We start from the raw sequence: 56,930 nt of genomic DNA on the forward strand, positions 1-56,930 counted from the left end.
GCGCGTCAGGGAGGCGTCGCGGCCGCCGACGACGAGCCCGAGGACGTAGACGCAGGCGAGCACGGCGTAGGGGACGAACGCGACCTCGTAGAAGGAGTAGATCGTCCGGTCACCGAGGAAGAACCACGGCAGGTAGCCGGCGAAGAGGGCGCAGAGGATCGCGCCGGCGCGCCAGTCGCGGTGCAGCGCCCACATGAAGAGCAGGACGAAGATCCCGAGCGTCGCGCCCCACCAGATCGAGACGGTGCCGATCGAGGTGATCGCCTTGCTGCACTGGTCGACGATGCAGCCGTCGGCGCCCTTCTTCGGGCCCTCGTAGAAGAACGAGGTGGGCCGCCCCTGGATGAGCCAGGACCACGGGTTGGTCTGGTACGGGTGCGAGCTCGTGATCGCCTGCGTCGAGGCGTACATCTGCTGGTGGTAGGCCCAGAGGGAGCGCCACCAGTCGGGCAGCCAGCCGTAGTCGGTGTCGGGGTTGTTCTGCGCCCACGTGCGGAACGAGCCGCCCTTGGTGAGGATCCAGCCGGTCCAGCTCGCGACGTACGTGACGACGGTGGTGACGACGAGCTGCACGAACGCGTACGGCCCGTCCTTGACGATGCCGCCGGCCGACCAGCCGCGCACGCCGGCGGCCCGGCGGGCCCCGACGTCCCAGAGCACGGTGAGCACCCCGAAGAAGACGAGGAAGTAGAGGCCCGACCACTTCACGCCGGCCGAGAGCCCGAGCATGATGCCGGCGACCCACCGCCACGGACGCCAGCCGAGCCACGGCCCCATCCACGAGGTCGCGGCCCGGGCGCGGTCACCGACCGTGCGGGCCAGCACCTCCCGCGCCTTGTCGCGGTCGATGAGCAGCGCGCCGAAGGCGGCGAGCCCGAAGAACATGACGAAGATGTCGAGCAGGCCGGTGCGCGAGTGGACGAAGTGGTGGCCCTCGAAGGCGAGGAGCGCGGCCGCGACGGTGCCGAGGAGGTCGGAGCGGAAGAGCCGACGAGCGATGCGACCGAGCATGAAGATCGAGATCGTGCCGGCGAGCGCGACGGCGAAGCGCCAGCCGAAGGAGTTGAGGATGCCGAACGGCGCCTCGCCCCAGCCGATGAGCCACTTGCCGACGGGTGGGTGGACGACGAAGTCGCCCTCGGTGCCGTAGACCATCGGGTCGTTGGCGGTGAAGTGCTGGTCGACCTGTTTGGCCTCCTGCAGCACGTCGTCGTTCTTCATCTCGAACCAGTACAGGACCATCGACCAGCCCTGCTTGACGTAGTACGTCTCGTCGAAGATCAGCTGGTGCGGGGCGCCGATGTGCCAGAAGCGCATGAAGCCACCGACGAGCATGAAGAAGAGCGGCCCGGCCCAGCCGAGCCACGCGATGCGTCCGGCGGTGCGGCGGGTCAGCCGGTAGTCGTCGGCCGGGTCCCCGAGCAGGCGAGCGCGCACCTGTCTGGCCGAGTTCATGGGCGACATCGTATGCAGTGGGGCTGGGTGGGCCGCGCGGCGCTCCGACGGCGGCCGGCGGGGGCGGTCAGATCGAGACCCCGCGCGACCGCAGCACGGAGTAGCCGACGAAGGCCACGGTGTCGAGCACGGCATGGCACACGACGAGCGGCATGACGCGCCGGGTGCGCACGAAGACGAGGCCCAGGACGAGCCCCATGACGATGTTGCCGGCGAAGCCGCCGAAGCCCTGGTAGAGGTGGTAGCTGCCACGGATCAGCGCCGAGAGCCCTATGACGAGCGGCCACGACCATCCGGTCTGGCGCCACCGCGTGAAGAGGTAGCCGACCATGATGACCTCCTCGAGGAGGGCGTTCTTGACGGCCGCGAGGACGAGCACGGGAGCCGACCACCACACCGCCTCGAGGTTGGCGGCCGAGACCTGGGTGTTGATGCCGATCGCCTTGGCGAGGAAGTAGAAGCCGAGCCCCGGGATGCCGATGACGGCGGCGAGCCCGAGCCCGCGGAGGAGGTCACGGCCGGGCTCGCGGCGGTCGAGGCCGACGAAGTGGCCGGCGCGCACGTCGACGGCCGGCCTCCGGACGTGGTTGAGCAGGTAGAGCGCCAGGGCGACGGCGACGAGGGGCAGGACGATGCCGGCGAGCTGGTAGGCGAGGTCGAGCCACGGACGTCCCGGCGTGGCCGACTGGTTCATCGCCGTCGTCTGCTGTGACAGCGGGACCGGGCGGGTCAGCTTCTCGATGATGCTGAGGACGGCGTAGACGGCCGATGACCCGAGGCTGACCCCGAGCACGAGGACCGTCTCCCAGCGGAGACCGCGCCGCTCGGCCGGGTCGGTGACGGGGGCCGGGTCCCGTGGCGACGGCCGGGACAGGAACCGCGGGAGGGCGCTGCCGCCGTGGGCGGGGGCCTCGGTCGGTGCCGCACCGGCGTCGCTCGACATGGCGTCACTGTAGTCGCGCGGTGGACTCGGCCCACGGGAGCGCCGACCGCCGTAGGGTCCTTGCATGTCGTTGCTGGCGGGCTGGGCAGGCGGGGAGTTCACCGCGGACGGCTTCGCCTACCCCGTCTACGAACGTGGCGAGGGGCCCGGGATCGTCGTCGTGCACGAGAGCCCGGGCCTGACCCCGGAGGTCATCGAGCTGGGTGACGAGCTCGTCGAGGACGGCTTCACCGTGACGATGCCGCACCTGTTCGGCTCGTCGCACGCGCCACCGCACACGTGGGAGGCCCTGCGAGTCGTGCCGCGGCTCTGCGTCACCCGCGAGTTCACGATGTTCGCGACGGGTCGCACGGCACCGCTTGCCGGGTGGCTGCGTGCCCTCGCGCGGGACCTGCACCTCCGCGTGGGCGGCCCGGGAGTGGGGGCGATCGGCATGTGCGTGACCGGTGGTTTCGCGCTCGCGATGATGGTCGACCCCGTCGTGGTGGCACCCGTCGTCGCCCAGCCGGCGACACCGCTGCCGCTCGGACGGCGGCGGGCCGCAGACATCAACCTGGCGGCTGCGGACCTCGAGGTGGTGCGACGCCGCGTCGCGCAGGGGTGTCCGGTGCTCGGTGTCCGCTACCGCGGTGACTGGGCCACCGGGACTCGGTTCGAGACGCTGCGTCGTGAGCTCGGCGACGGCTTCATCGCGGTCGAGCTCGACGGCCACGACCACGCGACGCTCACGGACCACAAGCACCCGGAGGCCGTCGCGGCCGTCCGCGACTTCTTCCGAGAGCGCCTTCGTCCGCCGGGCTGAGCTCATTCGGGGCGAAACTCCTTGGCGCACAAGGTAGGCAGCGGCATACCGTCGCGGCATGTCATCGGCACTCCGCACCGTCCTGCGCTCCCGTCTGACGACGGCCATGCGCGAGCGCGACCGGACAGCCGCCAGCGTGCTGCGCACCGCCGTGGCCGCGATCGAGAACGCCGAGGCCGTGCCCGTCGACGACGGCCACACCGTCGCGACGTCGGCCGACGTGGCCGGTGCGGCTGTCGGGCTCGGGGTGACGGAGGCCGAGCGTCGTCGGCTCGACGACGCCACCGAGCGCTCGCTCGTGGCCGCCGAGGTGCGGTCGCTCGTCGAGGCGGAGGCCGCGTATGCGTCCGCCGGGGACCGCGAGCGGGCCCGGGACGCGGCGGCGGGGGTGGCCCTCCTGCGGGCCGTTCTCGACGAGTCGGGCGGGGCCGGCGGCTGAGCCCCCCGCCGTCCACAGGGGTGGTGCACAAGCTGTGCACCGACGCGTACAACCGGTGGAGAAGCGGGCCCTTCCTGTGGACGACACGCCGCCCGCCTGTGGACCGCTGAAATGTTTCGCGAAAGCCCTTGCGGACCCCGTCGGTGCGGGATAGAAATCTCTCACGCCCTCCCCTCGGGGAGAGCGGGACAACTCGGAGACGAGGGTCCACACGGTGGGGCAACCCACTGCGGCAGCCGGGTGACGAGGCGGCCGGGACCGGAGACGACGAGAAGTCGATCGGGAGCGTCATCATCGACCGATCAACCAGAAGGGCCCTTGAGACTCATACTCCCAAGGGCCCTTCGCCTTTGTGCTGCAAGCGTTGTGCTGCAACGGAACTCGCGTCAGGCGCTGCTCCGCTCGGCCGGCCTCCACGGTGTGAGCCACGGCGTCTCGGGCCAGCCCTCCCGGGCGGCCACGAGCTCGTACGTCGTCGCGCCGTCGATCGACTCGCGGACGATGTCTGCGTGCCCGGCGTGCCGGGCGAGCTCCTCGACGAGGTGCATCGCGACCCAACGCACCGACCACGCGTCGACGTCCTGGGGGAACCACGGGGCGTCGCGCGGCACCGGCACAGCGGCTCCGAGGTCGGCCCGGCGGAGCACCTCGCGGGTCGTGTCGCCCTGGGCGGCGAGCGCGGCCAGGAGCGACTCGAGTGAGTCACCGTCGGTGACGCGGAAGTCGTCGCCCCAGGCGGTGGCCTGCTCCTCGAGGGACCGGTCCGGCGGGCCCGGCGCCTCGGGCGCCGCAGCCATGCGCTCGGTCCAGCCGCGCTCGCACGTGGTGACGTGCTTGACGAGGCCGCCGATGCTGAGGGTGCCGGCGGTCGGTGCGAGTCGGATCTGCTCCTCGGTCAGGCCGAACGCGACGGTGGCGAAGGCGTCGCGCTGCTGGTCGAGGTAGGCGATGAGACTCTCGCGCTCGTCGGCGACGGGTGGGACGTGGGCTGCCATGTCTGGTCCTTCTCTCAGTCGTTGCGGTGGGCGTAGAGGTCACGGAGCAGGGCGATCTCTGCGCCGTGGTGGATGAGCTCACGGTTGATGTGGAGGACGAGCTCGACGCGCGGGTGCTCGGCCCAGGGACCCTCGCTCGGTCCGCAGGGCTCGGCGAGCGCGGCCTCGTCCCAGCCCCGGGCGCCGGCGGTCCAGGCGGCGAAGGCCGCGTCGACCTGGGCCAGGGCCTCGTCGGCGGTGCCGGCGTAGTCGAAGGTGAGGTAGTCGACCTCGGGGCCGCCGAAGTGGCTGTGCACCCGGGCGCCGAGGACGCCGACGACGATGTGCGCGAGCCGCCAGGCGATCGTCGTGACGGGTGCGGGGACGGGCTCGGGGTGGGCGAAGTCGATGGTCAGCGCACCACTGCCGCCCTGGATCTCGGTCGCGCCCTGTCCGCGCGGGTGGACGTTCCACGCGCCGGGAGTCGGCTCCCAGAGGTACTCCTCGTCGGTCAGTCCCTCGAGGCGGGGGCGCAGCTGGTTGGTCCAGTGCCGGGCGGCTTGGTCGACGAGGGCCGAGGTCCAGTCGATGGAGGTCTGTGTCGTGGTCATGGCTCGACCCTCCCAGCCATATAGGACAGTTCCTGTCCGCAGAGGCTGGCATGCTCGAGCCATGTCCACGACGTCCGACAGCGGCTCCGGCACGACGGCCCGCGTGCTGCGCCTGCTCGACCTGCTCCAGAGCCGACCCGTCTGGAGCGGCACCGAGCTCGCCGACCGCCTGGGCGTCACGACCCGGAGCGTGCGCCGCGACGTCGAGCGGCTGCGCGACCTCGGCTACCCCGTCAACGCCGCCCACGGAGCCGGTGGCGGCTACCAGCTCGGCGCCGGGCGACGCCTGCCACCGCTCCTGCTCGACGACACCGAGGCCGTCGCCGTCGCCGTCTGCCTCCGGCTCGCGGCCGGTGGCACGGTCGAAGGGCTCGGGGAGGCAGCGGTGCGCACGCTCGCCAAGCTCGACCAGGTGCTGCCGGGGCGGCTACGCGCGCAGGTCGAGGCCATCCACGAGGCCACCGTGACGCTCGACGGTGGCGCCGCGCAGGTCGATGCGGCGACCCTCCTGCTGCTCGCGCGTGCCTGCCGCGAGACGGAGCGGGTCACCTTCGCGTATGCCGGCCCGCGCGGTTCGGGGGAACGCCGCGTCGAGCCCTACCGCCTCGTCGCCACCGGACGCCGCTGGTACCTGCTCGCCTACGACCTCGACCGCGAGGACTGGCGCACCTTCCGGCTCGACCGGATGGCCGATGCCGACACCCGCGGCTGGCGCTTCCGCCCGCGCGACGACGCGCCCGACGCCGCCGAGCACGTGCAGCGGGCGATCAGCCGCGACGCGTACGACCACGTCGCCCGAGTGCGCATCGAGGCGCCGAAGTCGTCGGTGGACCAGCAGGTCCCGCCATCGGTCGGCACGGTGACGGCAGACGGCCCCGACCGCTGCATCTTCGAGGCCGGCGGCAACCACCTCGGCGCGATGGCGATGCACCTGGGTGCCCTGCCGTGGGAGATGACCGTGCTCGACCCGCCGGAGCTGCGCGAGGTCATGCGCGAGCAGGCGGCCCGGATGCTCCGCGCCGTGGGAGACCCCGCCACCGGCTGACCGGGCCGGTGCGCTCGTCGGGCCCGACGGCATACGCGACCACACGCAGTCGAGTGAGCGCCCCGTCCCACACGAGTGAGCGCCCCGTCCCACACGACATCCGTGTTGCGCAGACGATCTGAGACCGCCCGCGGAGTTGGGGTTAGGCGCTCACTCGAGTGTGGTCGGGCGCTCACTCGAGTGTGGTCGGGGGTCAGCCGGTGTTGCGCAGGCCAGCGGCGATGCCGTTGATCGTCAGGAGCAGTGCGCGCTGCACGTCCGCATCCGGCTCGACGTCGTCGGGCACCGCGCGCGACCGGGCGAGGAGCGAGGTCTGCAGCGCGTGGAGCGGGGCGAGGTAGCTGTCGCGCAGGTCGAGCGTGCGCCGCAGGACGGGGGCCGCCTCGAGCAGCTCCTTCTGACCCGTGACCCGCAGCACCTCCTCGACCGTCCGCGCGTGCTCCTCGCGGATCGTGTCGAAGACCCCGGCCACGTCGTCGGGCACGAGGGCCCGCACGTAGCCGGCGGCGATGTCGAGGTCCGACTTCGCGAGCGTCATCTGGACGTTGGACAGGAACGTGCGGAAGAAGGCCCACGAGCCGTACATCTCGCGCAGCGTCTTCTCGCGGCCGTCCTCGCGAGCCGCGGCGAGACCGGAGCCGACGCCGAACCAGCCCGGCAGGATGATCCGCGACTGGGTCCAGCCGAAGACCCACGGGATGGCGCGGAGGTCTTCGAGCCCGCCCTCGCCGCCGGGTCGCTTGGAGGGCCGCGAGCCGATGTTCATCTTGCCCAGCTCGTCGACCGGCGTCGCCGACACGAAGAAGGGCACGAGCCCGGGGTCGCGCACGAGGGAGCGGTAGGCGTCCTGGCCACGACCCGCGACGAGGTCCATCGTGCCGTTCCAGCCGTCGAGGACGTCCTGGGGGAGCAGGGACCTCCGGTGCAGGACCGAGGCCTCGAGCACCGCGGCGAGGGCGACCTCGAGGTTGAATCGCGCGAGTCCGGGCAGGGTGTACTTGTCGCTGATGACCTCGCCCTGCTCGGTGATCTTGATCGGGCCGTCGAGGCTGCCGTAGGGCTGGGAGAGGATCGCCTCGCCGGTCGGGCCGCCGCCACGTCCGACCGAACCGCCTCGGCCGTGGAAGAGCCTCAGGACGACGCCGTGCTGGCGGGCGACGTCGCGCAGGGCGCGCTGGGCCCGGTGGATCTGCCACTGCGAGGCGGCGATCCCGGCGTCCTTCGAGGAGTCGGAGTAGCCGAGCATGATCTCCTGCACGTCCCCGCGGGCCGCGACGACACGGCGGTACGACGGGTCGGACAGCAGTGCGTCGAGGAGCGGTCCGGCGGCCTCGAGCTCGGCGACGGTCTCGAAGAGCGGCGCGAATCCGATGCGCGCGCTGGCCGGCGTCGAGTCGGTGCCCGTGTCGACGAGGCCTGCCTCCCGGGCCAGCACGACGACGGCGAAGAGGTCGTCGACGTCGTGGGTCATCGACACGATGTAGGTCTCGATCGCCTCGGGGCCGTAGGTGTCGAGCGCTCTCACGATCGCCGCCATGAGTGACAGGGACGCCTGCGCGGCGTCGCCGACGTCGTGGACGCCGACACCGGTGAGCGGACGGCGCGAGGCCATCTCGCGGGACAGCACCGTGATGCGTGCGGCGTGGTCGAGCTCGTTGTAGGGCGTGTCCAGGCCGCCGATGCGGTCGTAGAGGTCGGCGAGGGCGGCGTGGTGCTTCGCGCTGTGCTCGCGCACGTCTAGCGTCGCGAGGCCGGTGCCGGTGGCGACGGCCGCGCGGATGAGGCGCAGGATCGCACCGTCCGCCGTCAGCGTGTCACCGGCCGCGAGCATCGAGTCGCGCATGAGGACGAGGTCGTCGAGCAGCTCGTCGAAGCCTGCGTAGTCGCGGCCGGGCTCGTGCGCGGTCCCGTGGGTGAGGCGGTCGCGCGTGCGCAGCAGCCGCACGCGCACGAAGCTGAGCTTGAGGCGGTAGGGCTCCTCCGCGTTGAGCCGGCGTACCGCGGCATACGTCACCGGCAGGGCCTCGGCGTCGCGCTCGAGGCTCTCGCGGAGGGCGTCGCTGACCTCGACGAAGCGGGTCGACGACGACAGCTCGTGAAGCATGTGGTCGAGCTTCTCGACGAGCTCGGCGAGGCCGGCGTCGTGCTGCATGCCGATGACCGCGAGGGTGACCTCGGGCGTGACGTTGGGGTTGCCGTCGCGGTCCCCGCCGGCCCAGGCGCCGAAGCGCAGCGGCCGGGCCGACGGTGGCAGCTCGACGCCGATGCCGGCGAGCGTCCGGTCGAGCTCGGCGAGCAGGTCGGGCACCACCTGGTCGGCGAGGAAGCGGAGCGTGTGCATGGCCGTGCGGGCCTCGTCGGTCGGCTCGGGCCGGACGATCCGCAGCTCGTCGGTCTGCCACATCATGTCGACGAGCTCGGCCAGCCGGCGCTCGGCACGCGGCCCGTCGGAGACGGGTCGGCGCGGGTCCTCGAGCTCGTCGACCGTCACGGCGATCCGCCGGAGCAGGTTGAGGACGGTGCGTCGCGTCGCCTCGGTGGGGTGCGCGGTGAAGACGGGGCGGTACTCCAGTCGGGCGAGGATCGACTCGAGCTCGGCGCGCTCGAGGCTCCCGGCCTCGAGCGCGTCCCCGATCCGTCCGACCGTCGCTGCCAGTGGGGTCTGCTCGACCGCGCTCAGCTCCTGCCAGCGGTGCAGCTGCTCGGTGACGTTGACGAGCTGGAAGTAGGCCGTGAAGGCCCGGGCCAGCACGACGGCGGTCGGCGCGTCGACGCCCTCGAGGAGCGCGCGCAGCTCGTCGTCCTCGGGCTCGCGGGCCAGCCCGCGCACCTTCTCGACGAGGGCGAGCAGGTCGGCTCCCTCGTGGCGTTCGAGGGCCTCGCCGAGCAGCGCGCCCAGCTGGCGCACGGACGCGCGGAGGGCGGCGTGCTGCTGCGCCGACGAGACTCCGGAGGCGAACGTCGCGGCGTTCGGCTCGCGTCGGTCGGCCTCGAGGAGCTGCTCGGTCGTGGCGGGGCCCTGGCTCGTCATGGGTCTGTCGTACCGCGTCGAGGTTTCGTCGGCGTTTCGAGTCCACGATGGGGACCATCTCGTGGACACCGAAGTCCACCACGTGGACGGTTGTCGGGGTCGTCCGCGGCTCGTGACCTCGACCAGCCGCCACCTGGCGGGTTGTGGTGACGCGCGGTCGTCACGGGGCGCGTCGGTGCCCTGCGAGGATGACGGCATGACCACCGGCACCCTCGTCCTCGCGGCCACCCCGATCGGCGACCCACGGGACGCGGCCCCCCGACTGGGGCAGGAGCTCGCCACCGCAGACGTCGTCGCGGCCGAGGACACCCGTCGTCTGCGCCGCCTGCTCACCGACCTCGCCGTGACCCCGACCGGGTCGGTCGTCAGCTACCACGAGCACAACGAGGCCGCCCGGACGCCCGACCTCGTCGCCCGGCTCGTCGCCGGCGAGCGCGTCGTCGTGGTCACCGACGCCGGTATGCCGTCCGTCTCCGACCCCGGCTACCGTCTCGTCGCCGCTGCGGTCGACGCGGGCGTACGCGTCACGTGCGTCCCCGGACCGAGCGCGGTCCTCATGGCGCTGGCGGTCTCGGGCCTCCCGGTCGACCGCTTCTGCTTCGACGGCTTCCTCCCGCGCAAGCCGGGCGAGAAGGCCAAGGTCCTCGCCGAGGTCGCCGACGAGCGGCGCACCATCGTCTTCTTCGAGGCGCCGCACCGGCTCCCGGAGACGCTTGCCGCGATGCGCGACGCCTTCGGTCCCGACCGGCGGGCCGCCGTGTGCCGCGAGCTGACGAAGACGTACGAGGAGGTCCGACGCGGCACGCTCGACGAGCTCGTCGCGTGGGCCGAGGGCGGCGTCAAGGGCGAGATCACCGTCGTCGTGGCCGGTGCCGAGCGGGTGGTGCCCTCCCTCGAGGAGGCCGTGGCCGGCATCCGCACGCGGGTGAAGGAGGGGGAGCGGCTCAAGGACGTCGCCGCCGACGTCGCGGCGCGCACGGGGCTGTCCAAGAAGGCGCTCTACGACGCGTCGCTCGCCGCTCGCTGACCGCCCCGCCGGGCCGTCTCGACAGGCGAACCCCTTGCCTCCCGGGGAACAGCGGGCAAGGCTGCTCTCGTTCCCTCTTCGGAGGCCGGCGACCGTCCGGCCGAGTCGACAGCACAGCGAAGGAGCAAGGCATGGGCACCACTCGCACCGCCAGCACGCACTGGGAGGGCTCGCTCTTCGAGGGCTCCGGCCAGGTCAGCCTCGAGAGCTCGGGCATCGGCACCTACGACGTCAACTGGCCCTCGCGGGCGGAGTCGTCGAACGGCAAGACGAGCCCCGAGGAGCTCATCGCCGCCGCGCACTCCTCGTGCTACTCGATGGCGCTGTCGAACGGTCTCGCGCAGGCCGGCACGCCCCCGACGACGCTCGACACGACCGCCAACGTCACGTTCGTCCCCGGCACGGGCATCACCGAGATCGTGATCAGCGTCGTCGGTGACGTGCCCGGCATCTCGGCCGAGGACTTCCAGGCCGCCGCCGAGGACGCCAAGGCCAACTGCCCGGTGAGCCAGGCGCTCAAGGCCGTGCCGATCTCGCTCGAGGCCCGCCTCGGCTGAGCCCGCGCCGCTGCGGCCCCGCACGCCATCGGCGCCGACCCCTCCGGGTCGGCGCCGATTCCGATGTGGGTCAGGGCCGCTCGTGAAGGCGCGGAGCCCTCAGTCCGACTCGACGGTCGACTTCAGCGACTCGAGCATGCCCTGCCAGCTCTGCGAGAACTGGTCGGCCTGCTCCTGCGAGTCGTTGCCGTCCTGCTCGAGCGCCAGCGTGGTGCGGCCGTCCCTCGTCGGGGTCAGCGTGTAGGTGACGGTGTGGTAGTTCTCGGGCCGGTCCTCCTGGCCCATGAGCGGGCTGTAGTGCGTCATCGAGAGACGGTGGCCCTCCTCGACCTCGAGCACCTCGCCCTTGTCCTCGTAGGGCTTGCCCTCCATCTCGCCCTGCCAGGTGATCGGACTGCCCACCTGCCAGTCGGTGGTGAGGGTGGTGCCGGCCATCCACGACCTCACCCGGTCCGGCTCCGTCAGGGCGCCCCAGACGGCACGCGGCGGTGCGTCGACGATGACCTCTGCCTGTGCGATGTGTCCAGTCATGCCTCTGTCGTACCCGCAGGAGGGCGTCTCGCGCCAGAAGGAAGCCGCCAGCGCGACCGCGCCGGAGCGGGCGACGGGGCCGACGGCATACTCCCGCGCGGCGCCGCGCGGGGCCCGCCTAGGATTGCTCGCCATGAGCCATGTCCTGTCTGCCGTCGCCTGGCCGTACACCAACGGTCCGCGCCACATCGGCCACGTGGCCGGTTTCGGCGTGCCCTCCGACGTCTTCAGCAGGTACATGCGGATGGCCGGGCACGACGTCCTCATGGTCTCCGGCACCGACGAGCACGGCACGCCGATCCTCGTCCTCGCCGAGGAGGAGGGGCTGACGCCGCAGGAGCTCGTCGACAAGTACAACGCCGTCATCGCCCAGGACCTCGCCGACCTCGGCCTGTCCTACGACCTCTTCACCCGCACGACGACGCGCAACCACTACGCCGTCGTGCAGGAGATGTTCCGTCAGGTCCACGCCAACGGCTACATGATCGAGCAGACGACGCGCGGCGCCATCAGCCCGTCGACGGGCCGCACGCTGCCCGACCGCTACATCGAGGGCACGTGCCCGATCTGCTCCTTCCCCGAGGCCCGCGGCGACCAGTGCGACAACTGCGGCAACCAGCTCGACGCCGACGAGCTGATCAACCCGCGCAGCAAGATCAACGGTGAGACGCCCGAGTTCATCGAGACGCAGCACTTCTTCCTCGACCTGCCGGCCCTCGCCGGTGCGCTCGGCGAGTGGCTCGCGGGCCGTGAGGCGTCGGGCACGTGGCGGCCCAACGTCATCAAGTTCTCCGAGAACCTCCTCAAGGACGTCCGCCCCCGCGCGATGACCCGTGACATCGACTGGGGCATCCCCGTTCCGCTCGAGGGCTGGGAGGACAACCCGAGCAAGCGCCTCTACGTCTGGTTCGACGCCGTCATCGGCTACCTCTCGGCGTCGATCGAGTGGGCCCGCCGCGTCGGCGCCCCGGAGCGGTGGCGCGAGTGGTGGAACGACCCGTCGGCCGTGTCCTACTACTTCCAGGGCAAGGACAACATCACCTTCCACAGCCAGATCTGGCCGGCCGAGCTGCTCGGCTACGCCGGCAGGGGTGACAAGGGCGGCGAGCCGGGGGAGTACGGCGTGCTCAACCTGCCCACCGAGGTCGTGGCCTCCGAGTTCCTCACCCTCGAGGGCAAGCAGTTCTCGACGAGCCGCAAGCACGTCATCTACGTCCAGGACATCGTCGCGCGCTACGGCCCAGACCCGATCCGCTACTTCATCTGCGCCGCCGGCCCCGAGAACCAGGACGCCGACTTCTCCTGGGCCGAGTTCGTCCAGCGCAACAACAGCGAGCTCGTCGCCGGCTGGGGCAACCTCGTCAACCGCACGGCCGCGATGATCGCCAAGAGCTTCGGCGAGATCCCGAGGGCGTATGCCGTCGAGCCCGTCGACGAGGAGCTGCTGGCCACGGTGCGGGGCGCGTTCGCGACCGTCGGCGCCTCCCTCGAGCGGCACCGGCAGAAGGCCGCCCTCGCCGAGGTCATGCGGGTCGTGGGGGAGGCCAACGCGTACGTCTCGAAGACCGAGCCGTTCAAGCTCAAGGGCGACGACGAGCGCGAGCGCCTCTCGACGGTGCTGCACACGCTGGCCCAGGCCGTCTCAGATATCAATACGCTGATCTCACCCTTCCTGCCCCACGCGGCGAACCGCGTCCACGCCGTCCTCGGCGGCGAGGGCGAGTTCATGCCGATGCCTCGTCTGGAGGTCGTCGCCGACCTCGACGACGACGCCCGGAGCTACCCGGTCATCACCGGCGAGTACTCCGCGACGCCCCGGTGGGAGTCGCGTCCGGTCGTCGTCGGGACGCCCGTCGCCAAGCCGTCCGGCGTCTTCGTCAAGCTCGACGCCGAGCAGGTCGTCGAGGACGAGCGCGCCCGCCTCGGCGACAGCGCGCCGGGTGGCACGCGGCACCACACCGACCCGCTCGCCGCGCCGAAGATGAGTGCGCCGAAGGGCGCCGGTCGGGGTGCCGGGAGCGCCACCGTCGCCGACGAGGCACCGACCGTATGACCTCGCACGCGTCGGGGCAGCGGGGCCTGCCGGAGACGGCGCCGGACCCGCTGCCCATCGACGTCGTCGACAACCACGTCCACCTCGACATCACGCGCGAGGGTGACGAGCCGTTCGACGTCGCCGACGCGATCAAGGCCGCCCGCGCCGTCGGTGTGACCCGTCTCGTCCAGGTCGGGTGCGATCTCGAGGGGATCCGCTTCACCATGGACGCCATCGACGCCCATGACGAGCTGGTCGGCGGAATCGCCTTGCACCCCAACGAGGTTCCACGCCTCGCGGCGGACGGTCGGCTCGAGGAGGCGTATGCCGAGGTGGAGCGCTGCGCGGCCCACGACCGCATCCGCGTCATCGGTGAGACCGGTCTCGACTACTTCCGCACCGGCCCCGAGGGGGTGCCGGTGCAGCAGGACGGCTTCCGCTGGCACATCGACCTCGCCAAGCGGCTCGGCAAGGCCCTGCAGATCCACGACCGCGACGCCCATGCCGACGTGCTCCGGATCCTCGGGGAGGAGGGGGCGCCCGAGCACACGGTGCTGCACTGCTTCTCCGGCGACCTGACGATGGCGCGCGAGTGCGTCGACCGGGGCTACTACCTCAGCTTCGCGGGCACCGTGACCTTCAAGAACGCGCGCGGCCTGCGTGACGCGCTGACCGCGATCCCGCTCGACCGGATCCTCGTCGAGACCGACGCGCCCTACCTCGCTCCGGCCCCGCACCGGGGTGCCACGAACGCCTCGTTCCTCGTGCCCGTGACGGTCCGGGCGATGGCCGCGGTGCTCAACATCGACGTCCCCGCGCTGTGTCGAGCGGTCTCGGAGAACAGCGAGCGGGTCTACGGCCCGTGGGGTGCGGAGCGAAGCGGGCAAACCGCCTAGCGCACTGCAGAACGTCGCGTCCACCGACACCGGTCTCCGTTACCGAAATTTGACCTTTCCGTGGTGTGTCGGTCACTGTGGACGACTGTTGGCCGGTTGCCACCCCGCATCGACCTCCTTCCGACGACGTGAGGAGGACGGATCGAGAGCGCGTTGCACCCGGGTCGTTCGACGTTCGGAGTGTTTTGATTTCTCGCAACGCCAAGATCCTGGCCGCCGCTGGCGCGGCCGTCGTCCTCACCGGTGGCGCCGTCGGCGCGACCCAGCTCGACAAGGCCGTCAACCTCTCCGTGGACGGCACGGCCAGCTCGGCCCACGTCTTCGGCAGCACGGTCGGCGACGTCCTCGACAGCCAGGGGATCGCGGTCAAGCCGGGCGACGTCGTCGTCCCTGCCGCGGACGCCCCCATCAGCGACGGCGACACGATCACCGTCAAGTACGCCCGCCTGCTGACCCTCACGGTCGACGGCAAGACGCGTCAGCTGCGCACGACCGAGGCCACGGTCGACGGAGCGCTCCTCGCGCTCGGCCTCCGCGGTGAGGGTGCCCGCCTGTCGGTCTCCCGTTCGCAGACCATCGGTCGCCAGGGCCTGACCGTCAGCATCGTCACTCCCAAGGCCGTCACGGTCGTCGTCGACGGCAAGACGACGAAGAAGACGATCGCCGCGGCAACCGTCGGCGAGGCGCTGACGCAGCTCGGCGTCCGTGTCGGCAAGGCCGACAAGGTCAACCCGCCGGTCACGACCCGCCTCACCTCGGGTGCCAAGATCGCCGTCCAGCGCGTGCAGACCAAGGACAAGAAGGTCAACGAGTCCATCGCCTTCGGCACGACGAAGAAGAAGACGAGCGACCTCTACGCCGACCAGACCAAGGTCTCGCGTGCCGGTGTCGCCGGCGTGCGCACCGTCACGGTCCGCACCACCGTCGTCGACGGCAAGGTCGTCTCCACCAAGGAGATCTCCTCGAAGGTGACCAAGGCGCCCGTCGACCGCATCCTGCTCGTCGGCTCCAAGGCCCGCCCGGCCGCTGCCCCGCGCACGACGAGCACCGGCAGCACCGGCAGCACCGGCAGCACCGGCAGCACCGGCAGCACCGGTGGCTCTACCTCGGGTGCGGGCATCAACCTGGCCCGCGCGGCCATGTGGGACAGCATCGCCCAGTGCGAGTCGACCGGTAACTGGCACATCAACACCGGCAACGGCTACTACGGAGGCCTGCAGTTCCTCACCTCCACGTGGCTCGCCTACGGCGGTGGCGACTTCGCCTCCCGCGCCGACCTCGCCTCGCGCGAGCAGCAGATCACCGTGGCCAACCGCGTCTACGCCGACAACGGCACGTCGCAGTGGCAGTGCAAGGCCTGACCTGACGCCAGGCGTTGCCCTGCACGAGAGGCCCCCGACCGTCACGGTCGGGGGCCTCGTCCGTTCGTCCACGGGTGCGCGAGCGAGCGGGGCCGTGACACCCGCCCGGCGGCATACGCCATCGGGCACGGCCCCATAGGGTGAGCGCATGAGCAAGAAGGACGCGCCGGCCGTCGACGATGCCGCGCTCCTCGGGCCGGCACAGGTGCGTGAGCTCGCCGAGCGTCTCGAGGTGCGGCCGACGAAGCAGTGGGGCCAGAACTTCGTCGTCGACGCCAACACGGTGCGCAAGATCGTCCGGGTGGCCGGCGTGGGACCGCACGACGTCGTCGTCGAGGTCGGCCCCGGGCTCGGCTCGCTCACCCTCGCGCTCCTCCCGGTCGTCAAGCACGTCACGGCCGTCGAGGTCGACCCGCGGCTCGCGGGGGCGCTCGAGGAGACCGTCCGCTCGCTCCAGCCGGAGAACGCCGACAAGCTGCGCCTCGTCGCGGCCGACGCGCTGACGATCACGAAGCTCCCCGGCCCCGACCCCACCGCGCTCGTCGCCAACCTGCCCTACAACATCTCGGTCCCCGTCGTGCTCTCCTTCCTGCAGCACTTCCCGACGATCGAGCGCGTCCTCGTCATGGTGCAGCTCGAGGTCGCCGAGCGGCTCGCGGCCAAGCCGGGCAGCAAGATCTACGGCGTCCCGAGCCTCAAGGCCGCGTGGTACGCCGACGTCGAGCTGGCCGGGCGGGTCGGGCGCAACGTCTTCTGGCCGGCGCCCAACGTCGACTCGGGCCTCGTCGCGCTGCGCCGGCGCAAGCCGCCGAAGACGACCGCGAGCCGCGAGGACGTCTTCCGCTGCATCGACGCGGCGTTCCTCCAGCGACGCAAGTCCCTGCGTGGGGCGCTCGCGTCCTGGGCGGGGTCCGCAGACGCCGCCGAGCAGGCGCTCGTCACGGCCGGGGTCGACCCGCGCACCCGCGGCGAACAGCTCGACATCCTGACCTTCGCGCGCATCGCGGAGGCCCGACCGGAGGGCGTGCGTCCCGCCGAGCCGCGCGCACGCCGTCGGGGCCATACGTCCTGACGCCGACGGGTCGGCCCATAGGGTGGGCGCATGACTGTCGCTCCGACCCTGCCCGGCGCGGTGACCGTGCGGGTCCCGGCCAAGGTCAACCTCGAGCTGCGCGTCGGTCCCCGGCGCCCTGACGGCTTCCACGCGCTCGCGACCGTCTACCAGGCGGTCTCGCTGCACGACGAGGTCTCCGTCGCGCGCTGGGACGAGTGGCAGGTCGTCGCCGCGGGAGCGTATGCCGACCGCATCCCCACCGACGGAGCCAACCTCGCCGTCCGCGCCGCCCGTCTCGTCGCCGACCGCTGGGACGTCGACGAGCGCCTCTCGATCCGCATCGACAAGGACATCCCGGTCGCGGGGGGCATGGCCGGCGGGTCCGCCGACGCGGCCGCCACCCTCGTGGCGTGCGACCAGCTGTGGGGCCTCGGCCTCGACCGCGACGAGCTCGCCGAGCTCGCGGCCACCCTCGGCAGCGACGTGCCGTTCATCCTCTCCGGCGGCAACGCCATGGGCTCGGGCCGCGGCGAGCAGCTCGCGCCGGTGCTGGCCCGCGGCACCTTCCACTGGGTCTTCGCCATCAGCGACACCGGACTGTCGACCCCGGAGGTGTATGCCGAGTGCGACCGCCTGCGCGAGCGAGAGGGCATCGACGTGCCCGAGCCGCAGGTCAGCTCTGAGCTCATGGCCGCCCTGCGCTCGGGTGACCCGGCCCTGCTCGGCGCGGCCCTGCACAACGACCTCGAGCCGGCCGCCTTCTCGCTCCGCCCCCAGCTGCGCGAGTTGCGTGACGCGGGCGTCGAGTTCGGCGCGCTCGGCGGCATCGTGTCGGGCTCGGGCCCGACCGTCGCCTTCCTCACCGAGAGCCACGAGGCCTCGCTCGACCTGTCGGTGTCGCTCGCGGCCTCCGACCTCTGCCGCGACCTGCGACGCGCCAAGGGCCCGGTCCACGGCGCCCACGTCGTGGCGACGCCTCGCCACGCCGACTGAGCCGCGGGGGCTCGACGGTGGGCTGCCGGCTCACCGACGCCGGAGCGCTGCGGCACCCCTGAGCGGGACCGGCGACGCTGCGCGTGACCGGCGACGCTGCGCGTGACCGGCATCGCTGAGCGGGATTCGGCGGCCGCCCGCGCAGGCCGTAGGGTCAGTCAGCGATGGCAAACCTGATCTCCCTCGAGCGCGTATCGCTCGTCTTCGGCACGTCCCACGTCCTCGACGACGTCAGCCTCGGTGTCCTCACGGGCGACCGCATCGGCGTCGTCGGCGTCAACGGCGGTGGCAAGTCGACCCTGTTGCGCGTCATGGCCGGCTTGCAGGAGGCCGACTCGGGCCGCATCACCAAGCAGGGCGGCGCCGATGGCATCCGCATCGGCATGCTCGCCCAGGAGGACGCGCTCGACCCCGAGTGGACGATCCGCGAAGCGGTGCTCGGCGACCTGCCCGAGCACGTCTGGGCCGGCGACCCCCGCATCCGCGACGTCCTGACGGGCCTGCTCGGCGGCATCGAGGCGCAGAACGTCGGTGGCCTCGACAGCCGCGTCGGCCCGAAGTCCGGTGGCGAGCGTCGCCGGCTCGCGCTGGCCCGCCTGCTCGTCTCGGACCCCGAGCTGCTCCTGCTCGACGAGCCGACGAACCACCTCGACGTCGAGGGCGTCGCCTGGCTCGCGGACCACCTCGCGACGAAACGACCCCGACCCGGCAACGCGACCGTCGCCATCACCCACGACCGCTGGTTCCTCGACGCCTACGCGACGAACACGTGGGAGGTCGAGGGTGGCAAGGTCAGCGCCTTCGAGGGAGGGTATGCCGCGTACGTCCTCGCCAAGGCCGAGCGCGACCGCCTCGCCGGGGTCGTCGCCGACCGCCGCTCCAACCTCATGCGCAAGGAGCTCGCGTGGCTGCGTCGCGGGGCGCCCGCGCGCACGAGCAAGCCGAAGTTCCGCATCGACGCGGCCAACGCGCTCATCGCCGACGAGCCCGCCCCGCGCAACAGCGTCGAGCTCGCGTCGTTCGCGAGCCGACGCCTCGGCAAGGACGTGCTCGACCTCGAGGACGCCACGGTGTCCGTGGGCGAGCCGCCGCACGAGCGCCGCCTCCTCGACCACGTGACGTGGCGGCTCGCGCCGGGGGAGCGCATCGGCATCGTCGGGGTCAACGGCGCCGGCAAGTCGACCCTCCTGCGCGCGCTGACGGGTGAGATCCCGCTCGACGCCGGCCGCCGCAAGATCGGCAAGACCGTCGCCATCGCCCACCTCACGCAGGAGGTGCGCGAGCTCGAGCGCTTCGAGCAGTGGCGGGTCATCGAGGCCATCGAGGACGTCAAGCAGTGGACGACTCTCGGCGACAAGGAGATCAGTGCGAGCCAGCTCGCGACGCGTCTCGGCTTCCCCGGCGGTCGCCAGCAGGCGCGGGTCGGCGACCTCAGCGGCGGCGAGCGACGCCGGCTCCAGCTGACCCGCCTGCTGCTCACGGAGCCCAACGTCCTCATCCTCGACGAACCGACCAACGACCTCGACATCGAGACGCTGACCTCGCTCGAGGACGTCCTCGACGGCTGGGCCGGCACCCTCGTCGTCGTCTCGCACGACCGCTACCTGCTCGAACGGGTGGCCGACAAGCAGCTGGCCCTGCTCGGGGACGGCAAGGTGCGCGAGCTGCCGGGCGGCGTCGAGGAGTACCTCCGGTTGCGCACGGCGGACATCGCGGCCCAGGTCGCACGCGCGGCCGCGCCCTCGGCCCCGAGCAGTGGCGCGGCTGCCCCATCGAGCTCGCCGGACGGCATACCTGCTCAGGCTGCGGCGACCGCGAGCCCGGCCGAGGTGCGCGAGGCGCGCAAGTCGATGGCGCGCATCGAGAAGCAGCTCTCGCGGTTGCAGGACCGTGAGGAGCGCCTGCACGGCGACATGGCCGAGAAGGCCACCGACCCTGCGGCCCTCGCCGACCTCAACGCGAAGCTGCAGGCCGTCGTCACCGAGCGCGAGGACCTCGAGCTCGAGTGGCTCGAGGCCGCGGAGGTCGTCGGCTGACTGTCCGGAGCCCGGGTCGCCGGGCTCTTGAAAGTATCTTGATGTCAAGATACTTTAGGGGCATGGAGATGTTCCTGCACCACGTCCAGGTGTCCGGTCCGGCGGGCTGCGAGGACGCCATGCGCGACTTCTACGTCGGCGTCCTCGGGATGACCGAGGTCGACAAGCCCGAGCGGCTCCGGGCCCGCGGCGGCGCGTGGTTCCGGGCCGGCTCCGCCGAGGTCCACGTCGGCATCGAGGAGGGCTTCGTCCCGGCGCGCAAGGCCCACCCCGGCATCGCGGTGGGTGACGTCGCCGCCCTCGCGCTCGCCGTCGGGCAGGCGGGGGCGCCGGTGACGTGGGACGAGAACATCCCGGGCCTGCGCCGCTTCCACACCACCGACCCCGTCGGCAACCGGCTGGAGTTCCAGCAGGCGCAGCGGTGACCGGGTGAGGACCTCAGCCGTGCTAGTCGCGACGCGTCTCGCGGGTCTCCCGGGTCTCGAGCGGGGCCAGCATCCGCCGCAGCAGCCCGGCCAGCTGGGTCCGGTCGGTCGCCGACAGCTCCGAGAGCAACGACTTCTCCTGCTCGATGAGGTCGGCCATCGCCGAGTCGACGACGTCGCGACCCGCCGGGGTCAGGCGCACGAGCACGCCGCGCCGGTCACCGGGGTCGGGACGCCGCTCGACGAAGCCGCTGCGCTCGAGTCGGTCGACGCGGTTGGTCATCGTCCCCGACGTGACGAGGGTCTGCTGCACGAGCTGGCCGGGCGACAGCTCGTAGGGCTCGCCGGCCCGGCGCAGCGCCGACAGCACGTCGAACGCCCACCCGTCGAGCAGGTGCTCGGAGAACGCCGAGCCGCGGGCGAGGTCGAGCCGGCGCGCGAGCCGCGACACCCGCGAGAGCACCTCGAGCGGCGACACGTCGAGGTCGGGGCGCTCCCGGCGCCAGGCCGCGACGATCTCGTCGACATCGTCGGCGGGCCTGCGGTCGGCGCTCATGCCCCCAACTGTAGTCGCCGTCAAGACTCTTGACATCGAAAGAAAGCGAGACGACATGACCGAGCCCACGCCCCCGCCTGCGGCTGATGCAGCCGAGCCTGGCCCCGACCGTCCCGTCGCCCCGGGCGCTGCCGCTCGCTCGGCCGACTCCGCCTGGGACCCGCGGCAGTATGCCGTCTTCGCCGGCCACCGCGGCCGCCCCTTCGCCGACCTGCTGGCGCGCGTCGACGCCGACGACCCCGCGCTCGTCGTCGACCTCGGCTGCGGGCCCGGCGAGCTGACGCTCGGGCTCGCCCACCGCTGGCCCGGCGCACGGATCATCGGCGTCGACAGCTCTCCCGAGATGCTCGAGCGCGCCCGGGCCCTCGACGCCGACGGCCGCGTCGAGTGGGTCGAGGCGAGCGCCGAGGACTGGGACCCCACCGAGTCCGGCGGGTCGGTCGACGTCCTCGTCACGAACGCCACGCTCCAGTGGGTCCCGAGCCACCTGCGCCTCATCCCCTCGTGGCTCGAGAGCCTCGCGCCCGGAGGCACGTTCGCCATGCAGGTCCCCGCGAACTTCGACGCGCCGTCGCACCGCCTCATGCGCGAGGTCGCCGCGCACCACCCCCGCGCCGACGACCTGCGCCCGGGCCTCGACCGGGCCCAGGCCGTGGCCCGCCCGGAGACCTATGCCGCCCTCCTGCTCGACCGCGCCGCCGACGTCGACGTGTGGCAGACGACGTACCAGCACGTGCTCACCGCCGAACCCGACAGTCCGCACCCGGTGCTCGAGTGGGTGCGGGGCACCGGCCTGCGCCCGGTGCTCGGCGTCCTCGACGGCGCCGAGCGAGACGCCTTCGTCACGGACTACGAGCGCGAGCTCGAGACGGCATACCCCCGTCGTGCGTTCGGCGTGCTCTTTCCCTTCACGCGGACGTTCGCCGTGGCCCGCACCCCGCGTTGACGCGATCTCGCCTCAGGGCGCTCCGTCACCGCGGTGCCGCTCCTGCGCGACGACCTCCGTGAGGTCGGCCAGGCGCCGGCGCTGCTGCAAGGGTCGGGCCATCCGGTGGTTGCCCTCGAGACGTTCGGCGTTGCGGTCGAGGTAGGCCCAGTAGCCGGCGGTGAAGGGGCAGGCGTCGTCGCCGACCCGCTTCCTGGGGTCGTAGCGACAGCCGCCGCAGTAGTCGCTCATCCGGTTGATGTAGGCGCCGCCCGAGACGTAGGGCTTCGTCGCCATCGCTCCGCCGTCGGCGTGCTGGCTCATCCCGACGACGTTGGCCGGCATGACCCAGTCGTAGCCGTCGACGAACCGCGTCTGGAACCACTCGGTCAGCGCGTCGGGGTCGTAGCCGCGCTGCGCCGCCCAGTTGCCGAGCACCATGAGGCGCGGGATGTGGTGCACCCAGCCGCGGTCGCGCACGCCCGCCACCGCGTCCTGCAGGCAGGCGGCCTCGACGGCGTCGGCGTCGAGCCGGTCGAACCAGTCCGGCAGTGGCGACCGCGCCTGCAGGGCGTTGCGGCGGCGGTAGGTCGGGCCGAAGTGCCAGTAGAGGTGCCAGACGTACTCACGCCAGCCGATGACCTGGCGCACGAAGCCCTCGACCGACGCGAGAGGTGCGTCGCCGTCGCGGTAGGCCTGCACGGCGCGGTCGGCGACCTCGACCGGGTCGAGCAGCCCGAGGTTGAGTGGCACGGACAGGAGGCTGTGCGCCATGGCCCAGTCGCCGCGGAGCATCGCGTCCTCGTGCGGACCGAAGGCCCCGAGTCGGTGCGTGACGAACCGTTCGAGGGCCGCCAGGGCCTCGCGACGGGTCACGGCGAAGAGGCGTGGCCCGTCGACGCCGGTGGGTCGGACGTGGCCCTCGCGCGTCCAGCGGTCGAGGTCGTCGCGCACCTCGGCGTCGATGTCGTCCTCGCGCGGCTGGTAGGGCGCGGGCACATCGAGCCGCTCGGCTCCCTTGGGCGGGGGCTCGCGGTTGTCCTCGTCGAACGACCACCGTCCGCCGACGGGGCGGTCGCCCTCGACGAGCAGGTCGAGCCGCTGCCGCTGGAAGCGGTAGAAGTCCTCCATCCGCAGCCGTCGCCGCCCGTCGGCCCACCGGGCGAAGTCCTCGCGCGACAGGCTGTAGCCAGGCGTCGGGTCGACGGACTCGACCATCCCCGTGGCGAGCAGGCGGCGCACGAGGCGCTCGGCGGCATACGACGTCGGCTCGTGGACCCGCACCGGCTCGCCCATCTCGCGCAACGCCTCGGTGTAGGTGTCGGTGCGCAGGAGCACGGCGGAGTCACCGAGCTCGGCGGCTCGGTGACGCAGCGCCGAGAGCACGAGGTGCAGCTTCTGACGGTGGAACGGTCGTCGCCCCAGCGCCCGACGGCTCTCGACGAGCAGGACGCCTCCGCGGCCCACGTCGAAGTGCGGGCCGAGCTGGTCGGCGAAGAGCCAGCGCCTCGTCATCGGGTCGGCGTCGTCAGGGGCACGGCCTCATCATGGCCGAGGCCGGCGACAGCGGGGGGCCTGCGCACGGGCGGGGAGGGCGCCGGGTCGCCGGGTAAACCGCCGGTCTCGCCGGGTTAAGGCCCCGGTCTCGTCGAGGCCAGCCGTCTCGCTCGAGGAGAAAGTCTGGGTCAATTTCCGGCATTTCGACCCATTTCGGCAAACCGTGTCATGAAATGGGTCCCGGCACGTCATACAGATGACGGCACCGCAGGGGTCTCCCGCTTGGTCAGGGGAGGGAGTGACCCCTACGGGTTTGTCTTCGGTGGTGCCGCCAGGTTTCGTCCTTCCGCGTGGTTTCGTGGAGGGGATCATTCGGAAGGACGAAACCTGCCCACCGCGCGTCGAGGCAGACCCCGAAGGGGGTGCCACCGCAGGGCCCGATCCGGACTGTTTCGTCCTGATCTCGCACACGCCCGCGCTCCGACTCGACGCCCGCCCCGCTGCTTGGCAGACTGACCCGCACCGGGGCAGTAGAAGGGCGAAAGGGTTGTCGGCAGACGCGACCTTGTGGTCGAGCGAGGCATGGGCCTCGGCCCCTGACGTGTCCCTCCTCGTCCGGACCCGAGAAGGCTCGGCCGAGGCGTTCGGTGAGCTGTGGCGTCGCCACCTGCCGGCTGCGTATGCCGTCGCGGGACGTCACCGTGGCCGCTCGGCCCCGGAGGACATCGTCGCCGAGGCCGCCGCGCGCGTCCTCGCGCTGATCCGCGCGGGCAAGGGACCCGACGAGCACTTCCGGGCCTACTTCCTCTCCGCCGTGCGGTCCGTCGCCATCGACCAGGGCCGCCGCGACCTGCGGGTCGTGCCGACCGAGGCCGACGACCTCGAGGTTCTCGCCGATCCGGCCGACGACCCCTTCGAGGGCCTCGCGACCGACGACGAGGGGCTCGCCCTCGTCCGGGAGGCCTTCGCCGGGCTCTCCGAGCGCGACCAGCGCGTGCTGTGGCACACCACGGTCGAGGGCGCCGCGCCGCGCGCCGTCGCGCCGGCCCTCGGCATGACCGCCAACGCCGTCAGCGTTCGCGCCATGCGGGCCCGCGAGTCGCTCCGGGCGCTCTACCTGGACGCCCGGGCCGAGCGCGGCCTCGCCGCCGCTGACACCGACGAGTGCCGCTGGACCGTGACCCACCTCGGGGCGCTCGTCCGCGGGCGCCTGCCCAAGCGGCAGACCGAGCGCGCCGAGGCGCACGTCGCCGAGTGCCCGCACGCAGCGACCATCGCGGCCGACCTGAGGGTCATCCACGACGGGTTCCCGGCGCTCATCGTCCCGCTCGCGCTGCTGGCCGGTCTCGGCACGCCTGGATTCCTCAGTGTCCCCGCCGTCGTCGGCCTCTCCGGTGGCGCCGGAGCGGCGGGCTTCGCCGGGTTCACCGGCGGCGCGGGGGGGCCCGCCCCGGGCGCGGGGGGTGCGGCTCAGCCTGTGCCGTCGCCCTCCTCCTCTTCATCCGCCGGGTCGGGGGCCGATGCCGTCGCCCAGGTGGCGAGCCGGGTCACCGGTCTCGTGGCCGGGCTCGCCGTCTCGGCCGGGGTCGCGGGGGCGCTGGCACTGCCCGGTGCCTCGCTCGCGGCGCCCTCAGCGACGGCCTCCCCGGTTCCGAGTGCGACGGCCTCGAGCGCCGCACCCGGGGCCGGCGCGGGAAGCGGCGCCGGCGCCGTCCCGAGTGCTTCCCCACGAGCCGTCGGCACCTCACTGCCGATCTCCCCGACCGGCCTGCCCACCCGGACCATCAGCGCCTCGCCCATCCCGTCGGCGGCGACTCGGACGTCGACGTCGTCGGGCGACGTGGCGCGTGACCCGGGCAGCACGCCCTCGACGGTCGGCGGCACCCCGGTCCCTCGAGGCGGGACGTCGGCCGAGAGCGGTGGCGCGACCCCAGCGACTCCGGCGCCCCCGACGGGCACGGCCACCGGACGGCCGACGACGCCTCCGGCCACCACGCCGCCCGCCCCGCCGACGACGAGACCTCCGTCCCCCAGCCCGACACCCCCGGCGCCGACCACGACGCCCCCGGCGCCCCCGCCGGGTGGCGTCGCGCCCACCATCACGGTCCGCCTCGTGTCCGGACGCGACCCGGCGCGGATCTCCGTACGCGTGCGCTCCCAGGTCGAGGGCTCGATGACGGTACGCATCAGCAACGCGTCGGGCGCCGGGACGCTCTCCGTGCGCAACTCCAGCTGGACGTGCGCCCAGACGAGCACGTCCGCGGTGCGGTGCGCGGGGGAGCGGGGCCAGGCCCTGCTCGAGCAGTCCGGCACCGGAGCGACCCAGGCTGTCGTCGTGCGCGTCACCGACGCCGCCGGCGACACCTGGACCGAGACCCTCCGCCCCACCTGACCCTCCACCCCCTCCTCGAGTGAGCGCCCGACCACAGTCGAGTGAGCCCGTCGTCCCATCCGTCACAGGAGGGGTGGGACGAGTGGGGCAGGGCGCTCACTCGTGTGGGACGGGGCGCTCACTCGAGGTGGGTTGGTCAGCGGTGGGGGACCGTGACGAGCCGCGGCGTGCGGTCGAGGCCCGAGAGCCCGTTCCAAGCGAGGTTGACCAGGTGCGCGGCGACCTGGTCCTTCTTGAACTTGCGCCGGTCGAGCCACCACTGCCCCGTGAGGGCCACCATCCCGACGAGCATCTGCGCGTGGATCGGTGCCGACCTGGGGTCGAGGCCGCGCTGCTTGAACTCTGCGGCGAGCAGGTGCTCGACCTGCACCGCGACGTCACCGAGGACGCTCGCGAACGACCCGGTCGACTGGCCCGGCGGCGAGTCCCGCACGAGGATGCGGAAGCCCGACGGGTCTCTCTCGATGTAGTCGAGCAGGGCGAGCGTGGCCCGCTCGAGCAGGACCCGCGCGCCTTCCGGCTCCTCGAGCGCCGTGCTGATGCCGCCCATCAGTGCCTGGATCTCACGGTCCACGACGACGGCGTAGAGGCCCTCCTTGCCGCCGAAGTGCTCGTAGACGACCGGCTTGGAGACGCTCGCCTTGGCAGCGACCTCCTCGACCGTCGTGGCCTCGAAACCCTTGTCGGCGAAGAGCTTGCGCCCGACGGCGATGAGCTGCTCGCGGCGTTCCGGGCCGGTCATCCGGGCGCGAGGGCGGGAGCGGTCGGCGCGGTCTGAACGGTCGGCGGTCACGCCGCCATTGTGCCTGTCCCGGTCTCGTCCGCCGCGACGGGCGATGCCGGACCCGACTTTCTTGCCGAATCCCGTCATGAAACGGCCCCTCGACACGTCTATGTCATTGGTAGGGAGGAGGCGGTTCGCGCGTGGCGCCGTGTGGGGACACGGTCCGGGCGAGACCGCCGGTGAGGTCGATCTCGACGCGAAAGGGGCGGGCGCGGATCGACCTCACCGTCATGCCCGACGACACTTCGGCAAAGACCCCCACCGGGCGGCCGTCGTGGCGCACACTGGTGAGGCACATCCGCGAAAGGTGCCGCAGAGTGTCAGCACACACGATGGGACCACGGTCCGACACCATGACCGGCGCACACGCGACGGCCGGGGTCGAGGAGTCCGATGTCGTGCTGCTCGCGCGGGCGCGCTCGGGCGACGAGGAGGCCTTCGCGGCCCTCTGGCGCAGGCACCTGCCCGCCGCCCACGCCGCCGCGACGCCGTACCGCGGCCGCGTGTCCGCCGAGGACCTGGTGGCCGAGGCCTCCGCCCGCCTCTTCCGTCTCCTGAGCGAGGGGCGGGGACCGTCGTCGAACTTCCGGGCGTACTTCGTGTCGACGGTACGCACCGTCGGCGTCGACGCGATCCGTCGCGAGATGAGCGTCGTCCCGACGTCGACGACGGACCTCGACCTGCTGCCCGGCCCCGACGAAGGACTGTCGGCCCTCAGCGCGCAGGGCGTCGACACCGACCTGGTCCGAGAGGCCTTTCTCCGGTTGAGCGAGGGTGACCGACGGCTGCTCTGGCAGACGATGGTCGAGGGCCATCCGCCGCGGGTGGTCGCTCCCGAGCTCGGTGTCTCGGCCAACGTGGCCAGCGCGCGCGCGAAGCGCGCTCGTGACGAGCTCCGGGACCGCTATCTCGACTCCTGGGTGCGGCGCCGGGTGCCGGTCTGCGACGCGCGCGACTGCCGCTGGACCCTCGACCATCTCAGCGGTCACGTCCGGGGCCGACTGACGGAGAGGCAGCGGGCGCGCGTCGAAGCGCACCTGGCCAGCTGTCCTCGCGAGTCGGGACTCGCCGGGGAGCTGCAGCGCGTCTACGACGGGTTCGGTGCACTGACCGGTCCGCTCCTCTTCGCGGCCGGAGCGACGATGCTCGCCGGACTGCCCGCGGGGGCGTTCGCTGCTCTGGCCGGGTCGAGCACGACGGGTGCGACCACTGGTGCGACGACGGGTGCCACGACGGGTGCCACGACGGGTGCCACGACGGGTGCCACGACGGGTGCCACGACGGGTGCCACGACGGGTGCCACGACGGGTGCCACGACGGGTGCCACGACGGGTGCCACGACGGGTGCCACGACGGGTGCCACGACGGGTGCGACCACGGGTGCCACGGCGGGTGCCGGTGCTGCGGGTGGAACGGCCGGCGCGGGTGCAGCGGGCACGAGCGCCGTCGCCTCGGTCGGCGCCGGGTCCACCGTCGGAGGCGCCGCCGCGGGCAGCGCCGGTCTCGGCGGCACGCTCACCGCGAGCGGTGCCGGCGCGACGGCCTCCGGCGCGGCTGCAGGAGCGGGCCTGACCACGGGAGCGACCTCCGTGTCTGCCGCCACCGCCGCCGGTACGGCCGCCGCCGGTACGGCCACGTGCGCGGGGGCGGGCGGCGCCGTCCTCGCGGTGCCGGCCGCGGCGGGCGTGGCCGGGACCACCGCCCTCGTCTCGAGCGCGGCCATCGTCACTCCCGTCGCCGCGTTGACGGGCGGGTCGATCCTGGCCGGGACGGCGATCGGGCCACCCCTCGCCACCGCGATGGCCGGCCTCGTCGTGGGGCTCGGCCTCTCGGTCGCACCGGCGGCGGCGCACGACCTCGGTACGACGACGACGTCGGTCGTCACCTCGGTCGACGGCGCCACGGCGGTGCTCACCCCGGGCTCAGGGGTCGCGGCGGACGTCGGCACGACTCCCGTCGACGTGCTCCACCTCGCCCTCCTCCCTGCGCCCGCCGACCCCGCGCCCGCCGACCCCGCGCCGACCGATCCCGCGCCGACCGATCCGGCGCCGGTCGACCCGGCGCCCGCGGTCTCGGCGCCGTCCGACGCGACGCCCGTGGACCCAGCCCCTGCACCCCCGCCACCTGCGGACCCGGCCCCTGCTGCTCCGGCACCCGCGGACCCCGCGCCGTCCGACCCGACACCCGTCGACCCAGCGCCTGCACCCTCGGCACCTGCCGCTCCGGCACCCGACGCACCGGCACCGTCCGACGCGACGCCTGCCGACCCGACGCCCGTGGATCCGGCGCCCGCGGCTCCGTCAGACGCGACGCCTGTCGACCCGACGCCGGTCGACCCGGCACCTTCGGACCCGGCACCTTCGGACCCGGCTCCATCCGACCCGACACCCACGGATCCTGCTCCGGCTCAAGGCGATTCGGGATCCTCGACCTCGGACCCTGTCTCCGCTCCGGCTGGCGGAGACTCGGCGGACCCCACGGCGACGAACGCGGTGTCCAGCCCCGCGGCCGAGAACGGCCAGCTGCGTTCGACCGGTCCAGGAGCCGACCAACCAGCCGATCCGCCGGCCGATCCGACGTCCGTCGTCGCCGCCACGGCCCACGGCTCCGACGGTCCGCCGACCGCCGACCCGACGCCGGAGACGCCGACCGGCGACGCGCACCCAGCAGGTGCATGAGTCCGCGACGGAGCGACCCGGGGTCCTGCACTACCCTGTCCACGTCCACGACGATCCCCGGTTGGTCTGCCGGCAGGGCCCGCCTGACTTTGAATCAGGACAAGCGACGCAGGTTCGACTCCTGCCCGGGGAGCAGGGGCCGGTGACGGTCCTCGGACGAGCGGCGTCGCCCGACATGCGTGGGGGTTCGCGGTCGAGCGACGCCTTGGCCGCTCGGCAGGGAGTTGGTGCCAGAGCCAGCCCCGGGTCCGCCAACTTAGGGGGGGACTGACGGGCCCGTCCTCCCATGGTCGCACGGTTGGCAGAGATCGGCGCCGTCCGGCGCCCGGCACCCGACCGGCGCCGTGTGCCACCCGGCATACGCCGTCGCGCGGGACGTCGATGTGAGTGGGGTCACGGCGCGCCCGTGGCCGGGGCGGCACCCTCGCTCCCCCCGAGTAGCATGGCCGAGGCGCACCCCGGCGCCCGCGTGGGCCGGGGTCGTCCGCACCCGAGTGCACCCCGATCCAAAAAGGAGCTGCGCCCTGTGAGCGATCTACGGCCGACCGCCGTGATCGTCCTCGCCGCCGGTGAGGGCACACGCATGAAGTCCACGACCCCCAAGGTCCTCCACACGATCGGGGGCCGCAGTCTCGTGGCCCACGCGATCCGGGCGGCCCGGGGCACGAGCCCGCACCACCTCGCCGTCGTCGTGCGCCACGAGCGCGACCGCGTCGCCGAGCACGTGGGGCAGGTCGACCCCGAGGCGGTCGTCGCCGACCAGGACGACGTCAAGGGGACCGGCCGCGCCGTGGAGTGCGCGCTCGAGGCGCTGCCCGGCGACCTCGCCGGCACCGTGGTCGTCACCTACGGCGACGTGCCGCTGCTGACGAGCGCGACCCTCGAGGGACTCGTCGCGGCGCACCACGCGTCCGGCAGTGCCGTCACCGTCATCACGGCGACGCTCGAGGACCCCACGGGCTACGGCCGCGTCATCCGTGACGCGGAGGGCTCGGTCGTCGCGATCGTCGAGCAGAAGGACGCCGACGAGGAGCAGCGCGCCATCCGCGAGGTCAACAGCGGCCTGTACGCGTTCGACGCGGCGGTCCTGCGCGAGGCCCTCTCCGAGGTGGGCACCGACAACGCGCAGGGCGAGAAGTACCTCACCGACGTCATCGCCATCGCCCGTGGCCGGGGCCTCGGGGTGCGCGCGCACCTCGTCGCCGACCTCTGGCAGACCGAGGGTGTCAACGACAAGGTGCAGCTGGCCCGTCTCGGTGCCGAGCTCAACCGCCGCACCGTCGAGCAGGCCATGCGCGACGGCGCGATCGTCATCGACCCGGCGACGACGTGGCTCGACGCCGACGTGACGATCGGGCCCGACACCGTCGTGCGCCCCGGCACGCAGATCCTCGGCGCCAGCACGATCGGCCGCGACTGCGTCATCGGCCCCGACACGACGCTGACCGACGTCGAGGTCGGTGACGGTGCGAGCGTCGTGCGGACCCAGGCCGAGCTCGCCGAGATCGGGCCCGGCGCCACCGTCGGGCCCTTCTCCTACCTGCGACCCGGGACGCGACTCGGGGCGAAGGGCAAGATCGGCGGCTTCGTCGAGACGAAGAACGCCGACATCGGCGCGGGCGCCAAGGTGCCGCACCTGACCTACTGCGGCGACGCGACGATCGGCGAGGGCGCCAACATCGGCGCCGGCACGATCTTCGCCAACTACGACGGCGTCACGAAGGGCCACACGAACGTCGGGGCGTACAGCTTCGTCGGCAGCAACTCGGTCATCGTCGCGCCCCGGACGATCGCCGACGGCGCCTACGTCGCCGCGGGATCGGCCGTCGTCAGCGACGTCGCCCCGGGACAGCTCGCCGTGACCCGCGCGCAGCAGCGCAACGTCGACGGCTGGGTGGCCCGACGCCGGGCCGGCACGAAGACCGACGAGGCCGCCCGGGCCGCGCAGGGGCAGGCCACCCCGGCGCAGACCCCCGAGCGGACCTCAGAGCCGACGTCAGAGCAGACCTCAGAGCAGACCCCCGCGCAGACCTCCGAGACGAAGGACGCCCAGCGATGAGCGGCATCAACAAGGCGACCGAGAAGCACCTCATGGTCTTCTCCGGCCGGGCCCACCCGCAGCTCGCGCAGGAGGTCGCCGCGGCGCTCGGCACCGACCTCGTCCCGACGTCGGCCTACGACTTCGCCAACGGCGAGATCTACGTCCGCTACGAGGAGTCCGTCCGCGGCTCCGACGCGTTCGTCATCCAGAGCCACACCGCTCCGATCAACGAGTGGATCATGGAGCAGCTCATCATGATCGACGCGCTGAAGCGGGCCTCCGCCAAGCGCATCACCGTCGTCCTGCCCTTCTACGGCTACGCCCGTCAGGACAAGAAGCACCGTGGCCGCGAGCCGATCTCGGCCCGCCTCATGGCCGACCTGTTCAAGACGGCCGGCGCCGACCGGCTCATGGCGATCGACCTGCACACCGCGCAGATCCAGGGCTTCTTCGACGGCCCCGTCGACCACCTCATGGCGATGCCGATCCTCGCGGACTACGTCGGCAGGAAGTACGGCCACCTCGACCTCGCCGTCGTCTCGCCCGACGCCGGGCGCATCAAGGTCGCCGAGGACTGGAGCTCACGCCTCGGCGGTGCTCCGCTCGCCTTCATCCACAAGACCCGCGACATCAACCGGCCCAACGAGGTCGTCGCCAACCGCGTCGTCGGTGAGATCAAGGGCCGCGTCTGCGTGCTCGTCGACGACATGATCGACACGGCCGGCACCATCACCAAGGCCGCCGACGCGCTCATGGACCAGGGTGCCGCCGGGGTCATCATCGCCGCGACGCACGCGATCCTCTCGGGCCCGGCCGTCGACCGCCTCAAGGCCTGCAAGGTCGAGGAGGTCATCGTCACGAACACGCTCCCGATCCCCGACGACCGCCGCTTCGACAAGCTCGAGGTCCTGTCGATCGCGCCGCTCGTCTCGATGGCGATCCGCGAGGTCTTCGAGGACGGCTCGGTGACGAGCCTCTTCGACGGCAAGGCCTGAGCGGCCACCACACGACGAGGGCGTATGCCGCCGGGACCCACCCGGCGGCATACGCCCTCCGTGCGTGATGGGTCCTCAGGCGTGCGCGGCGCGGCGGGCGCGGTAGGCGGCGGTGTGGGCGCGTGCCGCGCAGCCGCCCTCGCAGAAGCGACGCGAGCGGTTGCGGGAGAGGTCGACGACGACGTCGTCGCAGTCGGCGGCCTCGCAGACGCGCAGCCGCGCGAGCTCTCCGGCGCGCACGACGTCGATGACCGCGATCGCGGCCTCGACGGCCATCCGTCGGGCGAGCGGGGCATCGGACGGGGTGGCGTGGACGTGCCAGCCCACGTCGTCGTGGTCGACGAGCTGGGGGACGGCGCGGGCCTCGGCGAGCAGCTCGTTGACGAGGGTCACGACGCCGGCCTCGTCCTCGTCCCAGAAGCCGCGCAGCCGGGGCCGCAGCGCGCGGACCGCTGCGAGCTCAGCGGCGTCGCGGTCGAAGCGGCCGGTCCACCCCTGGTCGCGGTAGAGCGACTCGAGCTCCTCTAGGGAGGTCAGGCGGTCGGGGTCACCGTCGCCGGGGACCGAGCCCGGCATCGTGTTGACGAGGGCTGCGGCAGCGGCGAGGGCGACATCGGTGTCATGGGTGAAAAGCATGTTGACTCCTGACGGATGCGGTCGCTACCGTCATGAGTGTAATCAATTTCGGTGCTGACATGATGCTCGCTCGACGCGAGCCCGTCGGCGGGAGCGGCGAGGAACTGTCATGGCGGAGCGGGTCGTGGTCGGAGAGCCTGCGGTGGTCGGCGCCGTGGGGAGCGGCAAGACGGACGGGGCTGCGGTGCCCCTGTCGCGGCCGGCCCGCCACCCGCTCGTCGGCCTCGGGGTCGCCCTCGCGTCGGCCGCGGCCTTCGCGACGTCCGGTGCCTTCGGCAAGTCGCTGCTCGTCGGTGGCTGGTCGCCCGGTGCCGTCGTGACGATGCGCATCACCCTGGCCGCCGTCGTCCTCCTCGGCCCTGCCCTGTGGTCGCTGCGCGGTCGGTGGGCGGCGCTGCGCCGCAACGGCTGGGTCGTCGTGGGCTACGGCCTCACCGGTGTCGCCGGCTGCCAGCTCGCGTACTTCAACGCCGTGACGCACCTCTCGGTCGGGGTGGCCCTGCTGCTCGAGTACCTCGCGCCGGTGCTCATCGTCGGCTGGCTCTGGCTGCGCCACCGGCAGGCCCCGCGCCCCCTCACGCTCGCCGGTGTGGCGCTCGCCGTGGCCGGGCTGCTCCTCGTCCTCGACGTCGTGGGCGGAGGCGCGAGCATCAACGTCGTCGGGGTGCTCTGGGGGCTCGGTGCTGCCGTCTGCCTCGTGCTCTACTTCCTGCTCGCCGACCACGTCGACGACGACGTGCCGCCGCTCGCCCTCGCCGGCGGTGGCCTCGTGGTGGGTGCGGCGTCGCTCGGCCTCGCGGGGCTGGTCGGCGTGCTCGACATGTCCCGGGGGGCGGCACGCGTGCCGCTCGGCGGCGTCGTCGTCGACTGGTGGGTGCCGGTCCTCGTCATCGCGATCGTCGCCGCCGCCTTCGCCTACGTCACCGGCATCGCGGCCGTGCGGATGCTCGGCCCCAAGGTGGCCTCCTTCGTGGCCCTGACCGAGGTGCTCTTCGCGGTGCTCTTCGCGTGGCTCGTCCTGGCCGAGCTGCCGACGCCGGTCCAGCTCGTCGGCGGACTGCTCATCGTCGGCGGCCTCGTGGCGGTCCGGGCGGACGAGTCCCGCGGCCCCCGTCTCGTCGTCGACGAGCCCGTCACCGGGCCGGCCGCGCGGCCCTAGCCTCCCACCCTCGCACTCCGCTCGGTCCAGGCGCCGGGTCCGCCGGCGCGCCCTAGAGTGACCGCATGCAGTGGCGTCGCGGCGTGGTGTGCGGGCTGGGGATGCTCGCCCTGGCCGGCGCCGCCGCCTGCACCTCGCCGTCCCCGACCACCGAACGGCCTCCCTCCGTGGCCGCTCTGACGTCCGACCCGAGCCCGTCGGCGTCCGACCCGAGCCCGTCGGCGTCCGTGGCGCCGCCGACGACGGGCGGCCTGCGACCGCCCGGCACCGCCGGGGCTCCTGCGCCCTCGGCGCGCGTGCACCTGACCGCGGCCGGTGACTACGCCGCGAACGTCGCGACGACCGGTGGCGTGCTCCGGGCCTTGTCGCTCTCGGGCTCCGATGCGCACCTGGCCCTCGGCGACCTCTCCTACGGGCCCCCGGGCGGGGAGAGCGCGTGGTGCTCCTTCGTGACCTCGCGCGTCGGCACGTCGTTCCCGTTCGAGCTGCTCTCCGGCAACCACGAGAGCAACGGCACCAACGGCTCCATCGACCGCTTCGCGAGCTGCCTGCCCGACCGCCTCGGCGGTGTCGTCGGGGACTACGCCCGCCAGTACTACGTCGACCTTCCGCGCTCGAGCCCGCTCGTCCGCGTGGTGCTCGTCTCGCCGGGGCTCACCTTCCCCGACGGCACGTGGAGCTATGCGGCGGGGTCGGCCCGCTACGCGTGGACCGCGGCGGCCATCGACGGAGCGCGGCGGGCCGGCATCCGCTGGGTCGTCGTGGCCATGCACGAACCGTGCCTCTCGATGGGCCGCTACGGCTGCTCGAGCGGGCCCGACCTCCAGCACCTGCTCGTCTCCAAGCGCGTCGACCTCGTGCTGTCCGGTCACGAGCACCTCTACCAGCGCACGAAGCAGCTGCACGAGGGCGCGGGGTGCGCGCGCGTCGCCGTCGGGTCGTACTCGCCGGCGTGCGTCGCCGACGCCGACACGTCCATGGTCGCCGGAGCGGGCACCGTCTTCGCCACGGTCGGGACCGGTGGCGTGGCCCTGCGCGAGGTCGCGGCCACCGACCCCGAGCGCGGCTACTTCGCCGCCACCTCGGGCGCCGGCACCGACCCGACCTACGGCTTCGCCGACCTGCGCGTCACGCCCGACGAGCTGCGCTTCTCCTTCGTGCGCGGAGCGGGAGGCAGCTTCACGGACTCATGGGTGCTCCGGCGTACGCCCTCCCTGTGACCCACGAACGTCCGTGGGCCGTGGATTTCACCGCCCGGGCGTCCGTCCCGTAAGATCGAGCAGTTGCCTCGGCGAGGGACGGTGCACGGCTGCCACGGCAGGGCGTGACGAGGTCCGTGATCGACGCGGTGGCCTGACGTGGAGCACTTCATGGTCGGGTTCGCCTCTGCGTGCGGCCCTGAACGACCGTCCCGCTCCGTCACTGCCGAAAACCGCGCGTCGTCCCGCGTCGAGGCCGACCACAGAGACCGCCTCATCCGAGATACCCAGGAGACCCCCCGTGTCCGACAACACCAAGCTCGTCGCCGAGAAGCGCACCGACTTCGGCAAGGGCGCCGCCCGCAAGATCCGCCGCGCCGGCAACATCCCCGCCGTCATGTACGGCCACGGCACCGAGCCCGTGCACATCTCGCTGCCCGGCCACGACACGATGATGGCCCTCAAGCAGGCCAACGCGCTGCTGACGATCGTCGTCGACGGCAAGGAGCAGCTCGCTCTCGCCAAGGACGTCCAGCGCGACGCCATCAAGCCGGTCATCGACCACGTCGACCTCGTCGTCGTCCGCAAGGGCGAGAAGGTCACCGTCGACGTCGCCGTGCACCTCGAGGGCGAGGCCGCTCCCGAGACCGTCGTCACGCTCGACCACAACACGCTCCAGGTCGAGGCGCTCGCCACGAACATCCCCGAGAACGTCGTCGTCTCCGTCGAGGGCCTCGAGGCCGGCACGCAGATCCTCGCCGGCGCCGTCGAGCTGCCCGAGGGCGCGACGCTCGTCACCGACGAGGAGGCTCTCGTCGTCAACGTGACGCAGGCCATCTCCGCCGAGGCCCTCGAGGCCGAGCTCGCCGAGGCCGAGGCCGAGGCCGGCATCGAGCGCGAGGAGTCCGACGAGGAGGCCGCCGAGGCCGCCGCCGAGGGCGAGTCCGCCGAGGGCGACGACGCCAAGGCCGAGGGCGACGAGGCCTGAGCCTCCTCTCCCTTCCGTGGCGCCGCGCGCCACACCACGCGTCCACGGGTCCCGCCCGAGCTCCGGCTCGGCGGGGCCCGTGCCCGCACCACCAGCACGACCGCCCCTGACCCGCGGGCTCGTCGCCCACCCAGCACCCACCGATCGAGGACCGCATGGACACCTGGCTCGTCGTCGGACTCGGCAATCCCGGGCCCGGATACGCCGGCAACCGGCACAACGTCGGCGCCATGACGGTCGAGGAGGTCGCCGGTCGGGCGACGGGTGGTCGCGCCACGTTCAAGGCGCACAAGGCCGCCCGGGCCCGCGTCGCCGAGGCGCGCCTGCGGGTCGGCGGCCCCAAGGTGGTCCTCGCCGTCCCCTCGATGTTCATGAACGAGTCGGGGTCGGCCGTCGCGGGGCTCGCGAAGTACTACGACGTGCCCACCGACCACATCGTCGTGCTGCACGACGAGCTCGACATCGACGCGGGCCTCGTCCGGCTCAAGCAGGGTGGCGGTGAGGGCGGCCACAACGGGCTGCGCTCCATCTCGCGCTCGCTAGGGACCCGTGACTACCTTCGCGTCCGCCTGGGCATCGGGCGCCCGCCCGGCCGCCAGGACCCGGCCGACTTCGTGCTCAAGGACTTCTCCAAGGCCGAGCGCACCGAGGTGCTGCCGTTCCTCGTCGACGAGGGGGCCGATGCCGTCGAGGCGCTCATCGAGGTCGGGCTGCTCGACGCCCAGCAGCGCTTCCACGCACCACGCTGACGGCCCGTGACCCTCGGGCCGCGGCCCCGTCGACCTCCACCGAGCGGGCGCCCGCACCGGCGTCACGGCTGTCGCCGCACCGACCTAGACTGGAGGACCTGATGCCGCACCCACTGCTGTCCGCCTTCAGGGCGCTTCCCGATGTCCGCCACGTCCTCGACCAGGTCGGGCGGGCCCGTCTCGTCGACGTCTCCGCGAGCGACGGCACCCGGCCGTTCCTCGTCGCTGCGCTGGCCCAGCGGGCCGACGGGTCCGCAGCCGCGTCGACCGACCCGTCGGCCACCGAGCCCGCCCCGCTCGTCGTCGTCACGGCGACGACGCGCGAGGCCGACGACCTCGCGAGCGCCCTGGGCCTCTTCCTCCCCGCCGACCGCATCGCCGTCTTCCCGTCGTGGGAGACCCTGCCGCACGAACGCCTCTCGCCCCGCAGCGACACCGTGGGTCGGCGACTGGCCGTGCTGCGGCGGCTCGCCCACCCCGATCCCGACGACCCGGCATACGGCCCGCTCTCGGTCGTGGTGGCACCTGTGCGCGCCGTCCTCCAGCCCCTGACCAAGGGGCTCGGCGACCTCGTGCCCGTCGCGCTGCGTGCCGGCGACGAGCGCCCTCTCGAGGACGTCGTCGACGCCCTCGTCGGCGCCGCCTACACCCGCACCGACCTCGTCGAGCGACGCGGCGAGTTCGCCGTGCGAGGAGGCATCCTCGACGTCTTCCCGCCGACCGAGGAGCACCCGGTCCGCATCGAGTTCTGGGGCGACACCGTCGAGGAGGTCCGCTGGTTCAAGGTCGCCGACCAGCGCTCCCTCGAGATCGCCGACCACGGGCTCTGGGCCCCGCCCTGCCGCGAGCTGCTGCTCACCGACGACGTGCGCGCCCGGGCGCGGGCCCTCGCCGACCAGCTGCCCGGTGTCGCCGAGATGCTGTCGAAGGTCGCCGAGGGCATCGCCGTCGAGGGCATGGAGTCCCTCGCCCCGGCGCTCGTCGACGGCATGGAGTCGGTGCTCGACGTCCTGCCCGAGCGCTCGATCGTGCTGCTCGCCGACCCCGAGCGGGTCCGCCGCCGCGCCCACGACCTCGTCGCGACGAGCGAGGAGTTCCTCGAGGCGAGCTGGGCCAACGCCGCCGCCGGCAACCAGGTGCCCGTCGACCTCCAGTCGCTGCTCGGCAGTGCGTCCTACTGGTCGCTCGCCGACGTCCGTGCCCTCGCCGAACGGTCCGGTCGCCCCTGGTGGACGCTGACGCCCTTCGCGGCCGACGCCGACCTCGTCATCGAGGACGACGACGTCGACGAGCGCCTCGCCGTGCGCACCACCGACCCCGAGGCCTTCCGCGGCGACACCGACCGCGCCGTCGAGCACCTGCGCGAGCGGGTCGCCGACGGCTGGGCCGTCGCCGTCGTCACCGAGGGCCCCGGCCTCGCCAAGCGCGTCGCCGAGGTGCTGGGCGAGCACGAGGTCGCCGTGCGTCCCCTCGACACCACCCGCGACGACGCGCTCGAGCCGGGCTGGGTCCACGTCACGACCGCCACGCTCGGCCGCGGCTTCGTCCACGAGGGCGCCCGCGTCGAGGTGCTCACCGAGACCGACCTCACCGGGCAGCCCGGCAGCGGCACGTCCACCAAGGACATGCGTCGTATGCCGTCGCGGCGCCGCAACCAGGTCGACCCGCTGCAGCTGCGCCCCGGTGACCACGTCGTCCACGAGCAGCACGGTGTCGGCCGCTTCGTCGAGATGATGCAGCGCACCGTCGCCGGCGCGACCCGCGAGTACCTCGTCATCGAGTACGCCCCGGGCAAGCGGGGCCAGCCCGGTGACCGTCTCTTCGTCCCCACCGACCAGCTCGACCAGGTGACGAAGTACGTCGGTGGCGAGGAGCCCACCCTCAACAAGATGGGTGGCTCCGACTGGTCCAAGACGAAGTCGCGGGCCAAGCGCTACGTCAAGCAGATCGCGGCCGACCTCATCCGTCTCTACAGCGCCCGCCAGGCCACGAAGGGACACGCCTTCGCGCCCGACACCCCGTGGCAGCGCGAGCTCGAGGACGCCTTCGCCTACGTCGAGACCCCGGACCAGCTGATCAGCATCGACGAGGTCAAGGCCGACATGGAGAAGCAGGTCCCGATGGACCGGCTCATCTGCGGCGACGTCGGCTACGGCAAGACCGAGATCGCCGTTCGCGCGGCGTTCAAGGCCATCCAGGACGGCAAGCAGGTCGCGGTCCTCGTGCCGACGACCCTGCTCGTGAGCCAGCACCAGCAGACCTTCGCCGAGCGCTACTCGCAGTTCCCGGTCAAGGTCGCCTCCCTCTCCCGCTTCCAGAGCGACAAGGAGGCCAAGGACGTCATGGCCGGGATGGCCGACGGCACCATCGACCTCGTCATCGGCACGCACCGCCTGCTCGCCAAGGACGTCACGTTCAAGGACCTCGGGCTCGTCATCATCGACGAGGAGCAGCGCTTCGGCGTCGAGCACAAGGAGCTGCTCAAGACGATGCGCACGGCCGTCGACGTCCTGTCGATGTCGGCCACGCCGATCCCGCGCACGCTCGAGATGGCCGTCACCGGCATCCGCGAGATGTCCACGCTCGCAACGCCGCCCGAGGAGCGCCACCCGGTGCTGACCTTCGTCGGCGCCTACGACGAGAAGCAGATCACGGCGGCGGTGCGCCGCGAGCTGCTGCGCGAGGGCCAGGTCTTCTTCGTGCACAACAAGGTGAGCAGCATCGAGAGGGCGGCGGCACGCCTGCGCGAGCTCGTCCCCGAGGCGCGCATCGCCACCGCGCACGGCCAGATGGGCGAGCACAAGCTCGAGCAGGTCGTCGAGGACTTCTGGGAGAAGCGCTTCGACGTGCTCGTCTGCACGACGATCGTCGAGACCGGCCTCGACATCTCCAACGCCAACACCCTCATCGTCGAGCGCTCGGACGTCCTCGGCCTGTCCCAGCTGCACCAGCTGCGCGGTCGCGTCGGCCGTGGCCGCGAGCGGGCCTACGCCTACTTCCTCTACCCGCCCGAGAAGCCGATGACCGAGACGGCGCACGACCGTCTGCGCACCATCGCCAGCAACACCGACCTCGGCTCGGGCATGGCCGTGGCCATGAAGGACCTCGAGATCCGCGGCGCCGGCAACCTGCTGGGCGGCGAGCAGTCCGGCCACATCCAGGGCGTCGGGTTCGACCTCTACGTGCGGCTCATCGGCGAGGCCGTGTCCGACTTCCGCGGCGACGCAGTCGACCTGCCGGCCGAGATCAAGATCGAGCTGCCCGTCGACGCGCACCTGCCGCACGACTACGTGCCGGGGGAGCGGCTGCGTCTCGAGGCGTACAAGAAGCTCGCGACGGTCGAGACGTTCGAGGCCGTCGACGAGATCGAGGCCGAGCTGCGCGACCGCTACGGCGCACCGCCGAAGCCCGTCGAGAACCTCCTCGAGGTCGCGCGGCTGCGCGTCGTGGCCCGCGAGGCGCGCATCGGTGACATCGGCGTGCAGGGCAAGGTCGTGCGCTTCGGCCCGGTCAAGGACCTCCGCGAGAGCCAGCAGCTGCGGCTCATGCGCCTCTACCCGGGCACGCTCGTCAAGGACGCCCTCGGCACCATCCTCGTCCCGGCCCCGATGACGGCCCGGGTGGGTGGCAAGCCGCTCCGCGACGTCGAGGTGCTGACGTGGGCACGGCAGCTCATCACGGCCGTCCTGCTCGACGACATCGCCGCCGCGTCGGGAGCCGCGGCCAGGGCCTCGGCGGGCGCTTCGTCGGGCGCGGCGAAAACCCGCGTGGCAGCACCGTAGGATGTCAGACGCATCCGCCAGAGGAGGAAATCAGTGAAGGCTTGGTCTGCTCAACCCGCGAAGCGCGTGGCTGTCGTCGGCATCGCCGCGCTCGGCGCCGTGTCGCTGCTCGGCGGGTGCGGTTTCGAGACGCGCCAGCAGGCCGCCGCCGTCGTCAACGGCGAGGTCATCCACGAGTCCGACGTGCGTGAGACGTACGACCAGCTCAAGGCGGCCAAGCTCGACTTCGCCGAGAACATCGTCGTCACCGCCCTCGTCGCGGCGCCCCTGCTCAAGGACGTCGTCGGCAAGTCCGGCAGCTGGAAGCCCGACGAGACGTACGCCTCGGTCATCTCCTCCATCCCCGACGCCACCGACACGACGAAGGAGTTCGTCGCGGCGGTCGCCCTCATCCAGTCGCAGAAGATGACGCCCGCCGACGTCGCCGCCTACCGCGCCGACCTCAAGAAGGCCGACATCAGCGTCAACCCCAAGTACGGCTCCGTCGTGCAGTCCGCCGAGGGGCCCGTCTACTTCACCATCGGTCAGCAGACGCCCAACTGGGTCAAGCCGGGCGGCAACACCGCCCCGGTCACCGCCCCGGCCACGGCCCCGGCCCAGTAGACCTCCGCAGCCCTCCGTCGTGACCGCCCGCGTCGTCCTGCTCGTCACGACCCCACGCATCGCCCCGGGTCTGCTGACCCGTGAGGCGTGGCAGAGCCTCGAGCGGGCGTATGCCGTGTGGGGCCGTCCCGACGAGCCGCTGGTCGCCGCGCTCGTCGAGGCCGGCATCGCGGTGCTTCCCCGCGAGGACGGTCACCCGGCCGACCTCGCGCGCGACCTCGTCACCGCCTCCGAGGCGGGTGACGTCGTGTGGGTCGGCTCCTCCGACGGTGACCCCGGCCTCAGCGACGCCGTCGCCGTCGAGGTGACCCGGCTGCCCGAGCCGCCCGAGGTCGAGCTGCTCATCGGCTCGTTCGACGTGCCCGGTGCCCGGCTGCTCGACGTCGTCGCCGTCATGGACCGGCTCCGGTCACCCGGAGGCTGCCCCTGGGACGCGAAGCAGACCCACGACTCCCTCGTGCCCTACCTCCTCGAGGAGGCGCACGAGGCCATCGAGGCCATCGAGAGCGGCGATCCATCGCACATGCAGGAGGAGCTCGGCGACCTGCTGCTGCAGATCGCGTTCCAGTCCCGCGTGGCGCAGGAGCACCCGAGCGAGCCGTTCGACATCGACGACGTCGCCGGCGGTCTCGTCGACAAGCTCGTCCGGCGACACCCGCACGTCTTCGCCGACGTCGAGGCCGACACGGCCGACGCCGTCGAGGCCAACTGGGAGTCGATCAAGGCCGACGAGAAGCAGCACCGCACCCACCCGGTCGAGGGCGTCCCGAGCTCGCTGCCGGCCCTGGCCCGGGCCGAGAAGTACGTCTCCCGCCTGCGTCGCGTGGGCCGCGAGGACCTCGTCGACGCCGCCGTCGCTGGTGGGGGGCTCGGTGCGCAGCTGCTCGACCTCGTCCGCACGGCACGGGCCGAGGGCATCGACGCGGAGGCCGCCCTCCGCCAGACCCTGCGCGCTCTGGAGGCCGCCAGCGCGGCCAGCACGGACCCGGACGCCGACTCCGACGCCGACTCAGACCTCGACGCCGACGCCGACGTCTGAGCCGGCCGGACGGCATACGCCCTCGGGGTCGTGCCGGCCCACGCCGGACGAACGGTGAGGGCCACGTCACCGGGGTGCGGTCGCGGAACTCACCGGGCAGAGGATGCGCGTCAGTAGGCGCCGCGCGAGGCGAAGACAGCGTGGATGGTCTTGGCCATGATCGACAGGTCCTGGACGATGGACCAGTTGTCGACGTAGTAGAGGTCGAGGCGCACGGTGTCCTCCCAGGACAGGTCGCTGCGTCCGGAGACCTGCCAGAGGCCGGTCACGCCGGGTCTGACGTGGAGGCGGCGCTGGACGTCGGGCACGTAGCGACGCACCTCGGCGGGTAGGGCGGGTCGGGGGCCGACGAGGCTCATGTCGCCGTTGACGACGTTGATCAGCTGGGGCAGCTCGTCGATGGAGTAGCGGCGGATGAACGCGCCGACCCGGGTGATGCGCGGGTCGGCCTGGGCCTTGAAGAGGACGCCGTCGGCGTTCTGGTTCAGGTGCGAGATGCCGGAGAGCCTGGCCTCGGCGTCGATGACCATGCTGCGGAACTTGAGGCACTCGAAGAGCTCGCCGTCGCGGCCGACGCGGGTCTGCCGGAAGAGGATCGGTCCGCCGTCCTGGAGCTTGGTGGCGATCGCGACGAGGATCATCAGGGGCGCCGCGACGAGCAGCAGGAGCGTCGCTCCGGCGAAGTCGAAGGCGCGCTTGAGGCCACGTGAGGCGCCCAGGCTCTGCGGCTGCTCGACGTGGACCAGGGGCAGTCCGCCGACCGGGCGCATCGCCATCCGCCCGGAGCTGATGTCGCTGAGGCTGGGGACGACCGCCATCTGCACGTGGTGGCCCTCGAGGTCCCACGCGATGCGGCGGAAGTCGACGGCCGAGGGGAACGCGCCCTCGGTGAAGACGACCATGTCGGCCTTCTCGGCGATGACCGACTCCGCGGTCTGCCCGGTGTTCCCGACGACCGGCACGCCGCGCGGGGTGGCCGCGGTGGGGTGCGACGAGGGCGTCAGCGCGCCGACGATGCGGTAGCCGAGCCACGTCTCGCGCTCGAGCACCGCGGCGACGTCGTCGACGTGTGAGGCCGAGCCCGAGATGAGGACCCGGGTCAGCAGGTGGCCGTGGGCGTGGGCCCGGTGCACGAGCCGGCGGGCGTACCACCGCCAGAGCAGCACGAGCGGGACCCCGATCGCGAAGATCAGCACGAAGAAGCCTCGCGAGAGGTTGAACTTCGTCAGGTAGCTGAGGATCCCGATGGCCCCGGCCGTGAGGCCGGCCGCGCTGCACACCCGGGCGTACTCGATCGTGCCGACCCCCAGGTGGCTGCTCGTGTACGTCCCGAGCGCGAGGTTGGCGACCATCCACGCGGCGACGATCCACAGGCCGACCGACTGGGCGACCTGGTTGACGTCGTTCGCGGCGTTGAAGACGTCGAGACTCGTGCGTCCGACGGCCGCCAGCGCGGTCGCCGCCGTGATGATGACCAGATCACCACCGGCGATCCCGAGCTGCAGCAGACGCTGCCCCCGGCCCCTCTCGCTGAGCGGCTGCGTCACCGGACGCGCGCTCACATTCAGTAGAACAACCCCCGACTCGCGCATGGGTTGACCCATGACAACACCCCACCCCCGGCACCCACTGGTGCCCTATTCACGACCAGCTCCACCCCCCCGGATGGCTAGTTGTGAGTATGCCTTCTCCCGGTCAGCCTTTGGTAAGGAAGTAGTAAAAATGTTTGGTCGGAAGGACCCCGGTTTGTCCCCGTGCCCGATACGTCCCGGTCTGCCCCACGTGCCCTTCCACCTGCCCGTATGCCGGGTCGCTCCACCGGCCCGGAGACCCCACGGGCTAGGCTCGTCCCCAGCACCTGTGCTCGGTGCGCGGGGGGTTCGCAGCGCTGCGACTCGTCCGCGCCGAGCACTCCATGAGCACCCATGAGCAGCACCAGCACAGGAGAGCCAAGTGGCCAGCATTGAGGAGATTGGCGCCCGCGAGATCCTGGACTCGCGCGGCAACCCCACCGTCGAGGTCGAGATCCGTCTCGACGACGGCACGTTCGCTCGCGCGGCCGTCCCGTCGGGCGCCTCGACCGGGGCCTTCGAGGCGTCCGAGCGGCGTGACGGCGACAAGGGCCGCTACCTCGGCAAGGGCGTCGAGCAGGCCGTCGACGCGGTCATCGAGGAGATCAACCCGCGCCTCGTCGGCTTCGACGCGAGCGAGCAGCGCCTCATCGACGCTGAGATGATGGCGCTCGACGGCTCCGCCAACAAGGAGAACCTCGGCGCCAACGCGATCCTCGGCGTCTCGCTCGCCGTCGCGCACGCCGCCGCCGAGTCGGCCGGCCTGCCGCTCTTCCGCTACGTCGGTGGCCCGAACGCCCACGTGCTCCCGGTCCCGATGATGAACATCCTCAACGGTGGGTCGCACGCCGACTCCAACGTCGACATCCAGGAGTTCATGATCGCGCCCGTCGGCGCGCCCACCTTCCGCGAGGCCGTGCGCTGGGGCGCCGAGGTCTACCACGCGCTCAAGAAGGTCCTGCACGAGCGCGGTCTCGCGACCGGCCTCGGCGACGAGGGCGGCTTCGCCCCGAACCTCGAGTCCAACCGTGCCGCCCTCGACCTCATCCTCGAGGCGATCAAGGCCGCCGGCTACGAGCCGGGCCGTGACATCGCCCTCGCGCTCGACGTCGCGGCGTCCGAGTTCTTCGAGGACGGCTCCTACGCCTTCGAGGGCGCGAGCAAGTCGGCCGACGAGATGATCGCCTACTACGCCGAGCTCGTCGAGGCCTACCCGCTCGTCTCCATCGAGGACCCCCTCAACGAGGAGGACTGGGACGGCTGGAAGTCCATGACCGACCTGCTCGGCTCCAAGGTGCAGATCGTCGGCGACGACCTCTTCGTCACCAACCCCGAGCGACTCGGTCGAGGTATCTCGACCGGCACCGCCAACGCGCTGCTCGTCAAGGTCAACCAGATCGGCACGCTCACCGAGACGCTCGACGCCGTGACGCTCGCGCAGAGCAACGGCTACCGCTGCATGATGAGCCACCGTTCCGGCGAGACCGAGGACGTCACGATCGCCGACCTCGCCGTCGCCACCAACTGCGGCCAGATCAAGACCGGTGCCCCGGCCCGCTCCGAGCGCGTCGCGAAGTACAACCAGCTGCTGCGCATCGAGGAGGAGCTCGACGACGCCGCCGTCTACGCCGGCACGGGCGCCTTCCCGCGATTCGACGCGAGCCGCTTCGGCGCCGAGGGCTGAGCTCGTGGCCGACCGCACGCCGTCCCGCCCGGGCCGCCCGTCGTCGACGGGCCGCTCGGGCGGTGGCGCGCGACCGGCCTCCCCCCGGCAGGCCCCCGGTGCGAAGCCCGGTCCGAAGGCCACGTCGAAGCCGGGGGCCGGTGCCGGGACGTCGGGCTCGACGTCCACCGGTCGCCCGTCCTCGGCCCGGTCGACCAGCCGTGCGGGCGCGAGCCGCTCGTCCGCCACCCGGCCGGGCCAGTCCCGTCCCGGGGCCGCGCGCGCGAGCCGTCCCGGAGCCGGCAAGGAGCGTCCGGCCCTGGCGGCCCGCCCCCGCACCCCGCAGACGGCCCCGCCGTCGGCCTCGACGGCCTGGGTGCGCGGTGCCATCCTGCTCGGCATCCTCGTCATGCTCGCCGTGACCATCGTGCCCACCCTCCGCTCGCTCGTCCAGCAGCGGGGCGACGCCGCGGCCATGCAGGACAAGGTCGCCGCCCAGCGTGACACCGTGGCCCAGCTGGAGCGCGAGGCCGCGCTGTGGAAGGACCCCGCCTACATCGAGGTCCAGGCCCGCGAGCGCCTCAAGTTCGTGCGGGTCGGCGACCGCGCCTACACCGTCATCGACCCGTCGACCAACGAGGCGAGCGCTCCCGCTGCGGAGCGCCCCGTCGTCGCCGCGCCCATGGCCAACGCCGCATCGCCGTGGTACGGCAAGGTGTGGCAGTCCATCCAGATCGCCGACCGACCCACCGCCGGGGTCAACCGCCCCAAGTGACCTCGTCGTCACCCACGGCAACCCCGGCGCCCCTGAGAGCCCGAGAAGTGAGTCCCGCGTGAGCGACCCCTCCCGTCCGTCCGCACCGGCCGCCGCCGGCGCCCACCACGTCGAGGTCGCCGACCTCGACGCCGTCGAGCGCCAGCTCGGTCGCCGCCCGCGCGGTGTGGCCGAGGTGGCCCACCGCTGCCCGTGCGGGGAGCCCGACGTCCTGCGCACCGAACCCCGCCTGCCCGACGGCACTCCCTTCCCGACGACGTACTACGCGACGTGCCCGCGCCTCACCGGCGCGGTGAGCACCCTCGAGACGGCCGGGGTCATGAAGGAGATGACCGAGCGGCTCGCCCACGACGAGGAGCTCGCCGCCGCCTACGCGAGGGCGCATGAGCACTACCTCGCGCAGCGGGCCGAGCTCGGAGACGTGCCCGAGATCGACGGCATCTCGGCCGGTGGCATGCCCACCCGCGTCAAGTGCCTCCATGTCCTCGTCGGACACTCCCTGGCGGCCGGTCCGGGCGTCAACCCGCTCGGCGACGAGGCCCTCGCGATGCTCGACGACTGGTGGCTGCCGACGTCGTGCGCAGCCCTGCACGCGGCCGAGGACGCCGGCGTCGAGGGAGCCCCGGGTGAGTGACGGGCTCGTCCGCGTCGGCGCGATCGACTGCGGCACCAACTCGATCCGTCTGCTGGTCGCCGACGTCGACCCGCTGACAGGGGCGCTCGCCGACGTGCTGCGCCGGATGGAGATCGTCCGCCTCGGCCACGGTGTGGACCGCACCGGTGTCATCGCCCCCGAGTCGATGGAGCGCACGCTCGCCGTCACGCGGGAGTATGCCGCCTCGTGCCGTGAGCTGGGCGCCGTGCACGTGCGCTTCGTCGCCACCTCGGCGTCCCGCGACGCGCGCAACGCCTCGGACTTCATCGAAGGTGTGCGCGCGGCCTTCGTCGAGCACTACGGCTCCGAGGTCTCGCCTGAGGTCGTCTCCGGTGACGAGGAGGCCGCACTGTCGTTCGCCGGTGCCACGGGTGGCCTGGCGGCCCAAGGTGTCTCCGGGCCTTACCTCGTCGTCGACCTCGGCGGCGGCTCGACCGAGCTCGTCCGCGGCACCGACCACGTCGAGGCCGCACGCTCGGTCGACATCGGCTGTGTCCGGATGACCGAGCGACACCTCGTGACCGACCCCGCCACCCACGACGAGGTCGCCGCTGCCACCCGGGACATCGACGCCGCACTGGACGTCGCGGAGTCCGTCGTCCCGCTCGAGGGCGTCGCGACGCTCGTCGGTCTGGCCGGCAGCGTCACGACGATCACGGCGCACCTGCTGCGCCTGCCGGCATACGACCCCGAGCGCATCCACCTGGCCCGCTCCACCCCGGCCGACATGGTCGCCGCCTGCGACGACCTGCTGGCGATGCCGCGCGCGCGGCGCGCCGAGCTGCCCTACATGCACCCGGGACGCGTCGACGTCATCGGCGCCGGTGCGCTCGTGTGGCGCCGCATCGTCGAGCGGGTCGTCGACCGTGCAGGCGTCACCGAGGTCGTCACGTCCGAGCACGACATCCTCGACGGCATCGCCCTCAGCGCGGCCCGGCGCAGCTGACCGACGCCTGACCGGCGGGTCAGCGGCGGGGGAGCGCGGCAGCGAGGAAGGGCTCGTCGGCCTGCTCGTGCACGCGACGGCGGTTGGCGCGCAGGCGGGCCGCCATCCAGAGCGCGGCCGAGACGCCGAGCGCCCACGTGCCGTTGGAGACCGTCGCGTCGACGACGCCGTAGGTGACGAAGAAGAGTGTCACGAAGACGACAGCGCGCACGTGCTTCGCCGAGAGGCGCACGGCGGCGAGGAGCAGCCCTCCCCAGAGGAGGTACCACGGGTGGATGACCGGACCCGAGGCGCAGAGCACGAGCAGGGCTCCGGCCGTGGCGAGCACCGGGTTGCGCGGTGCGACGCGCCAGGTGATCCAGGCGATGGCGGCCAGACCCAGGAGCAGCCCGATCGTCTGGGCGATGGGGACGGGCGCCGAGGTCACGCTCTCGGGCATGCCGGCGAGCCTCAGCAGCCACTCGACGACGCTGCCGACGAACGTCGGCGGCGAGAGCATCGAGCGCAGCGACACGGGCACGGAGAGGTTGGGGATCCAGCCCCAGCCCAGACCGGAGACCGCGGTGATCGCCGTGAAGGCGGCCGCGGTGACGCCGCCGAAGACGAGGCCGTGCCGGACCATCGCCTTCAGCCGTGCAGGAGCTCCGGGCTCGAGATCGGTCTGCGCCTGCAGGGCCATGCCGACGACGCCGATGAGCGCGAGGACGGCCGTCTGCTTGTAGGCGGCGGCCGCGGCGATCGTCACGGCCGCGACGACGAACTGGCCGCGGCTCGCGAGGAGCAGGGCGAAGGTCACGAGGGCGACCATGACGGCGTCGCCGTGGCCTCCGCCGACGAAGTGCATGAGGACGAGCGGGTTGAGCACGCCGAGCCAGAGGGCGTGCCGACCACTGACGCCGTAGCGCTCGGCGAGGCGCGGCAGGGCGTAGGCGAGCAGCCCGACCGCGAGGAGCGCCGGCACGCGCATGGCCAGGGCCGAGACGTAGGCGTTCTCCGGGAAGATGCTGACGACGAGGTGCTGGACCTGCAGTGCGAGCGGACCGTAGGGCGCCGGCGTGTCGATCCACATCGGGTCGACCTGGTCGGCGAAGGGGCCGGGCACCCAGAACGGCCCCACGGCATACGGGTCCATCCCGCGCAGGACGATCTGTCCCTGCGCGGCGTAGCTGTAGGCGTCGCGGCTGAAGAGCGGCGGCGCGAGCATGATCGGCAGGCTCCAGAAGAGCCAGGCCATCGACGGGGCCTTGCGGCCGTGCACGGGGCGCATCCGCAGCCACGCGTCGACGAGCAGGGCCATGCCGACGGCGAGCAGGATCGTCGTGAGGACCCGTCCGGCGCCCGAGCCGAGCCACACGAGGCCGAAGCGCTCGATGAGCGGCGAGGCCGGCAGCTCGAAGGTGTCGGCGGGCAGGAAGGCGGGGCTGACGGAGCCGGCGGCCACGAGGGTCGTGCCGAGCGTGCCGCGCCGGACCATCGGGTCGGCCCACGTGCGCCGGAGCGCGGCGGAGAGGCGGTCACCGAAGTCGACGACGCGCGGGTCGACGACCCAGGCCGCGCGCGGCGGAGCAGCGGTCGTCGCGCCGGCGACACGATGCTCCAGCACCCGCTGCTCCTTCGTGTGGTGAGGGGTTCGCACTCGAGGTGCGGTACAGGTCGGGAAGGAGCGCATCGGAAGGGCCCCTGGACCTCGGTCTCGACGGCCAGTCTAGGCGGAGCGGGCGCGTGCGTGCCGTGCCACGCCAAGGCGTGAGCCGGGCGTTACCGAACCGTGCCGGACAGTCGACGCCCGTGACGTACCCCCGGAGGGACTCGAACCCTCACCTGTGGCGATTTTAAGTCGCCTGCCTCTGCCGATTGGGCCACGGGGGCGGGGTCCCCAGTATGCCGTCGTGCCGGGTCGCCGGGGTCACCGCGGCGCGCGTCACGATCCCGTGTCGGGCGAGCACTTCTCGCGCGCGGGAACCTTCCGGTGGGGTGCGTTCGCTTACTCTTGGGGACAGTCGCCACGCCCAGTCGCGGGTCGTGGCACCCAGTGCTTTTAGGAGCGCACTCACATGGCAGGTGGAAACCCGGTCTTCGACCGGCTCAACAAGCAGATCGAGAAGGAGCGCTACGCCGGCTTCGGCTCGCCGCAGGGCAGCCCGCAGCAGGCGCAGCAGGGCACCCAGGCTGCGACGACCGGTTACGCGGGCCAGGACGCGATGACGGCGCAGCAGCTCAACGAGATGTACGCGCAGCCGCCGGCCGGCCCGGCCGACACCGGTCGCGTCACGGTCGACGACGTCGTCGTCAAGAGCATCACGCTCTTCGTCGTCACGGTCGCCGTGGCCTTCGTGTCGTGGTTCTGGACCGAGGCCAACACCGACATGACGCTGCCGTTCTGGCTCGGCGGCATGTTCGGCACGCTGATCCTCGGCTTCGTCATCGCCTTCATGAAGACGGTCTCGGTGCCGCTGCTCATGGTCTACGCCGTGCTGCAGGGTGCCTTCCTCGGCGCCTTCAGCCAGTACATCGCGGCGATCCCGGACTACGACGGCGTCGTGCAGATGGCCGTCCTCGCCACGCTCTGCGTCTTCGTGGCCATGTACGTCGGCTACGCGACCGGCTTCGTCAAGGTCAACGACAAGACGCGCCGGATGTTCTTCTTCGCGATCGTCGGCTACGGCCTCTTCTCGCTGCTGCAGGTCGTGCTCCTCATGACCGGCGTCATCGACGGCTGGGGCTTCGGCGGCAGCGGCATGCTCGGCATCGGCCTGTCGATCCTCGGCGTCGGCCTCGCGTCGTACTCGCTGGCCATCGACTTCGACTCGATCGACCGTGCGGTCCAGATGGGCGCCCCGAAGAAGTACTCGTGGCTGCTCGCCCACGGCCTCATCGTCTCGATCGTCTGGCTCTACATCGAGTTCGTCCGCCTCTTCGCGCGTCTGCGCGACTGACGCGCTCGTGACACCTCAGAGCGTGGGTTCGCCGACCCCGCACGAGGTGTCCGACGAGCTCCGGCGCGTGGTCGAGCGGTGGCACCAGCTGCCGCTCGACCACGCGCTTTCGCGTATGCCGTCCGTCCGGGCCCTCGTCCAGAGGCTCGCCGACCGGGTGGCCGGGTCCCGTGGCGTCGATGCGCAGCCGGTGCCCGACCTCGGCCCGGCCGTCGTCATGGAGCAGCTGGCCGTCATGGTCCTCGACCTCTTCCGGGCCGAGCCAGACGCTGACCCGGCCGAAGTCGCGGACGAGCTCGCCGGCATACGCCGTTCCCTCTAGTCGAGGACCTCCCCGGCCCCGAACGTCGAGTGGGCACCCWCCCSGCGGGGAGGGCCGCCGACGCACATCGTCTCGAGGCCGAACTGGCCGTCACGCTCGCGGAGCGCGTTGATGAGCGTGCCGGTGATGCGGGCTCCGGTGGCGCCGAACGGGTGGCCGATCGCGATGGCACCGCCGTTGACGTTGAGCTTGTCGTAGTCCATGCCGATCTGGTCGGCCGACCCGATGACCTGCGCGGCGAAGGCCTCGTTGATCTCGTAGAGGTCGATGTCGCCGATCGACAGTCCGGCCCGCTTGAGCGCGAGGTTCGTCGCCTCGACCGGACCGAGGCCCATGATCTCGGGGGAGAGGCCCGTCGCGGCCGTCGAGACGACGCGGGCGAGCGGCTCGAGGCCGAGCTCCTTGGCCTTGGTGTCGCTCATGATGACGAGCGCCGCGGCGCCGTCGTTGAGGGGGCAGCAGTTGCCGGCCGTGACCGTGCCTTCCTGCCGGAAGACGGGGTTGAGACCTTGGACGGCCTCGAGGGTGACGCCGGCGCGGGGGCCGTCGTCCTTGCTCACGACGGTGCCGTCGGGCGTCGTGACCGGCGTGATCTCCCAGTCGAAGAAGCCCCGCCCGATGGCGGCCTCGGCGCGGTTCTGGCTCGTGACCCCCCACTCGTCCTGGCGCTCGCGCGAGATGCCGTAGGCCGTCGCGACGTTCTCGGCCGTCTGGCCCATCGCGATGTAGATGTCGGGGAGCAGGCCCTCCTCGCGGGGGTCGGTCCACGTCTCGTTGGTCTCGGCAATGCGCTTGGTGCGGGCCTGGGCGTCGGCGAAGCGGCCGTTCTGCTGGTCCTCCTTGGCGCCACCGGCGCCGGCCCAGTCGGTGTACTGCGAGACGCACTCGACACCGGCCGAGACGAAGATGTCGCCCTCGCCGGCCTTGATCGCGTGGAAGGCCATCCGCGTCGTCTGGGCCGAGGAGGCGCAGAAGCGGTTGATCGTCGCGGCAGGGGTGGCGTCGAGGTCGAGGAGCGTGGCGACGACCTTGGCCATGTTGGAGCCGTGCCGGCCCGAGGGCTCGGCGCAGCCGAGGTAGAGGTCCTCGACGAGGCGCTTGTCGAGGGCGGGCACCTTGTCGAGCGCGGCCTGGATGACGGTCGCGGCGAGGTCGTCGGGACGGACCTCCTTGAGCGAGCCCTTGAAGGCCCGGCCGAACGGCGAGCGGGCGGTCGAGACGATGACGGCTTCGGTCACGGGGGATCTCCTGGTGCAGCATCGACGGCCCGCGCGGCGGTGCGACGGGCGACTAAGCGCTTGCTCAGTCCCCACGATGGTAGGACGTCCTCGCGCCGGTTGGACAGGCCACCGGCCATGACGTGCGTCTCGCCCACCCCACGCGAACGCTCGGTCCGCTGCGCCCCGACAGGGCGCACCGAGGACGCCTCCCGCCGAGCGGGTACGACTCCGAGGTCCGCCAGGGCGACCGCTAGGGTGGATGAGTTGTCGGCGCCTCCACGCGCCGGCCGGGTCCGGACGCTCACGCCGGACCCTCCGACGATCAGGGGGCACGCCCACCATGAAGACCTTCACGACCCGCGTCGTCGCCGTGTCCGGCGCGATCGCGATCAGCCTCGGCGCCGCCGCGTGCTCGAAGTCCGAGACGCCCGCCACCGGCTCCACCAGCTCGAGTGCGTCGACGCCCGCCGCCTCGGCGAGCTCGTCCACGTCGGCCGCCAGCGACGCCCCCGAGGCGTCGGAGATCCTCGACAAGGCCAAGACGAACGCGCTCGCAGCGACGTCGGGCGCCTTCGTCGGCCAGGTCGACCAGAGCGGCAAGACGATCAAGATCGACTTCAAGGGCACGAGCGACGGCAAGACCGCCGACATCACCATCGAGCTCGAGGGCGACGGCAAGGCGCGCGTCATCTCCGTCGGCGACGCCGTCTACATCCAGGGCGACGCGACCTTCTGGAAGAAGCAGGGCGCTCCGGCGTCGGTGCAGAACGCCGGCGACAAGTTCATCAAGGCGCCGTCCTCGGCCGGGTCGATGACCCAGAGCCTCAGCCTCAACACCTTCCTCCAGAAGGCCTTCGGCGCGGTCACGCCCCAGCAGCTGGCCACCGACGTCGCGAGCGAGAACGTCGGCGGCGTGGACTGCTGGGTCCTCACCGACAAGAAGGGCAAGTCGGAGGGCGCGCTCTACGTCTCGAAGGACAAGTTCGAGGTCGTGCGCTTCACCGGCTCCAAGGCCAGCCCCGGTCAGCTCGACTTCTCGCAGTGGAACGCCGACCTCGGCATCAAGGCGCCCGACGCCAGCCAGATCATGAAGATCAGCTGACCTCGTCCACCCTGCGAAGGGGCCGTCCGTATCAGCGGGCGGCCCCTTCAGCATGTCCCGGTCAGTGCAGGACGGGGTCCTCGGCGCGGCCGCCGGCCGGCCGCTCGTCGGTGCCGGCGGGGTGGTCGGCCGAGTCCGTCCGGTCGGTGACGTCCGACGGGGCCGGGTCCAGGTCACCGAGGGCGTGTGCCGTCCCGGACGTCCCAGCATCCGGCGCTGTCGGGTCGCCGGGCACGGTGGGGCGGATGCGGTGCAGCAGCACGGCCCAGCGTCCGTGGGCTCCGCGCGCCTGGCCGCCCACCTCGGCCGGAGCCACCTCGGTGCCCGGCTGGGTCACCGCCTTGGTCGCGGCCACCGCCAGGGGCCCGACGCTCTCGCCGCGCCGCAGGTTGGGCTCGGTGGGGGCACTGCCCTCGCCGAAGAGGTCGAGCGCCGCGCTCACCGTCGGGAGCAGGGCGGCGGCGACGCGGGCGTAGCCGGCCGGGCTCGGGTGGAAGCGGTCCTTGCTGAACATGACATGGGGCTCGGCCGAGAACGCCTCGCTGAGCAGGTCGCCGATCGACACGGCGCGTCCGCCGGCCTCGACGACGGCGACGGTCTGGGCCGCTGCGAGGTCACGCGACCAGCGGCGGGCGAGCAGGCGCAGCGGCTGGGGCACGGGCTGGATGGCGCCGAGGTCGGGGCACGTGCCGACGACGACCTCGGCCCCGGCCTCCCGTAGGCCGCACACGGCCATCTCGAGGTGGCGCACGGCGATCGAACGGTCGATGCGGTGGGTCACGTCGTTGGCGCCGACCATGATGACGGCGACGTCGGGCTGGGGGACGGCCGCGAGGCCGCGCTCGAGCTGCTCGTCGAGGCCGGTCGACTCGGCGCCGATGACGGCGACGTTGGTCAGCTCGACAGGGCGGCCGCTGAAGGCGGCGATGCCGCTCGCGATCGTCGCCCCGACCGTCTGGTGGGGGTGTTCGGCGCCCATCCCGACCCCGGTCGAGTCGCCGAGCACGAGGAACCGCACCGCCGTCCCCGAGCCGGCCCCGTAGGTGCCGCTGTCGGACGGTGCGCCCTCGAAGTGCTGGCCCACGATCCTCCGGGCCATCATCGCCTCGCCGCGCAGGATGCCGTAGCCGAGGGCTCCGAGCGCGCCGAGACCGGCGACCCCCATCCCACCGCCGTAGGCGGCCGCCTGGGCGATCTTGCGCGCGCGTCGTGCACGCCCCATGCCGGACCCCCTTCCTCTGCCGTGTCGAGATGCTCGACCGGGTCCACCACGGTAACGCCCGGGCCGGACGCTCCGTGCCGCTTCGCACGTCCTGCCGGCGCGGTGGCGGGCACCCGCGTGTCTCGGACCGTGGGACGGCCCTCCTAGGATGGACGCGTGAAGTACGCAGAGAACGTCGCCGACCTCGTCGGCAACACGCCCCTGGTCAAGCTCGGTTCCGTCGTCGCGGACGCGGGGGTGAGGTGCACGGTGCTGGCGAAGGTCGAGTACTTCAACCCCGGCGGCTCGGTGAAGGACCGCATCGCCCTGCGCATGGTCGAGGCCGCCGAGCGGGACGGCCTGCTGAAGCCCGGCGGCACCATCGTCGAGCCGACGAGCGGCAACACCGGTGTCGGTCTGGCCCTCGTGGCGCAGCGCCGCGGCTACCACTGCGTGTTCGTCTGCCCCGACAAGGTGAGCCAGGACAAGCGCGACGTGCTCAAGGCCTACGGCGCCGAGGTCGTCGTCTGCCCGACGGCCGTCGAGCCCGAGCACCCCGACTCCTACTACTCCGTCTCCGACCGCCTCGTCCGCGAGATCGACGGCGCGTGGAAGCCGAACCAGTACTACAACCCCGAGGGTCCGAACAGCCACTACCTGACGACCGGACCCGAGATCTGGCGCGACACCGACGGGCGCATCACGCACTTCGTCGCGGGCGCGGGCACGGGCGGCACGATCAGCGGCACCGGCAAGTACCTCAAGGAGGTCAGCGACGGCGCCGTGCGCATCATCGCGGCCGACCCGGAGGGCTCCGTCTACTCCGGCGGCACGGGCCGCCCCTACCTCGTCGAGGGAGTCGGTGAGGACTTCTGGCCGGGCGCCTACGACCCGTCCGTCGTCGACGACGTCATCGCCGTCAGCGACGCCGACTCCTTCGAGATGACCCGTCGACTCGCCCGCGAGGAGGGCCTGCTCGTCGGTGGCTCGTGCGGCATGGCCGTCGTGGCCGCGCTGCGTGCCGCGAAGGACCTGCCCGAGGACGCCGTCATGGTCGTGCTGCTGCCCGACTCGGGCCGCGGCTACATGAGCAAGATCTTCAACGACGAGTGGATGCACTCCTACGGCTTCCTCAACGACCACACCGAGGCGACGGTCGGGTCCGTGCTCCACGGCAAGTCCGGTGACATGCCGGCCCTCGTGCACACGCACCCCAACGAGACGATCCGCGACGCCGTGCAGATCCTGCGCGAGTACGGCGTCTCGCAGATGCCGGTCGTCAAGGCCGAGCCGCCCGTCATGTCCGGCGAGGTCGCGGGCTCGGTCAGCGAGCGGGCCCTGCTCGCAGCGCTCTTCACCGGTCAGGCGCACCTCGCCGACTCCGTAGAGAAGCACATGGAGAAGGGCCTGCCCCTCGTCGGCGCCGGCTCACCCGTCTCGGCGGCCCGCAAGGAGCTCGAGGAGTCCGACGCGATACTCGTCGTCGAGGACGGCAAGCCGATCGGTGTGCTGACCCGGGCCGACCTGCTCGGCTTCCTCGCCGACTGACCCCGTCAGCTCCCGGTCAGCTCTCGCCTGAGACGCAGTATGCCGCTGGGCTCGCTTCCACGAGAAGCGAGCCCAGCGGCATACGTACGGAGCGTGGTGTGGCTCAGGCGTCCTGCTTGGCCTTCGCCTCGGCCTTCTTGGCCTGCTTGAACTCCCGCACCTTGAGAAGGGAGTCGCCGTCGACGACGTCGGCCACCGAGCGGTAGCCGTCGAGCGCGTAGTCACCGGCGACGGCCTCCCAGCCCTCCGGCCGGACCCCGAGCTGCTTGGCGAGCAGCGCCACGAAGATCTGTGCCTTCTGCTTGCCGAAGCCCGGCAGCTCCTGGACCCGCTTGAACAGCTCCTTGCCCGTCGTCGCCTCGGTCCAGAGCCTGGTCACGTCGCCGTCGTAGCGGTCCTCGACGAGGGCGGCGAGCTCCTGCAGCCGGGCCGCCATCGAGCCGGGGAAGCGGTGGATCGCCGGGGGAGTGCTGGCCATGGCCTTGAACTCCTCGGGGTCAGCGGCGGCGATCGCGGCCGGGTCGAGGGTGCCGAAGCGGCTCAGCACCTTGTAGCCGCCGCGGAACGCGTGCTCCATGCCGTACTGCTGGTCGAGCATCATCCCGACGACGACGGCGAAGGGGTGCTCGTCGAGGACCTGGTCCGCGGCGGGTTCGTTGGCGATGTGGAAGGCCATGCAGGCATGCTCTCACGCGTCCGTCGCCTGACGGCGGGACCGGCGGGGACCGGGGGCGGCCGGGAGGGGAGGGCTAC

48 protein-coding genes and 2 tRNA genes (2 of these 50 cut by a window edge) are annotated in these 56,930 nt (G+C 72.4%); 33 read left to right on the forward strand and 17 right to left on the reverse strand.

What is annotated here, in order from left to right:
* Positions 1–1,455, reverse strand: partial view of a dolichyl-phosphate-mannose--protein mannosyltransferase gene (locus AC1DW8_RS06370; RefSeq protein WP_478092666.1) — the 5' portion only. The gene continues 141 nt to the left of window position 1, outside the view; 1,455 of the gene's 1,596 nt are visible here — the first part of the coding sequence; it begins with the start codon at positions 1,453–1,455; its stop codon lies beyond the left edge, outside the window.
* A gap of 67 nt (positions 1,456–1,522) precedes the next feature.
* The gene (locus AC1DW8_RS06375; protein ID WP_478092668.1) at positions 1,523–2,398 is read right to left on the reverse strand and encodes a CPBP family intramembrane glutamic endopeptidase; all 876 of its coding nucleotides are present in this window, start codon (positions 2,396–2,398) and stop codon (positions 1,523–1,525) included.
* 64 nt (positions 2,399–2,462) lie between these two features.
* Between AC1DW8_RS06375 and AC1DW8_RS06380 the strand changes: the two genes are divergently transcribed.
* The gene (locus AC1DW8_RS06380; protein ID WP_442273784.1) at positions 2,463–3,200 is read left to right on the forward strand and encodes a dienelactone hydrolase family protein; all 738 of its coding nucleotides are present in this window, start codon (positions 2,463–2,465) and stop codon (positions 3,198–3,200) included.
* A 58-nt stretch (positions 3,201–3,258) separates the two neighbouring features.
* Entirely contained in the window at positions 3,259–3,639 is a 381-nt protein-coding gene (locus AC1DW8_RS06385; RefSeq protein WP_478092671.1) for a GatB/YqeY domain-containing protein, read from the forward strand.
* Positions 3,640–4,025: 386 nt separating this feature from the next.
* On the opposite strand, the gene AC1DW8_RS06390 is transcribed toward AC1DW8_RS06385, so the two are convergent.
* Both AC1DW8_RS06390 and AC1DW8_RS06395 read right to left on the reverse strand, forming a co-directional pair.
* Positions 4,026–4,634 (reverse strand): DinB family protein, encoded by a 609-nt coding sequence (locus AC1DW8_RS06390; protein ID WP_478092672.1) that lies wholly within the window; start codon positions 4,632–4,634, stop codon positions 4,026–4,028.
* A 14-nt stretch (positions 4,635–4,648) separates the two neighbouring features.
* A complete protein-coding gene (locus AC1DW8_RS06395; RefSeq protein WP_478092675.1) occupies positions 4,649–5,224 on the reverse strand; it encodes a DinB family protein in 576 nt (191 codons plus the stop codon).
* Positions 5,225–5,285: 61 nt separating this feature from the next.
* Between AC1DW8_RS06395 and AC1DW8_RS06400 the strand changes: the two genes are divergently transcribed.
* Positions 5,286–6,269, forward strand: coding sequence for a helix-turn-helix transcriptional regulator (locus tag AC1DW8_RS06400; RefSeq protein WP_478092680.1), 984 nt, complete (start codon positions 5,286–5,288; stop codon positions 6,267–6,269).
* Positions 6,270–6,462: 193 nt separating this feature from the next.
* On the opposite strand, the gene ppc is transcribed toward AC1DW8_RS06400, so the two are convergent.
* A complete protein-coding gene (gene ppc, locus AC1DW8_RS06405; protein ID WP_478092682.1) occupies positions 6,463–9,300 on the reverse strand; it encodes a phosphoenolpyruvate carboxylase in 2,838 nt (945 codons plus the stop codon).
* Positions 9,301–9,496: 196 nt separating this feature from the next.
* Here ppc and rsmI point away from each other — a divergent pair, with 196 nt between their 5' ends.
* Positions 9,497–10,327: a 16S rRNA (cytidine(1402)-2'-O)-methyltransferase gene (gene rsmI / locus AC1DW8_RS06410; protein WP_056777943.1), complete on the forward strand. Its 831-nt coding sequence runs from the start codon at positions 9,497–9,499 to the stop codon at positions 10,325–10,327.
* A gap of 131 nt (positions 10,328–10,458) precedes the next feature.
* Positions 10,459–10,884 (forward strand): OsmC family protein, encoded by a 426-nt coding sequence (locus AC1DW8_RS06415; protein WP_478092688.1) that lies wholly within the window; start codon positions 10,459–10,461, stop codon positions 10,882–10,884.
* Between the two features lie 99 nt (positions 10,885–10,983).
* Here the strand turns inward: AC1DW8_RS06415 and AC1DW8_RS06420 are convergent, their stop codons facing one another.
* Positions 10,984–11,415 carry an SRPBCC family protein gene (locus AC1DW8_RS06420; protein WP_478092690.1) on the reverse strand — a complete coding sequence of 144 codons (432 nt, stop codon included), beginning with the start codon at positions 11,413–11,415 and terminating at the stop codon, positions 10,984–10,986.
* Positions 11,416–11,548: 133 nt separating this feature from the next.
* On the opposite strand from AC1DW8_RS06420, the gene metG reads away from it, so the two are divergent.
* From metG to AC1DW8_RS06455, 7 genes are all read left to right on the forward strand, one after another.
* The gene (gene metG, locus AC1DW8_RS06425; protein WP_056777954.1) at positions 11,549–13,468 is read left to right on the forward strand and encodes a methionine--tRNA ligase; all 1,920 of its coding nucleotides are present in this window, start codon (positions 11,549–11,551) and stop codon (positions 13,466–13,468) included.
* A complete protein-coding gene (locus AC1DW8_RS06430) occupies positions 13,465–14,346 on the forward strand; it encodes a TatD family hydrolase (protein ID WP_478092693.1) in 882 nt (293 codons plus the stop codon). The genes metG and AC1DW8_RS06430 overlap by 4 nt, the downstream gene beginning before the upstream one ends.
* 185 nt (positions 14,347–14,531) lie before the next feature.
* The gene (locus tag AC1DW8_RS06435; protein WP_478092696.1) at positions 14,532–15,707 is read left to right on the forward strand and encodes a transglycosylase family protein; all 1,176 of its coding nucleotides are present in this window, start codon (positions 14,532–14,534) and stop codon (positions 15,705–15,707) included.
* Positions 15,708–15,855: 148 nt separating this feature from the next.
* Positions 15,856–16,779 (forward strand): 16S rRNA (adenine(1518)-N(6)/adenine(1519)-N(6))-dimethyltransferase RsmA, encoded by a 924-nt coding sequence (gene rsmA / locus AC1DW8_RS06440; protein WP_056826715.1) that lies wholly within the window; start codon positions 15,856–15,858, stop codon positions 16,777–16,779.
* A 30-nt stretch (positions 16,780–16,809) separates the two neighbouring features.
* Positions 16,810–17,754 carry a 4-(cytidine 5'-diphospho)-2-C-methyl-D-erythritol kinase gene (locus tag AC1DW8_RS06445; protein WP_478092698.1) on the forward strand — a complete coding sequence of 315 codons (945 nt, stop codon included), beginning with the start codon at positions 16,810–16,812 and terminating at the stop codon, positions 17,752–17,754.
* A 164-nt stretch (positions 17,755–17,918) separates the two neighbouring features.
* On the forward strand, positions 17,919–19,790 hold the full coding sequence (locus AC1DW8_RS06450) for an ABC-F family ATP-binding cassette domain-containing protein (RefSeq protein ID WP_478092700.1): 1,872 nt from the start codon (positions 17,919–17,921) through the stop codon (positions 19,788–19,790).
* A gap of 62 nt (positions 19,791–19,852) precedes the next feature.
* Positions 19,853–20,215, forward strand: a complete 363-nt coding sequence (locus AC1DW8_RS06455) for a VOC family protein (RefSeq protein ID WP_478092702.1) — start codon at positions 19,853–19,855, stop codon at positions 20,213–20,215.
* 22 nt (positions 20,216–20,237) lie between these two features.
* Here AC1DW8_RS06455 and AC1DW8_RS06460 read toward each other — a convergent pair whose 3' ends face one another.
* Positions 20,238–20,771, reverse strand: a complete 534-nt coding sequence (locus tag AC1DW8_RS06460) for a MarR family winged helix-turn-helix transcriptional regulator (RefSeq protein WP_056777977.1) — start codon at positions 20,769–20,771, stop codon at positions 20,238–20,240.
* Positions 20,772–20,826: 55 nt separating this feature from the next.
* Here AC1DW8_RS06460 and AC1DW8_RS06465 point away from each other — a divergent pair, with 55 nt between their 5' ends.
* Positions 20,827–21,717 carry a methyltransferase domain-containing protein gene (locus AC1DW8_RS06465; RefSeq protein WP_478092705.1) on the forward strand — a complete coding sequence of 297 codons (891 nt, stop codon included), beginning with the start codon at positions 20,827–20,829 and terminating at the stop codon, positions 21,715–21,717.
* A 12-nt stretch (positions 21,718–21,729) separates the two neighbouring features.
* Here AC1DW8_RS06465 and AC1DW8_RS06470 read toward each other — a convergent pair whose 3' ends face one another.
* The gene (locus AC1DW8_RS06470; RefSeq protein WP_478092706.1) at positions 21,730–23,211 is read right to left on the reverse strand and encodes a cryptochrome/photolyase family protein; all 1,482 of its coding nucleotides are present in this window, start codon (positions 23,209–23,211) and stop codon (positions 21,730–21,732) included.
* A gap of 583 nt (positions 23,212–23,794) precedes the next feature.
* Here AC1DW8_RS06470 and AC1DW8_RS06475 point away from each other — a divergent pair.
* A complete protein-coding gene (locus AC1DW8_RS06475; RefSeq protein ID WP_478092709.1) occupies positions 23,795–25,585 on the forward strand; it encodes a sigma-70 family RNA polymerase sigma factor in 1,791 nt (596 codons plus the stop codon).
* A gap of 136 nt (positions 25,586–25,721) precedes the next feature.
* Here the strand turns inward: AC1DW8_RS06475 and AC1DW8_RS06480 are convergent, their stop codons facing one another.
* A complete protein-coding gene (locus AC1DW8_RS06480; RefSeq protein WP_020144953.1) occupies positions 25,722–26,327 on the reverse strand; it encodes a TetR/AcrR family transcriptional regulator in 606 nt (201 codons plus the stop codon).
* Positions 26,328–26,722: 395 nt separating this feature from the next.
* On the opposite strand from AC1DW8_RS06480, the gene AC1DW8_RS06485 reads away from it, so the two are divergent.
* From AC1DW8_RS06485 to AC1DW8_RS06500, 4 genes are all read left to right on the forward strand, one after another.
* Positions 26,723–29,047 carry a sigma-70 family RNA polymerase sigma factor gene (locus tag AC1DW8_RS06485; RefSeq protein WP_478092711.1) on the forward strand — a complete coding sequence of 775 codons (2,325 nt, stop codon included), beginning with the start codon at positions 26,723–26,725 and terminating at the stop codon, positions 29,045–29,047.
* Between the two features lie 54 nt (positions 29,048–29,101).
* Positions 29,102–29,180: transfer RNA gene (locus AC1DW8_RS06490), tRNA-Gln, on the forward strand.
* Positions 29,181–29,573: 393 nt separating this feature from the next.
* Positions 29,574–31,106 carry a bifunctional UDP-N-acetylglucosamine diphosphorylase/glucosamine-1-phosphate N-acetyltransferase GlmU gene (gene glmU, locus AC1DW8_RS06495; protein ID WP_478092713.1) on the forward strand — a complete coding sequence of 511 codons (1,533 nt, stop codon included), beginning with the start codon at positions 29,574–29,576 and terminating at the stop codon, positions 31,104–31,106.
* Positions 31,103–32,083, forward strand: a complete 981-nt coding sequence (locus AC1DW8_RS06500) for a ribose-phosphate diphosphokinase (protein WP_056777991.1) — start codon at positions 31,103–31,105, stop codon at positions 32,081–32,083. Before glmU ends, AC1DW8_RS06500 begins: the two co-directional genes overlap by 4 nt.
* Positions 32,084–32,158: 75 nt before the next feature.
* Here the strand turns inward: AC1DW8_RS06500 and AC1DW8_RS06505 are convergent, their stop codons facing one another.
* Complete coding sequence (locus AC1DW8_RS06505) at positions 32,159–32,719, reverse strand: CGNR zinc finger domain-containing protein (RefSeq protein WP_056826725.1); 561 nt, start codon at positions 32,717–32,719, stop codon at positions 32,159–32,161.
* Positions 32,720–32,828: 109 nt separating this feature from the next.
* Between AC1DW8_RS06505 and AC1DW8_RS06510 the strand changes: the two genes are divergently transcribed.
* The 7 genes from AC1DW8_RS06510 (at position 32,829) to AC1DW8_RS06540 (ending at position 42,238) form a co-directional block, all read left to right on the forward strand.
* Positions 32,829–33,878, forward strand: a complete 1,050-nt coding sequence (locus AC1DW8_RS06510; protein WP_478092715.1) for an EamA family transporter — start codon at positions 32,829–32,831, stop codon at positions 33,876–33,878.
* A gap of 65 nt (positions 33,879–33,943) precedes the next feature.
* Complete coding sequence (locus AC1DW8_RS06515) at positions 33,944–35,098, forward strand: metallophosphoesterase (RefSeq protein ID WP_478092717.1); 1,155 nt, start codon at positions 33,944–33,946, stop codon at positions 35,096–35,098.
* A gap of 280 nt (positions 35,099–35,378) precedes the next feature.
* Entirely contained in the window at positions 35,379–36,065 is a 687-nt protein-coding gene (locus AC1DW8_RS06520) for a 50S ribosomal protein L25/general stress protein Ctc (RefSeq protein ID WP_056778004.1), read from the forward strand.
* Between the two features lie 155 nt (positions 36,066–36,220).
* Complete coding sequence (gene pth, locus AC1DW8_RS06525; RefSeq protein WP_056778006.1) at positions 36,221–36,814, forward strand: aminoacyl-tRNA hydrolase; 594 nt, start codon at positions 36,221–36,223, stop codon at positions 36,812–36,814.
* A 101-nt stretch (positions 36,815–36,915) separates the two neighbouring features.
* Positions 36,916–40,596 (forward strand): transcription-repair coupling factor, encoded by a 3,681-nt coding sequence (mfd, locus tag AC1DW8_RS06530; RefSeq protein ID WP_478092718.1) that lies wholly within the window; start codon positions 36,916–36,918, stop codon positions 40,594–40,596.
* A 66-nt stretch (positions 40,597–40,662) separates the two neighbouring features.
* On the forward strand, positions 40,663–41,199 hold the full coding sequence (locus tag AC1DW8_RS06535; protein ID WP_056778013.1) for a hypothetical protein: 537 nt from the start codon (positions 40,663–40,665) through the stop codon (positions 41,197–41,199).
* Between the two features lie 19 nt (positions 41,200–41,218).
* Positions 41,219–42,238, forward strand: coding sequence for a nucleoside triphosphate pyrophosphohydrolase (locus tag AC1DW8_RS06540; protein WP_478092720.1), 1,020 nt, complete (start codon positions 41,219–41,221; stop codon positions 42,236–42,238).
* 110 nt (positions 42,239–42,348) lie between these two features.
* Here AC1DW8_RS06540 and AC1DW8_RS06545 read toward each other — a convergent pair whose 3' ends face one another.
* A complete protein-coding gene (locus AC1DW8_RS06545) occupies positions 42,349–43,785 on the reverse strand; it encodes a sugar transferase (RefSeq protein WP_082619915.1) in 1,437 nt (478 codons plus the stop codon).
* 406 nt (positions 43,786–44,191) lie between these two features.
* On the opposite strand from AC1DW8_RS06545, the gene eno reads away from it, so the two are divergent.
* The 4 genes from eno to AC1DW8_RS06565 are packed head-to-tail and all read left to right on the forward strand — an operon-like array spanning position 44,192 to position 47,848.
* Entirely contained in the window at positions 44,192–45,493 is a 1,302-nt protein-coding gene (eno, locus tag AC1DW8_RS06550; protein ID WP_020144939.1) for a phosphopyruvate hydratase, read from the forward strand.
* 4 nt (positions 45,494–45,497) lie between these two features.
* On the forward strand, positions 45,498–46,247 hold the full coding sequence (locus AC1DW8_RS06555; RefSeq protein ID WP_478092722.1) for an FtsB family cell division protein: 750 nt from the start codon (positions 45,498–45,500) through the stop codon (positions 46,245–46,247).
* Positions 46,248–46,305: 58 nt separating this feature from the next.
* Positions 46,306–46,881, forward strand: a complete 576-nt coding sequence (locus AC1DW8_RS06560; RefSeq protein ID WP_478092724.1) for a DUF501 domain-containing protein — start codon at positions 46,306–46,308, stop codon at positions 46,879–46,881.
* Complete coding sequence (locus AC1DW8_RS06565) at positions 46,874–47,848, forward strand: Ppx/GppA phosphatase family protein (protein ID WP_478092725.1); 975 nt, start codon at positions 46,874–46,876, stop codon at positions 47,846–47,848. Before AC1DW8_RS06560 ends, AC1DW8_RS06565 begins: the two co-directional genes overlap by 8 nt.
* 19 nt (positions 47,849–47,867) lie before the next feature.
* Here AC1DW8_RS06565 and mptB read toward each other — a convergent pair whose 3' ends face one another.
* Positions 47,868–49,451 (reverse strand): polyprenol phosphomannose-dependent alpha 1,6 mannosyltransferase MptB, encoded by a 1,584-nt coding sequence (gene mptB / locus AC1DW8_RS06570; RefSeq protein WP_478092727.1) that lies wholly within the window; start codon positions 49,449–49,451, stop codon positions 47,868–47,870.
* Between the two features lie 191 nt (positions 49,452–49,642).
* Positions 49,643–49,717, reverse strand: a tRNA-Leu gene (locus tag AC1DW8_RS06575).
* Positions 49,718–49,902: 185 nt separating this feature from the next.
* Between AC1DW8_RS06575 and AC1DW8_RS06580 the strand changes: the two genes are divergently transcribed.
* Positions 49,903–50,784: a Bax inhibitor-1/YccA family protein gene (locus tag AC1DW8_RS06580; protein ID WP_056778039.1), complete on the forward strand. Its 882-nt coding sequence runs from the start codon at positions 49,903–49,905 to the stop codon at positions 50,782–50,784.
* A gap of 22 nt (positions 50,785–50,806) precedes the next feature.
* Positions 50,807–51,106, forward strand: coding sequence for a hypothetical protein (locus AC1DW8_RS06585; RefSeq protein WP_056778040.1), 300 nt, complete (start codon positions 50,807–50,809; stop codon positions 51,104–51,106).
* Here AC1DW8_RS06585 and AC1DW8_RS06590 read toward each other — a convergent pair.
* Positions 51,103–52,344, reverse strand: coding sequence for an acetyl-CoA C-acetyltransferase (locus AC1DW8_RS06590; protein WP_478092729.1), 1,242 nt, complete (start codon positions 52,342–52,344; stop codon positions 51,103–51,105). The genes AC1DW8_RS06585 and AC1DW8_RS06590 overlap by 4 nt on opposite strands.
* 322 nt (positions 52,345–52,666) lie before the next feature.
* On the opposite strand from AC1DW8_RS06590, the gene AC1DW8_RS06595 reads away from it, so the two are divergent.
* Entirely contained in the window at positions 52,667–53,428 is a 762-nt protein-coding gene (locus AC1DW8_RS06595; protein WP_056778045.1) for a hypothetical protein, read from the forward strand.
* Positions 53,429–53,489: 61 nt separating this feature from the next.
* On the opposite strand, the gene AC1DW8_RS06600 is transcribed toward AC1DW8_RS06595, so the two are convergent.
* On the reverse strand, positions 53,490–54,650 hold the full coding sequence (locus AC1DW8_RS06600) for an SGNH/GDSL hydrolase family protein (RefSeq protein ID WP_478092731.1): 1,161 nt from the start codon (positions 54,648–54,650) through the stop codon (positions 53,490–53,492).
* A gap of 156 nt (positions 54,651–54,806) precedes the next feature.
* Between AC1DW8_RS06600 and AC1DW8_RS06605 the strand changes: the two genes are divergently transcribed.
* Complete coding sequence (locus tag AC1DW8_RS06605; RefSeq protein WP_056778051.1) at positions 54,807–56,177, forward strand: cystathionine beta-synthase; 1,371 nt, start codon at positions 54,807–54,809, stop codon at positions 56,175–56,177.
* A 103-nt stretch (positions 56,178–56,280) separates the two neighbouring features.
* Here AC1DW8_RS06605 and AC1DW8_RS06610 read toward each other — a convergent pair whose 3' ends face one another.
* Positions 56,281–56,853, reverse strand: a complete 573-nt coding sequence (locus AC1DW8_RS06610) for an HhH-GPD-type base excision DNA repair protein (RefSeq protein ID WP_056778052.1) — start codon at positions 56,851–56,853, stop codon at positions 56,281–56,283.
* Positions 56,854–56,926: 73 nt separating this feature from the next.
* Positions 56,927–56,930, reverse strand: partial view of an IMPACT family protein gene (locus tag AC1DW8_RS06615; protein ID WP_478092736.1) — the final stretch only. It continues 650 nt past the right edge of the window; only the last 4 of its 654 coding nucleotides appear in the window; its start codon lies off the right edge, out of view; its stop codon occupies positions 56,927–56,929.

This window comes from Terrabacter sp. P2_E3, from assembly GCF_056403915.1.

What these genes read in the sequence shown, in the direction of transcription:
- AC1DW8_RS06515 (WP_478092717.1), top strand. Translation starts at nt 33,944, where the DNA reads ATGCAGTGGCGTCGCGGCGTGGTGTGCGGGCTGGGGATGCTCGCCCTG.
- AC1DW8_RS06595 (WP_056778045.1), top strand. Translation starts at nt 52,667, where the DNA reads ATGAAGACCTTCACGACCCGCGTCGTCGCCGTGTCCGGCGCGATCGCG.
- AC1DW8_RS06400 (WP_478092680.1), top strand. Translation starts at nt 5,286, where the DNA reads ATGTCCACGACGTCCGACAGCGGCTCCGGCACGACGGCCCGCGTGCTG.
- AC1DW8_RS06430 (WP_478092693.1), top strand. Translation starts at nt 13,465, where the DNA reads ATGACCTCGCACGCGTCGGGGCAGCGGGGCCTGCCGGAGACGGCGCCG.
- AC1DW8_RS06460 (WP_056777977.1), bottom strand. Translation starts at nt 20,771, where the DNA reads ATGAGCGCCGACCGCAGGCCCGCCGACGATGTCGACGAGATCGTCGCG.
- AC1DW8_RS06385 (WP_478092671.1), top strand. Translation starts at nt 3,259, where the DNA reads ATGTCATCGGCACTCCGCACCGTCCTGCGCTCCCGTCTGACGACGGCC.
- pth (WP_056778006.1), top strand. Translation starts at nt 36,221, where the DNA reads ATGGACACCTGGCTCGTCGTCGGACTCGGCAATCCCGGGCCCGGATAC.
- rsmI (WP_056777943.1), top strand. Translation starts at nt 9,497, where the DNA reads ATGACCACCGGCACCCTCGTCCTCGCGGCCACCCCGATCGGCGACCCA.
- AC1DW8_RS06375 (WP_478092668.1), bottom strand. Translation starts at nt 2,398, where the DNA reads ATGTCGAGCGACGCCGGTGCGGCACCGACCGAGGCCCCCGCCCACGGC.
- AC1DW8_RS06455 (WP_478092702.1), top strand. Translation starts at nt 19,853, where the DNA reads ATGGAGATGTTCCTGCACCACGTCCAGGTGTCCGGTCCGGCGGGCTGC.
- AC1DW8_RS06505 (WP_056826725.1), bottom strand. Translation starts at nt 32,719, where the DNA reads ATGCTTTTCACCCATGACACCGATGTCGCCCTCGCCGCTGCCGCAGCC.
- AC1DW8_RS06470 (WP_478092706.1), bottom strand. Translation starts at nt 23,211, where the DNA reads ATGACGAGGCGCTGGCTCTTCGCCGACCAGCTCGGCCCGCACTTCGAC.
- AC1DW8_RS06395 (WP_478092675.1), bottom strand. Translation starts at nt 5,224, where the DNA reads ATGACCACGACACAGACCTCCATCGACTGGACCTCGGCCCTCGTCGAC.
- ppc (WP_478092682.1), bottom strand. Translation starts at nt 9,300, where the DNA reads ATGACGAGCCAGGGCCCCGCCACGACCGAGCAGCTCCTCGAGGCCGAC.
- AC1DW8_RS06420 (WP_478092690.1), bottom strand. Translation starts at nt 11,415, where the DNA reads ATGACTGGACACATCGCACAGGCAGAGGTCATCGTCGACGCACCGCCG.
- metG (WP_056777954.1), top strand. Translation starts at nt 11,549, where the DNA reads ATGAGCCATGTCCTGTCTGCCGTCGCCTGGCCGTACACCAACGGTCCG.
- AC1DW8_RS06500 (WP_056777991.1), top strand. Translation starts at nt 31,103, where the DNA reads ATGAGCGGCATCAACAAGGCGACCGAGAAGCACCTCATGGTCTTCTCC.
- rsmA (WP_056826715.1), top strand. Translation starts at nt 15,856, where the DNA reads ATGAGCAAGAAGGACGCGCCGGCCGTCGACGATGCCGCGCTCCTCGGG.
- AC1DW8_RS06390 (WP_478092672.1), bottom strand. Translation starts at nt 4,634, where the DNA reads ATGGCAGCCCACGTCCCACCCGTCGCCGACGAGCGCGAGAGTCTCATC.
- AC1DW8_RS06415 (WP_478092688.1), top strand. Translation starts at nt 10,459, where the DNA reads ATGGGCACCACTCGCACCGCCAGCACGCACTGGGAGGGCTCGCTCTTC.
- AC1DW8_RS06380 (WP_442273784.1), top strand. Translation starts at nt 2,463, where the DNA reads ATGTCGTTGCTGGCGGGCTGGGCAGGCGGGGAGTTCACCGCGGACGGC.
- AC1DW8_RS06485 (WP_478092711.1), top strand. Translation starts at nt 26,723, where the DNA reads ATGACCGGCGCACACGCGACGGCCGGGGTCGAGGAGTCCGATGTCGTG.
- AC1DW8_RS06465 (WP_478092705.1), top strand. Translation starts at nt 20,827, where the DNA reads ATGACCGAGCCCACGCCCCCGCCTGCGGCTGATGCAGCCGAGCCTGGC.
- AC1DW8_RS06510 (WP_478092715.1), top strand. Translation starts at nt 32,829, where the DNA reads ATGGCGGAGCGGGTCGTGGTCGGAGAGCCTGCGGTGGTCGGCGCCGTG.
- AC1DW8_RS06450 (WP_478092700.1), top strand. Translation starts at nt 17,919, where the DNA reads ATGGCAAACCTGATCTCCCTCGAGCGCGTATCGCTCGTCTTCGGCACG.
- AC1DW8_RS06600 (WP_478092731.1), bottom strand. Translation starts at nt 54,650, where the DNA reads ATGGGGCGTGCACGACGCGCGCGCAAGATCGCCCAGGCGGCCGCCTAC.
- AC1DW8_RS06480 (WP_020144953.1), bottom strand. Translation starts at nt 26,327, where the DNA reads ATGACCGGCCCGGAACGCCGCGAGCAGCTCATCGCCGTCGGGCGCAAG.
- AC1DW8_RS06610 (WP_056778052.1), bottom strand. Translation starts at nt 56,853, where the DNA reads ATGGCCTTCCACATCGCCAACGAACCCGCCGCGGACCAGGTCCTCGAC.
- AC1DW8_RS06445 (WP_478092698.1), top strand. Translation starts at nt 16,810, where the DNA reads ATGACTGTCGCTCCGACCCTGCCCGGCGCGGTGACCGTGCGGGTCCCG.
- AC1DW8_RS06580 (WP_056778039.1), top strand. Translation starts at nt 49,903, where the DNA reads ATGGCAGGTGGAAACCCGGTCTTCGACCGGCTCAACAAGCAGATCGAG.
- mfd (WP_478092718.1), top strand. Translation starts at nt 36,916, where the DNA reads ATGCCGCACCCACTGCTGTCCGCCTTCAGGGCGCTTCCCGATGTCCGC.